The sequence below is a fragment of the Paenibacillus sp. PK4536 genome, from assembly GCF_028594455.2.
In the GTDB taxonomy this organism is placed as follows: Bacteria; Bacillota; Bacilli; order Paenibacillales; family Paenibacillaceae; genus Saccharibacillus; species Saccharibacillus nuruki.
In genome coordinates this window covers 4,419,533-4,477,203 of the sequence record NZ_CP126313.1, presented here as the reverse complement: position 1 = coordinate 4,477,203, position 57,671 = coordinate 4,419,533, and the positions used below count along the sequence as shown (strand labels likewise).

The 57,671-nt window shown below is 40.4% G+C and carries 54 protein-coding genes (2 of these 54 running past the window's edge); 47 read left to right on the top strand and 7 right to left on the bottom strand.

Going from position 1 to position 57,671, the window contains the following annotated elements:
* The 10 genes from adhE to PO903_RS19850 all read left to right on the top strand — a co-directional run.
* On the top strand, nt 1-1,106 hold the end of the coding sequence (gene adhE, locus PO903_RS19895) for a bifunctional acetaldehyde-CoA/alcohol dehydrogenase (RefSeq protein ID WP_069329082.1). The gene continues 1,507 nt to the left of window position 1, outside the view; 1,106 of the gene's 2,613 nt are visible here — the last part of the coding sequence; its start codon lies off the left edge, out of view; it ends in the stop codon at nt 1,104-1,106.
* Between the two features lie 688 nt (nt 1,107-1,794).
* Nucleotides 1,795-4,062 (top strand): formate C-acetyltransferase, encoded by a 2,268-nt coding sequence (pflB, locus tag PO903_RS19890; RefSeq protein WP_069329083.1) that lies wholly within the window; start codon nt 1,795-1,797, stop codon nt 4,060-4,062.
* 328 nt (nt 4,063-4,390) lie between these two features.
* Nucleotides 4,391-5,128: a pyruvate formate-lyase-activating protein gene (pflA, locus tag PO903_RS19885; protein ID WP_069329084.1), complete on the top strand. Its 738-nt coding sequence runs from the start codon at nt 4,391-4,393 to the stop codon at nt 5,126-5,128.
* Between the two features lie 301 nt (nt 5,129-5,429).
* Nucleotides 5,430-7,052 carry a beta-N-acetylhexosaminidase gene (gene nagZ, locus PO903_RS19880; protein ID WP_273594380.1) on the top strand — a complete coding sequence of 541 codons (1,623 nt, stop codon included), beginning with the start codon at nt 5,430-5,432 and terminating at the stop codon, nt 7,050-7,052.
* A gap of 304 nt (nt 7,053-7,356) precedes the next feature.
* A complete protein-coding gene (locus tag PO903_RS19875; protein WP_273594379.1) occupies nt 7,357-9,579 on the top strand; it encodes a stalk domain-containing protein in 2,223 nt (740 codons plus the stop codon).
* Nucleotides 9,580-9,867: 288 nt separating this feature from the next.
* Entirely contained in the window at nt 9,868-10,371 is a 504-nt protein-coding gene (locus tag PO903_RS19870) for a Fur family transcriptional regulator (RefSeq protein WP_273594378.1), read from the top strand.
* On the top strand, nt 10,368-10,652 hold the full coding sequence (gene yidD, locus PO903_RS19865; RefSeq protein WP_273594377.1) for a membrane protein insertion efficiency factor YidD: 285 nt from the start codon (nt 10,368-10,370) through the stop codon (nt 10,650-10,652). The genes PO903_RS19870 and yidD overlap by 4 nt, the downstream gene beginning before the upstream one ends.
* Before the next feature lie 373 nt (nt 10,653-11,025).
* Complete coding sequence (gene metG / locus PO903_RS19860) at nt 11,026-13,041, top strand: methionine--tRNA ligase (protein WP_069329088.1); 2,016 nt, start codon at nt 11,026-11,028, stop codon at nt 13,039-13,041.
* Between the two features lie 181 nt (nt 13,042-13,222).
* The gene (gene mntR / locus PO903_RS19855; protein WP_069329089.1) at nt 13,223-13,648 is read left to right on the top strand and encodes a transcriptional regulator MntR; all 426 of its coding nucleotides are present in this window, start codon (nt 13,223-13,225) and stop codon (nt 13,646-13,648) included.
* Between the two features lie 116 nt (nt 13,649-13,764).
* The gene (locus PO903_RS19850; RefSeq protein ID WP_273594376.1) at nt 13,765-15,420 is read left to right on the top strand and encodes a family 10 glycosylhydrolase; all 1,656 of its coding nucleotides are present in this window, start codon (nt 13,765-13,767) and stop codon (nt 15,418-15,420) included.
* 249 nt (nt 15,421-15,669) lie between these two features.
* Here PO903_RS19850 and PO903_RS19845 read toward each other — a convergent pair whose 3' ends face one another.
* Nucleotides 15,670-16,056 carry a hypothetical protein gene (locus PO903_RS19845; protein ID WP_273594375.1) on the bottom strand — a complete coding sequence of 129 codons (387 nt, stop codon included), beginning with the start codon at nt 16,054-16,056 and terminating at the stop codon, nt 15,670-15,672.
* Nucleotides 16,057-16,066: 10 nt separating this feature from the next.
* Nucleotides 16,067-17,059, bottom strand: a complete 993-nt coding sequence (locus tag PO903_RS19840; protein WP_069329092.1) for a DUF1385 domain-containing protein — start codon at nt 17,057-17,059, stop codon at nt 16,067-16,069.
* A 324-nt stretch (nt 17,060-17,383) separates the two neighbouring features.
* Here PO903_RS19840 and PO903_RS19835 point away from each other — a divergent pair, with 324 nt between their 5' ends.
* The 21 genes from PO903_RS19835 to PO903_RS19735 all read left to right on the top strand — a co-directional run bounded on the left by PO903_RS19835 (nt 17,384) and on the right by PO903_RS19735 (nt 36,651).
* On the top strand, nt 17,384-18,460 hold the full coding sequence (locus PO903_RS19835; RefSeq protein ID WP_273594374.1) for a M24 family metallopeptidase: 1,077 nt from the start codon (nt 17,384-17,386) through the stop codon (nt 18,458-18,460).
* 162 nt (nt 18,461-18,622) lie between these two features.
* Nucleotides 18,623-19,180 (top strand): elongation factor P, encoded by a 558-nt coding sequence (gene efp, locus PO903_RS19830; RefSeq protein ID WP_069329094.1) that lies wholly within the window; start codon nt 18,623-18,625, stop codon nt 19,178-19,180.
* An 88-nt stretch (nt 19,181-19,268) separates the two neighbouring features.
* Nucleotides 19,269-19,796, top strand: coding sequence for a Cdi1I family immunity protein (locus PO903_RS19825; protein WP_273594373.1), 528 nt, complete (start codon nt 19,269-19,271; stop codon nt 19,794-19,796).
* A gap of 163 nt (nt 19,797-19,959) precedes the next feature.
* A complete protein-coding gene (locus tag PO903_RS19820; protein WP_069329096.1) occupies nt 19,960-21,213 on the top strand; it encodes an aspartate kinase in 1,254 nt (417 codons plus the stop codon).
* A 178-nt stretch (nt 21,214-21,391) separates the two neighbouring features.
* Entirely contained in the window at nt 21,392-21,868 is a 477-nt protein-coding gene (accB, locus tag PO903_RS19815) for an acetyl-CoA carboxylase biotin carboxyl carrier protein (protein WP_069329097.1), read from the top strand.
* 43 nt (nt 21,869-21,911) lie between these two features.
* On the top strand, nt 21,912-23,255 hold the full coding sequence (gene accC, locus PO903_RS19810) for an acetyl-CoA carboxylase biotin carboxylase subunit (protein WP_069329098.1): 1,344 nt from the start codon (nt 21,912-21,914) through the stop codon (nt 23,253-23,255).
* 67 nt (nt 23,256-23,322) lie between these two features.
* Nucleotides 23,323-23,736, top strand: coding sequence for an Asp23/Gls24 family envelope stress response protein (locus PO903_RS19805; RefSeq protein ID WP_069329099.1), 414 nt, complete (start codon nt 23,323-23,325; stop codon nt 23,734-23,736).
* 72 nt (nt 23,737-23,808) lie between these two features.
* Nucleotides 23,809-24,348: an alkaline shock response membrane anchor protein AmaP gene (gene amaP / locus PO903_RS19800; RefSeq protein WP_069329100.1), complete on the top strand. Its 540-nt coding sequence runs from the start codon at nt 23,809-23,811 to the stop codon at nt 24,346-24,348.
* Between the two features lie 15 nt (nt 24,349-24,363).
* Nucleotides 24,364-24,597, top strand: a complete 234-nt coding sequence (locus PO903_RS19795) for a DUF2273 domain-containing protein (protein WP_069329101.1) — start codon at nt 24,364-24,366, stop codon at nt 24,595-24,597.
* A 223-nt stretch (nt 24,598-24,820) separates the two neighbouring features.
* The gene (gene nusB, locus PO903_RS19790; protein WP_069329102.1) at nt 24,821-25,312 is read left to right on the top strand and encodes a transcription antitermination factor NusB; all 492 of its coding nucleotides are present in this window, start codon (nt 24,821-24,823) and stop codon (nt 25,310-25,312) included.
* Nucleotides 25,313-25,409: 97 nt separating this feature from the next.
* Nucleotides 25,410-26,267, top strand: a complete 858-nt coding sequence (folD, locus tag PO903_RS19785) for a bifunctional methylenetetrahydrofolate dehydrogenase/methenyltetrahydrofolate cyclohydrolase FolD (protein WP_069329103.1) — start codon at nt 25,410-25,412, stop codon at nt 26,265-26,267.
* Between the two features lie 17 nt (nt 26,268-26,284).
* Nucleotides 26,285-27,649, top strand: coding sequence for an exodeoxyribonuclease VII large subunit (xseA, locus tag PO903_RS19780; protein WP_273594372.1), 1,365 nt, complete (start codon nt 26,285-26,287; stop codon nt 27,647-27,649).
* Nucleotides 27,636-27,896 carry an exodeoxyribonuclease VII small subunit gene (gene xseB, locus PO903_RS19775; RefSeq protein WP_069329105.1) on the top strand — a complete coding sequence of 87 codons (261 nt, stop codon included), beginning with the start codon at nt 27,636-27,638 and terminating at the stop codon, nt 27,894-27,896. The genes xseA and xseB overlap by 14 nt, the downstream gene beginning before the upstream one ends.
* Entirely contained in the window at nt 27,889-28,791 is a 903-nt protein-coding gene (locus PO903_RS19770; RefSeq protein ID WP_069329106.1) for a polyprenyl synthetase family protein, read from the top strand. The genes xseB and PO903_RS19770 overlap by 8 nt, the downstream gene beginning before the upstream one ends.
* Before the next feature lie 216 nt (nt 28,792-29,007).
* A complete protein-coding gene (dxs, locus tag PO903_RS19765; RefSeq protein ID WP_273594371.1) occupies nt 29,008-30,912 on the top strand; it encodes a 1-deoxy-D-xylulose-5-phosphate synthase in 1,905 nt (634 codons plus the stop codon).
* A gap of 106 nt (nt 30,913-31,018) precedes the next feature.
* Nucleotides 31,019-31,876, top strand: a complete 858-nt coding sequence (locus PO903_RS19760; protein ID WP_069329108.1) for a TlyA family RNA methyltransferase — start codon at nt 31,019-31,021, stop codon at nt 31,874-31,876.
* 472 nt (nt 31,877-32,348) lie between these two features.
* Nucleotides 32,349-32,798, top strand: a complete 450-nt coding sequence (ahrC, locus tag PO903_RS19755) for a transcriptional regulator AhrC/ArgR (protein WP_069329109.1) — start codon at nt 32,349-32,351, stop codon at nt 32,796-32,798.
* A 134-nt stretch (nt 32,799-32,932) separates the two neighbouring features.
* Nucleotides 32,933-34,672, top strand: a complete 1,740-nt coding sequence (gene recN, locus PO903_RS19750) for a DNA repair protein RecN (RefSeq protein ID WP_069329110.1) — start codon at nt 32,933-32,935, stop codon at nt 34,670-34,672.
* Nucleotides 34,673-34,997: 325 nt separating this feature from the next.
* Nucleotides 34,998-35,831 carry a sporulation transcription factor Spo0A gene (gene spo0A / locus PO903_RS19745; RefSeq protein ID WP_083243611.1) on the top strand — a complete coding sequence of 278 codons (834 nt, stop codon included), beginning with the start codon at nt 34,998-35,000 and terminating at the stop codon, nt 35,829-35,831.
* A 157-nt stretch (nt 35,832-35,988) separates the two neighbouring features.
* On the top strand, nt 35,989-36,216 hold the full coding sequence (locus tag PO903_RS19740) for a type II toxin-antitoxin system HicA family toxin (protein WP_137220678.1): 228 nt from the start codon (nt 35,989-35,991) through the stop codon (nt 36,214-36,216).
* A 42-nt stretch (nt 36,217-36,258) separates the two neighbouring features.
* The gene (locus PO903_RS19735) at nt 36,259-36,651 is read left to right on the top strand and encodes a toxin-antitoxin system HicB family antitoxin (RefSeq protein ID WP_273594370.1); all 393 of its coding nucleotides are present in this window, start codon (nt 36,259-36,261) and stop codon (nt 36,649-36,651) included.
* A 90-nt stretch (nt 36,652-36,741) separates the two neighbouring features.
* Here the strand turns inward: PO903_RS19735 and PO903_RS19730 are convergent, their stop codons facing one another.
* Together PO903_RS19730 and PO903_RS19725 are read right to left on the bottom strand one after the other, a co-directional pair.
* Nucleotides 36,742-37,341 carry a GNAT family N-acetyltransferase gene (locus PO903_RS19730; protein WP_273594369.1) on the bottom strand — a complete coding sequence of 200 codons (600 nt, stop codon included), beginning with the start codon at nt 37,339-37,341 and terminating at the stop codon, nt 36,742-36,744.
* 260 nt (nt 37,342-37,601) lie between these two features.
* A complete protein-coding gene (locus PO903_RS19725; RefSeq protein ID WP_273594368.1) occupies nt 37,602-37,817 on the bottom strand; it encodes a helix-turn-helix domain-containing protein in 216 nt (71 codons plus the stop codon).
* Nucleotides 37,818-37,916: 99 nt separating this feature from the next.
* On the opposite strand from PO903_RS19725, the gene PO903_RS19720 reads away from it, so the two are divergent.
* Nucleotides 37,917-38,216, top strand: coding sequence for a hypothetical protein (locus tag PO903_RS19720; RefSeq protein ID WP_273594367.1), 300 nt, complete (start codon nt 37,917-37,919; stop codon nt 38,214-38,216).
* A 107-nt stretch (nt 38,217-38,323) separates the two neighbouring features.
* On the opposite strand, the gene PO903_RS19715 is transcribed toward PO903_RS19720, so the two are convergent.
* Together PO903_RS19715 and PO903_RS19710 are read right to left on the bottom strand one after the other, a co-directional pair.
* Nucleotides 38,324-38,860, bottom strand: a complete 537-nt coding sequence (locus PO903_RS19715) for a GNAT family N-acetyltransferase (RefSeq protein ID WP_273594366.1) — start codon at nt 38,858-38,860, stop codon at nt 38,324-38,326.
* Nucleotides 38,861-38,862: 2 nt separating this feature from the next.
* The gene (locus PO903_RS19710) at nt 38,863-39,726 is read right to left on the bottom strand and encodes an AraC family transcriptional regulator (protein WP_273594365.1); all 864 of its coding nucleotides are present in this window, start codon (nt 39,724-39,726) and stop codon (nt 38,863-38,865) included.
* Between the two features lie 182 nt (nt 39,727-39,908).
* Here PO903_RS19710 and PO903_RS19705 point away from each other — a divergent pair, with 182 nt between their 5' ends.
* From PO903_RS19705 to PO903_RS19685, 5 genes are all read left to right on the top strand, one after another.
* Nucleotides 39,909-40,295, top strand: a complete 387-nt coding sequence (locus PO903_RS19705) for a VOC family protein (RefSeq protein ID WP_273594364.1) — start codon at nt 39,909-39,911, stop codon at nt 40,293-40,295.
* Between the two features lie 385 nt (nt 40,296-40,680).
* Nucleotides 40,681-41,301: a hypothetical protein gene (locus PO903_RS19700; RefSeq protein WP_273594363.1), complete on the top strand. Its 621-nt coding sequence runs from the start codon at nt 40,681-40,683 to the stop codon at nt 41,299-41,301.
* Nucleotides 41,302-41,488: 187 nt separating this feature from the next.
* Nucleotides 41,489-41,941 (top strand): hypothetical protein, encoded by a 453-nt coding sequence (locus tag PO903_RS19695; protein WP_069329786.1) that lies wholly within the window; start codon nt 41,489-41,491, stop codon nt 41,939-41,941.
* 221 nt (nt 41,942-42,162) lie between these two features.
* Entirely contained in the window at nt 42,163-42,657 is a 495-nt protein-coding gene (locus PO903_RS19690; protein WP_137220671.1) for a hypothetical protein, read from the top strand.
* Nucleotides 42,658-42,943: 286 nt separating this feature from the next.
* A complete protein-coding gene (locus PO903_RS19685; protein ID WP_273594362.1) occupies nt 42,944-43,474 on the top strand; it encodes a VanZ family protein in 531 nt (176 codons plus the stop codon).
* A gap of 169 nt (nt 43,475-43,643) precedes the next feature.
* On the opposite strand, the gene PO903_RS19680 is transcribed toward PO903_RS19685, so the two are convergent.
* On the bottom strand, nt 43,644-43,814 hold the full coding sequence (locus tag PO903_RS19680) for a hypothetical protein (protein ID WP_161594180.1): 171 nt from the start codon (nt 43,812-43,814) through the stop codon (nt 43,644-43,646).
* A gap of 215 nt (nt 43,815-44,029) precedes the next feature.
* Here PO903_RS19680 and PO903_RS19675 point away from each other — a divergent pair, with 215 nt between their 5' ends.
* The 10 genes from PO903_RS19675 to lpdA all read left to right on the top strand — a co-directional run.
* Nucleotides 44,030-46,024, top strand: a complete 1,995-nt coding sequence (locus PO903_RS19675; RefSeq protein ID WP_273594361.1) for a heparinase II/III domain-containing protein — start codon at nt 44,030-44,032, stop codon at nt 46,022-46,024.
* A 110-nt stretch (nt 46,025-46,134) separates the two neighbouring features.
* Complete coding sequence (locus PO903_RS19670; RefSeq protein ID WP_273594360.1) at nt 46,135-48,102, top strand: glycosyl hydrolase; 1,968 nt, start codon at nt 46,135-46,137, stop codon at nt 48,100-48,102.
* A 302-nt stretch (nt 48,103-48,404) separates the two neighbouring features.
* Nucleotides 48,405-49,337: a carbohydrate ABC transporter permease gene (locus PO903_RS19665; protein WP_273594359.1), complete on the top strand. Its 933-nt coding sequence runs from the start codon at nt 48,405-48,407 to the stop codon at nt 49,335-49,337.
* A 122-nt stretch (nt 49,338-49,459) separates the two neighbouring features.
* Nucleotides 49,460-50,248: a carbohydrate ABC transporter permease gene (locus PO903_RS19660; RefSeq protein WP_069327984.1), complete on the top strand. Its 789-nt coding sequence runs from the start codon at nt 49,460-49,462 to the stop codon at nt 50,246-50,248.
* 46 nt (nt 50,249-50,294) lie between these two features.
* Entirely contained in the window at nt 50,295-51,614 is a 1,320-nt protein-coding gene (locus tag PO903_RS19655) for an ABC transporter substrate-binding protein (protein ID WP_137220667.1), read from the top strand.
* 601 nt (nt 51,615-52,215) lie between these two features.
* The gene (locus tag PO903_RS19650) at nt 52,216-53,982 is read left to right on the top strand and encodes a cache domain-containing sensor histidine kinase (protein WP_285097367.1); all 1,767 of its coding nucleotides are present in this window, start codon (nt 52,216-52,218) and stop codon (nt 53,980-53,982) included.
* A gap of 58 nt (nt 53,983-54,040) precedes the next feature.
* A complete protein-coding gene (locus tag PO903_RS19645) occupies nt 54,041-55,651 on the top strand; it encodes a response regulator transcription factor (protein WP_273594357.1) in 1,611 nt (536 codons plus the stop codon).
* On the top strand, nt 55,648-56,865 hold the full coding sequence (locus PO903_RS19640) for a glycoside hydrolase family protein (protein WP_273594356.1): 1,218 nt from the start codon (nt 55,648-55,650) through the stop codon (nt 56,863-56,865). Before PO903_RS19645 ends, PO903_RS19640 begins: the two co-directional genes overlap by 4 nt.
* Before the next feature lie 232 nt (nt 56,866-57,097).
* Nucleotides 57,098-57,313, top strand: coding sequence for a hypothetical protein (locus tag PO903_RS19635; protein ID WP_069327867.1), 216 nt, complete (start codon nt 57,098-57,100; stop codon nt 57,311-57,313).
* Between the two features lie 184 nt (nt 57,314-57,497).
* Nucleotides 57,498-57,671 carry the 5' portion of a dihydrolipoyl dehydrogenase gene (lpdA, locus tag PO903_RS19630; protein WP_137220663.1) on the top strand. The gene runs 1,251 nt beyond the window's last position, so only the first 174 of its 1,425 coding nucleotides appear in the window; it begins with the start codon at nt 57,498-57,500; its stop codon lies beyond the right edge, outside the window.

Below are 57,671 nucleotides of genomic sequence, written 5' to 3'. Positions count from 1 at the left end.
AAGTACAACATTACTTGCGTCAACGCCAGACTCCAGTTGTTGTTGAAGTGTTCTCTGATGTAGAACCAGATCCATCAACTGCTACTGTAGAACGTGGTCGTCAAATGATGGAACGTTTCCAACCGGACTGCATTATCGCTCTTGGTGGTGGATCTCCTATGGATGCTGCTAAAGGCATGTGGATGTTCTACGAATATCCTGATACTGAATTTGATAACCTAAAACAAAAATTCATGGATATCCGCAAACGGATCTACAAATACCCACATTTGGGACAAAAAGCACAATTTGTAGCAATTCCAACGACTTCAGGTACAGGTTCTGAAGTAACATCGTTCGCAGTTATTACAGATAAAGAAAAAGGCAACACAAAATATCCTTTGGCTGACTATGAATTAACACCAGACGTAGCAATTATCGATCCTGAATTTGTATACTCTTTACCTCGTGTAGCTGTTGCTGATACAGGTATGGACGTATTGACTCATGCGATTGAAGCTTATGTATCTGTAATGGCAAGTGACTTTACCGATGGACTAGCGATCAAAGCGATTCAACTGGTATTCCAATATCTAGAACAGTCTGCTCTAACAGGCGACAAACTGGCTCGTGAAAAAATGCATAATGCTTCTACGATTGCAGGTATGGCATTTGCGAATGCATTCTTAGGGATTAACCATAGCCTGGCACATAAATGGGGTGGACAATACCATACAGCACACGGTCGTACTAATGCGATCTTGTTGCCACACGTTATCCGCTACAATGCGAAAAAACCAACTAAATTCGCAGCGTTCCCTAAATATTCTCACTTTATTGCTCACGAACGTTATGCTGAGATTGCTCGTATCTTGGGATTGCCAGCACGCACAACCGAAGAAGGCGTGAACAGCTTAATCAATGCTATTCGTGACTTGAACCGCAAACTAGGTATTCCTGAAACGTTTGAAGCATTGGGCTTTGATGCAAAAGACTTTGAATCTCGTGTAGATTACCTTGCTGACCGTGCATTCGAAGATCAATGTACAACAGCGAATCCTAAATTACCTTTAGTGACTGAACTAGCTGATGTATACCGCAACGCATTCTATGGTCGATTTGAATAAATAGACCTGTCCGACAAGTAAAATGATAGATTGAAAAAAGGATCACTCCACACATGCTGTTATAGCAGTACGTTGGAGTTGATCCTTTTTCCTTCTTATTTAACTTGTATCGCTAGGAATATACTTTCAAGATACATGGTTGAAAATAAAAAACAAAGCAAATATGGAATGCCACCTTATCCCAAAGAACGATCTCCTAGTTTGCGATATTAGCAGAACTAAAGAGAACCGTTCTTTTGTTTGTAGAGAGGAGTGATGCGATGTCCAACATTATTCTATAGCTTGTATATAGAATAATACAGAAATAGTGTGATGTATTTCGTTGTTAGAAGTCGTAAATTCTTGTATGATGCTACAGCTATTTGCAGTGAATGATGATGTGTATTTTTGTATTAGTAGATTCATATCACTGTATTCACTGTGCAAATCGTTATTTACTTATTGTGTAACAGGCTTGGTTTTGAACTGTAGTAGTTATTTTTAAAAACTGTTATAGATACAGAATGTGATAAAAATCATAATAAAAATGCTATTTTGTGATAAATGTCACATACTCTGCTTATGAATTGCATCATAATAAAGACATAGCCGGAGGGAGAAAACAACAGCTTCCGGTATCGTGTAGGCGAGACAAGCAATAGTGTAAATGGTTTTGTGATTTTATTCACAAATAATGGAGGGATTATCAATGTCAGTTATCGAAAGAAATGTACAGGATAATTTAAAACAAGACGCATGGCGCAATTTCAAATCAGGTAAATGGGCAAAACATGTAGATACTCGCGACTTTATTGAACAAAATATTAGTGCGTATCAAGGAAACGAAACATTCCTAGCTGGCCCTACTTCAAATACAAAAGACTTGTGGGATATCATTTCCAAACTATCTAAAGAAGAAATCGAACGTGGTGGCGTATGGGATGTAGATGCTGCAACACCTTCTACAATCACTTCACACGGTCCTGGTTACTTGGACAAAGACAAAGAACAAATCGTCGGTGTTCAAACAGATGCTCCTTTCCGTCGTTCATTACAACCGTTCGGTGGTATCAAAATGATGATCGATGCTTGTAAAGCGTATGGCTTTGAAGTACCAGAACAAATCATTGATATCTTTACAAACATTCGTAAAACGCATAACCAGGGTGTATTCGATGCTTATACTTCTGATATGAGAGCAGCACGTAAAGCAGGTATTATTACAGGCTTACCAGATGCTTACGGTCGTGGACGTATTATCGGTGACTATCGCCGCGTAGCATTATACGGTGTAGACTTCCTAATTAATGAAAGAAAACAAGATTTGAATGATATGGAAGTTGACGTGATTGATGAAGATGTGATTCGTCTTCGTGAAGAAGTATCAGAACAAATTCGTGCTCTAGGCGAATTGAAAAAAATGGCTGAAATGCATGGCTTCGATATTTCCAAACCAGCACAAACAGCAAAAGAAGCGTTCCAATGGGTATACTTCGGTTACCTTGCAGCAATCAAAGAACAAAATGGTGCAGCGATGTCTCTAGGACGTGTATCTTCTTTCCTTGATATCTACATCGAACGTGATGTTAAAGAAGGCACAATGACAGAACAACAAGCTCAAGAATTGGTTGACCATTTCGTTATGAAATTGCGTATCGTTAAATTCTTACGTACTCCAGATTACAACGAATTGTTCAGTGGTGATCCTACATGGGTAACGGAATCAATCGGTGGTATGGCTGTCGATGGCAAAACATTAGTTACCAAAAACAGCTTCCGTTTCTTGCATACATTGTACAACTTGGGACCTGCACCAGAACCTAACTTGACTGTATTGTGGTCAGAACAATTGCCAGAAGCTTTCAAAAAATTCTGTGCTAAAGTTTCAATCGAAACCAGTTCGATCCAATACGAAAATGATGATCTGATGCGTCCAATCTATGGCGACGATTATGGTATTGCTTGCTGTGTATCCGCTATGCGTATTGGTAAACAAATGCAATTCTTCGGAGCTCGTGCGAACCTTGCTAAAGCACTATTGTATGCAATCAACGGTGGACGTGATGAGAAATCAGGCGTTCAAGTAGGCCCTGAATACCCTGCAATCACTTCTGAAGTGCTTGAATATGACGAAGTCATGAAACGTTTCAAAGCCATGATGGAATGGTTAGGCAAATTGTATATGAACACATTGAACGTTATCCATTACATGCATGATAAATACAGCTACGAACGTATCGAAATGGCACTACATGATCGTGATATCTTACGTACAATGGCTTGCGGTATTGCGGGTCTATCAGTAGCAGCTGACTCATTAAGTGCTATTAAATACGCTAAAGTAACACCAATTCGTGACGAACGCGGTATTGCTGTAGATTTCAAAATCGAGGGTGAATATCCTTGCTACGGTAACAACGATGATAAAGTCGATCAGATTGCTGTTGAATTGGTCGAAACATTTATGAGTATGATTCGCAAAAACAAAGCATACCGTGGTGCTACACCAACACAATCAGTATTAACAATTACTTCTAACGTAGTATATGGTAAAAAAACAGGTACAACACCAGATGGACGTAAAGCTGGCGAACCATTCGCACCAGGTGCTAACCCTATGCACGGACGCGATACCAAAGGTGCTCTTGCATCTCTAAGTTCTGTTGCAAAATTACCATACGAAGATAGCTTAGATGGTATTTCTAACACATTCTCTATCGTGCCAAAAGCATTAGGTAAAGAAGAAGAAATTCGCAAAACTAACCTTGTATCTATGCTTGATGGATACTTCGGTAGCAATGCCCATCACTTGAACGTTAACGTATTCGCTCGTGAGCAATTACTAGACGCAATGGAACACCCAGAAAACTACCCACAATTAACCATCCGTGTATCTGGATATGCTGTTAACTTTGTTAAATTGACTCGTGAACAACAAATGGATGTCATCAACCGCACATTCCACGGATCAATGTAACACGAACTTTTTAACAATAGTCAAAGCAATAAAGCTAATTAAAGTAAGAAATGTAATCAAAGATGGTAACTGCTAACCAACAATGAATGATATAAATGAAGCATTTGAGAAAGTGGAGTCACACCGCAGAGCGAAGAGTAGGAATTGTTTCTGAAGAAGCGAAGCGTTCGCATTTAAGATTCGGATATCGACTGCGAAAGCAGTTCATTCCAGATATCCGATCTTAACAGCGATCGTAAGAATAATTCATACGCGTAGCGGTGTAACTCTAACTCTCGAAATCCTATTCATTTATATACATCAACTCAGACGAAAGGGGTGATTGATCATGGTAAAAGGCCGTGTTCACTCGCTAGAAACGTTCGGTACCGTCGATGGCCCGGGCATACGATTTGTACTATTTATGCAGGGTTGTCTGATGAAATGCCAATACTGTCATAACCCTGATACATGGAATTTGGACGGAGGTAAAGTGATGGAGCTAGAAGAAGTTCTAGCTGAAATTGAACCTTACTTGAGTTACTACCGTTCTTCAGGTGGAGGATTGACGGTATCTGGTGGAGAACCAACGTTGCAAGCTCCTTTTGTCAGAGAATTGTTCAAAGCAGTCAAAGACCGTTGGAACCTGAATACAACACTGGACAGCAATGGATTCAATGAACCTAACAAAATCCATGAACTGCTTGAAGTTACTGATTTAGTCTTGCTTGATATTAAGCATATCAATAATGAAAAGCACAAAAAATTAACCGGTGTATCAAATGAACGCACTCTACACACAGCACAATGGCTATCTGATAATGGACGCAAAATGTGGATACGCCATGTGTTTGTACCTGGCATTAATGATGCTGAAGAAGATCTGATCGCTTTAGGAGAATTTATCGGCACATTAAAAGGGGTAGAGAAATTCGAAATCTTACCTTATCATCAGATGGGCATCTACAAATGGGAAGCGTTGGGACGCATCTATCCGCTGGATGGGGTTCCTTCGCCAACCGAAGAAGAAGTAGAACGTGCGTATCGTCTGATTGAGCAAGGTCGTCGTCAAGTCTCTTGTGTCTAATCCTCCTCTTTATGAAAATAGATAAATAACAACCATAGTAAGCAAAAAGGGTATATGAACGTGAAGCCAGAAGTCCTTTCCTGATCCATAGGGAAGGACTTTTTGGTATCTACATAGTTGAGTAGTGATACGTTATCTGTAATATCAGTTCTTCTTAAAAAACTCCCCAAAACCCAAACTTTATCCGCTTGTTGCACGCCATCTCGTTATCTATACTTAAATAAGAATATCGATTATCCATATCATATGTATCTTGTTCAGACATCTTTTCAAAATAGGCTCCAGCACAAGGAGGATATCTATGAACACTATTCAATTATCAGACTTAACATTAGATCAGAAAATCGGACAATTATTTGTATGCGGATTTCATACCAATGTACCAAACGAACATATTACAGAATTGATCGAAAAATATCATGTCGGTGGAGTGATTTATTTTCGGCGTAATATAGGAACAGCTCGCCAGATTACAGACCTTTCCACAGGGTTACAGCAGATTGCTCAGAGGCAAGGATTACCACCGTTATTGATAGCGATCGATCAAGAAGGCGGTATGGTGAGCCGAATCGATCAAGATGGAATGAGTCTGATTCCGGGCAATATGACTCTTGGGGCAGTAAATGATGTGGCATTAACGGCAGCCGCTTCAGCGATCAGTGCGCGTGAATTACGTACATTAGGAATTAATTTGAATTTTGCGCCTTGTGTCGATGTGAATAATAATCCTCGTAATCCAGTGATTGGCGTCCGTTCTTATTCTGAAAAGCCTGAAGTAGTAGCTATTCATGGAGCCGCCGCTATTCAAGCGATTCAGCAAGAGTATGTAGCTGCTACAGCCAAGCATTTTCCAGGGCATGGAGATACTGAGGTGGATTCTCATTATGGATTAGCTTCTGTACCTCATGATAAATTACGCTTAGAACAGATTGAATTATTACCTTTTCGTTCAGCGATAGATGCAGGAGTCGATGTGATCATGTCGGCTCATGTTATTTTCCCTGCATTTGAACCGGAGCCTATTCCAGCTACATTGTCGCGTAAAGTACTAACCGATTTGCTTCGTATCGAGATGGGATTTGAAGGATTAATTGTGACCGATTGTCTGGAAATGCATGCGATTGCCAAGCATTTTCCGATACCACAAGCGACTGTTATGGCAGCTCAAGCCGGAGCAGACCTATTGCTGGTGAGTCATACATTAGAGCACCAGATCGCTGCGATTGAAGCGATTAAAGAAGCGGTGCAACAAGGTCAGTTATCTGAAGCTCAAATCGATGCTTCAGTCGAACGAATACTATCACTCAAAGCCAAACATCAGATGGATGCAGCACCTTATACGATAGAAGAGTGGACACAGCGCTTAGAACCTGAACCGATCGAACCGGTGTTGCGTGAAATTGCAGAGCGCAGTATTACATTAGTCAAAGACGAAGGGCAATTGCCTTTGCAACCGGATGATAAGGTACTCATTATATGGCCACAGGTGACGCGTCTAACCGAAGTGGATGAGCCGACAGGGCATGATGTCAGTTTTGCTCAAGCTCTTAATAGCTATGGGATCGATGCAACCCAGATTACGATAGATGCTCGCCCGGAACCGGAAGAGATTCAGCAAGTATTAGCAGAAGCAATCCATTATCCCAAAGTGATCTTTGCAGCATATACATCATCGGGTCTGTTACCACTCGGTCAAGCAGAACTCGCCCGCCAATTATCTCTTTTGACAGACACTTCGTTGATTGTGGCTTCTGTACGTAATCCTTATGATATGAATGATCTTCCTGAGATCAAGACGTATATCTGTAGTTATGAAAATCGGAAGTATGCGGTAGAAGCTTTGGCAGCTGTAATTGCAGGGGTTAAGCCAGCGGTAGGAAAATTACCAGTGAGCTTAAATGAGCAATATCAGGTTCAAATATAGAAGAGTAGTTGTCAAAATAGGTTATTGCATTTATTTGTGGTAAAGTATAATTAATGACGTTTTCTGAGCACATGATGTAGTCAAAAACAGTCTATTCATCGCTGATGGATAAGGCTGTTTTTTATGTGATTTTTCTGCGGAATAGATGTGACTGAAGTGTGAACAGATACGTATGTTGTAAGGTTTCTTAAGGAAGAGAGAAACTTTTCAAGGTTTGGCGCGTCTTATTAATGTGCCAATTCGGGGGAAACACCATCTTTTTGGAAGTGAATTACAGTAAATTGCTATGAGAAGGAGCCTAATAATGAAATTCAAGAAGACTTTACTAATTGCATTACTCGCTGTAGCTCAGACTGTTGCGACTGTTCCAGGAGCGCAAGTGCATGCTGCTGAAGGCGATGTGGATAGCAGTATCGTACAAGATGTCTACAATGATACTCAAGGGACTGTAGGAGATGATACTACAGTAACTGATCCTAATGCAGTTACAGATCCTAACGCAGTGACTGATCCGACGACAGATCCTGCTGGAACAACAGGTGATGGTACAGTGCCAACGGTTCCTACAACACCACCAACTACGGTTAAACCACCAGTAACTACACCAACAACACCTACCGTGGTGAATGATGTGTATTCGGCTGGACCTAACAAAGTTATTTTTATGATGAACTCTAATCAAATTTATCAAGATGGTAAATTATACTTTTCAGATCAACCTATGGCTGTGAAAAGTGGAGTATCTTACGTATCGGTTCGCGCACTTGTGACCCGTGTCGGTCTGAAGCTTACATACGACGCTAAGACCAAAGAAACGATCATGCAAAAAGATGGTAAAGAATTACGCTTCAAAACAGACAGTAAGTACTACACTGTAAATGGTGTGAACACCTTGATGAAAGGTCCAGCATTCCAACAGAAAAATGTATTTATGGTTCCTTTGACTTCTATTACTCAAGCTCTAAATATTCCTTATACAGTACAAGGTAAATTAGTTGTATTGGATTTGGTTGTTAAACCAACAGCTTCCTTTACAGTTTCCCCTACTGCGATTTATGCAGGTCAAACATTAGTAACGTACAAAACACAATCTAAAACGTCTGATGGCAGTCCTATTGCTAATGAAACATGGACAGGACGCGAAGACATTTTTGCAGAAGCAGGTCCTCATGTGATTACGTATTCTGTTATGGATTCGTCAGGACAATGGAGTGATCCTTACACGGTTACCATCAACGTGCTTCCTCCTAACCAACCCCCTGTAGCGATGTTCAATACCAATCAAGAAACGTATCGTATGGGTGAATTGGTTACTTATACAGATATGAGTACTGATGATGAGAATGCTATCAATACAGGCTTAACTAAATGGGATAACAAACAATTAGCGTTCTTTACACCAGGTCCACAGACAATCACATTGACTGTAACCGACAAACACGGTGCAACAGGAACATATAGCAAAACGATTAATGTAACGGATCAAACATTATATTCGGCTGAAGACTTCTACCCATTATTTACACCAATCGGAGATTCATTCGACTTTAACGGTTCTGTCGTTCCAACATGGGCAACCGTAACCAATGCTCAAGTCAATGATGATCCAAGTCGTCTGATTCGTAGTAACAGTCCTGAACGTGTATTGACTAAAGGTATTGTGTACCAAGAATTCGCTACTGGTGCTACACGCTTTATGGTGCATCATTTGAACGAAACCGGTAGTAGCAAAAAAATGTATGTTGTAGCAACGAATCCGAATGCTACACCAGCAACATTGAATATTCAAGCTCTTGGTTTTGGTGGACCGAATCCTTATGCTACAGCAGTAGGTAAAGTTTCTGTTCAACGTTATTTCCAATCGATGCAATCAGGTGCAGAAGCACAATCTGTTGTTCTACAACCTGGACAAAGCCAAGTTATCTTTAACCAACTTAGTGCTACTGCAATGAAAAACGATACAGTTATTTCATTGTTCGGCGATCTAGTAAGTGATTCTAATGTACAATATACAGTGATGATGATTGATGAAAATCAAGATCCGATCGCTGCATTAGCTACAGAACCTAAGCTAGACCGCGATGGTATCCACAACCGTGGTACGTATGACAATGCTGTACGTAATATCCATGTTGCTGACTTGATCGGTAACACAACAGTTCGTATGCCAATCGGAGACAACAACAGTGACCCTAACTTAATGGGTACAGATCCATTGTCAATGACTGAAGCTTCTAACGCAGGTAACTTTGGTGTATTGTACAAAATCAAGCTAGACATGGTTGCGCCAAACACGATGATTTCCTTTAATGCTCGTGGTGGTCGTTACTCAGGTTACATGTATGTAAACGGAGCAGTAACAGCAATCAAAAATAACGGTGCAGCAACAACAGCAAATGATAATGTTGTTCTATATCGTACAGGAACATTAGATACAGAAGCCGTGGAATTGTGGTTTACAGCAGCACCTGGTAGTAACTTGCCAGTTAACTTGTTATTCACACAATTGCCAGCTAAAAAACAATAATTTTCAAATCAAAAGCTCGAATCAGTGAATGCTGATTCGAGCTTTTTTGATGTGCTACGATAATTGCTGATTTTGGTCAGAATCAATTGACGATTGAGCCTAAATAAGGCATGATGGAGAAATGTGTATACAAGTGGAAGTAAGCTTCAATTAGTAACGTAATCGCCATAAACTTTTGACGAATTATTGCGCATCGTATACGGTTATGTTGTATAATAGTTATTATTACGAATAATAAGATAAATAGTTCAGAATAGAAAAGATAGATTAGGACAGGAGGAATAACTCATGCTGTCGACAGAACAAATCATCGATACCATGGCAGGACAGGGATTGCGAATAACCGATCAACGTCGTACATTAGCTCGTTTATTTGCAGAAGCTCCCGGTTATCTGACCGCTAAAGATGTATATGACTATATGGGTAAAAAATACAGTGGACTTAGCTTTGATACAGTCTATCGTAATTTACGTGTGATGCAGGAGCTAGGTGTGTTAGAACAGATCGTTTTCGAAGATGGTGTTAAATTTAAAAGCCATTGTAGTCAGGATCGCCATCATCATCATATGATCTGCTTACAATGTGAGAAAACGTACCCGATTGCTTTTTGCCCGATGGATATGACAGATATGCCGGAACAATTCGAAGTGGTTAAACACAAATTTGAAGTGTTCGGTTATTGCAAAGACTGTCGTAAAGAAATGGGTGCCGGAGATGGTAAAGAAGGTCCAACGCTACATCTAAAGCAACCTCATTATGATACACATGAACATGCAGGTAAAAGCCAGTGAAGCCAAAATTGAGTCGTCGTGCGGTACAGACGCCGATCCATGTGTATCGCAAATTCATTTCACCACTTAAACCTCCAACATGTCGTTTTTATCCGACTTGTTCTCAATATGCACTCGAAGCGATCGAGATTCATGGTGTGGCCAAAGGCATCGGATTAGCTGCTAAACGGATAGGAAAATGTCATCCTTTTCATCCGGGAGGGTTTGATCCTGTACCACCAGCTAAATCCAAAGTGAAATCAGCCTCATCAGTCACCAATCAGGAACAGCAAAATGCTTGACAGGTGATTTGGAAGTTCGGTATATTCATAACATCAAATATCATTTCCTGTGAATGGATAAGTAGATGGAAAAAGCGCCAGTACAGAGAGCCGGAGTAGCTGGGAACCGGTATGGTGAGCGTCATCGAATATGGTCCGGGAGGAACTGTGGTCAAGCATATTCGGTTGTATCGATATGTAAGGCTTCAGCGTGAACCAGCGTTAATGGGCAGTCTGCTAAAGACTGATAGAGTCTACTTTTGCAAAGAAGTAGAGAATTTGGGTGGTAACGCGTGAGTCTATGCTCTCGTCCCATATAGGGGCGAGGGCTTTTTTGCGTCCAGATATGGAAATAACATGATAGTGATTTAACAATATTGAAGGAGGAATTATAATGACAGCCAAACCTACTTTTTATCTAACAACACCTATCTATTATCCAAGTGACAAATTGCATATCGGTCATGCCTATACAACCGTAGCCGGTGATGCTATGGCTCGTTACAAGCGCTTAAGAGGATACGAAGTTCGCTATCTAACAGGAACAGATGAACACGGACAAAAGATTGAACGTAAAGCTCTAGAAAAAGGACAGACTCCTCAACAATTTATTGATGGTGTAGTAGAAGGAATCAAAAAGTTATGGGATCAATTAGACATTTCATATGATGATTTTATTCGTACGACAGAAGAACGCCATAAGATTGTGGTACAAGAAATCTTTGATCGATTGTTGAAGCAAGGTGATATTTATAAAGGTGAATATGAAGGCTGGTATAGTATTCCAGATGAGACGTATTACACAGAAACGCAAATTGTAGATATCGAACGTAATGCAGACGGTGAGATTATCGGTGGTAAAAGTCCGGATAGTGGACATCCTGTAGAATTGGTGAAAGAAGAATCTTATTTCTTCCGTATGAGCAAATATGCAGACCGTTTATTAAAATACTATCAAGACAACCCTGAATTTATTCAACCCGAATCTCGCAAAAATGAAATGATTAATAACTTTATCAAGCCAGGACTTGAAGACTTAGCCGTTTCGCGTACAACCTTTGAGTGGGGCGTACAAGTCAAAGGTGATCCTAAGCATATTGTTTATGTATGGATCGATGCTTTATCTAACTACATTACAGCTCTAGGATATGGAACCGATAATCCAGAATTATTTAATAAGTTCTGGCCAGCAGATATTCATCTGGTAGGTAAAGAAATCGTACGTTTCCATACGATCTATTGGCCGATTATGTTGATGGCACTTGATCTACCTTTGCCGAAAAAAGTATTTGGTCATGGTTGGTTACTGATGAAAGACGGCAAAATGTCTAAGTCTAAAGGAAATGTAGTAGATCCAGTCACATTAATCGAGCGTTACGGTCTAGATTCACTGCGTTACTACTTGCTACGCGAAGTGCCTTTCGGTTCAGATGGTACATTTACACCGGAGAGCTTTGTCGATCGTGTCAATTCAGATCTAGCAAATGATCTAGGTAACTTGCTTAACCGTTCGGTAGCTATGGTCGATAAGTATTGTAGTGGTACCATTCCTGCTTATCCAGGTCGTGTGCTTGAAGTCGATGGTACGTTAGAAGATATTGCTGCACAAACGATAGAAAAAGTAGAAAACGCATTTGAACACCTAGAGTTTTCTGTAGCTTTGACGGCAATCAGTCAATTGATTAGTCGTACCAATAAATATATCGATGAGACACAACCGTGGGTTCTTGCCAAAGACGAAGCTAACCAACCACAATTGGATTCGGTAATGTATCATTTGGTGGAAACATTGCGGATTGTATCTGTATTGTTACAACCGTTCTTAACACGTGCACCGAAAAAAATCTGGGCACAACTTGGAATAGCAGAAGGCGAACTTACCGCTTGGGAAAGTATTCGTTCGTATGGTCAGATTCCAGCAGGTACAGTTGTAGTGAAAGGCGATCCTATTTTCCCTCGCCTAGATAGCAAAGAAGAAGTGGCTTACATCGTAGAAGCAATGGGTGGCGTATTAACAGCTGCTGCTGAAGCAACACCAACAGCTCCAACGACTTCCGCACCTGTAGAGGTAGAAGAGCAACAAGCGCCTGAGATTAGTATAGACGACTTTGCTAAAGTGGAACTACGCGTAGCTCAAGTGATCTCAGCAGAGCCTGTTAAAAAGGCAGACAAACTGCTTAAATTACAATTGGATCTAGGAACAGAGCAACGCCAAGTGGTATCCGGTATTGCGAAGTTCTATACACCGGAAGAATTAGTCGGACGCAAAGTCATCTGTGTGACTAATCTCAAACCTGTTAAATTACGCGGAGAAGAATCTAGAGGTATGATTTTGGCGGCTTCTCATGGCGATCAATTGACACTAGCGACGGTTCCAGACGGTATGCCTAACGGTGCAATTGTTAAATAAATAAGGCTTAAATGATCAGGTAGAGCCTTCCGTGGAACAGCATATATGGTGTACACATGGAAGGTTCTTTCTATCGTTTGAACCATGTGCAAAACTTGCCAACTCATGCGAATTAAATGTATGATTATTGAATCAATATTTGCCAAATGAATACAGTATGTAGTGAAAAAGGGGGAGCAAGATGCCAACGCCCAGTATGGAGGATTATTTAGAGCGCATTTATAAATTAATCGATCAAAAGGGATATGCGCGTGTCTCGGATATTGCAGAAGGGTTAGAAGTACATCCTTCGTCCGTTACAAAAATGATCCAAAAATTAGATAAAGATGAATATTTGATTTATGAGAAGTACCGGGGATTAGTACTGACAAGCAAAGGGAAAAAGATGGGCAAACGTCTTGTAGAACGCCATCAATTGCTTGAAGATTTCCTGAATGTAATCGGTGTTAACCCGGATTATATATACAAAGATGTAGAAGGTATAGAGCATCATTTAAGTTGGAATTCGATTACTCAAATCGAAACATTGTTAGAATACTTCCGTCGTGATCCTTCACGTGTGGAAGCGCTACAGAATCTGCAAAAAGAGCTGATTAGCGACTCGTAAGGCAGGCATCTGTCGATCACTTGGCAGATGTCTTTTATTTTGTTCGCAACTTTGGTACCCGTCAGTCGTCTAATGATATAAGCACCAAGCAACGATTTACTGGAGGTTTTAAATTTATGAAAATGGTTCGTGTTATCGCTGTATTTTTAGTATTGTTGATGATTGTCCCTTCGATCAGTAGTACACTTCATGCCGCAGATTCGGATATTAAGATCATGCTCAATGGAGAACAGATACAAGGGGATGCTGCTCCTTACATAACCAGCAAGAGCAATGTAACCATGGTTCCTTTACGTCTAGTGAGTGAAAATTTGAAAGCTAAAATCGCCTGGAATCAATCCACAAGCACAGTCACGATTACGAGTGATAAGCAAGTACTGGTACTGACTTCAGGTCAGAATACAGCAACGATTGATAACAAGTCAGTAAGCTTAGATGCTTCAGTTGAAATGAAAAACGGTCGTGTCATGGTTCCGCTACGTTTTATCGGTGAAGGTCTGGGTCTTGATGTAAATTGGGATCAAGCCAATCGTACCGTAAATTTAGCGACAAGTAGTTATCAAGGTACAGGTAGTAAAAATAACAGCAGCAAGCCTTCTACACCAGCTACTACCAATACAGGAACAACAGATAATAGTAACAGTGGCAAAGCGCCAACAAGCACTGTAGCCAAAGATGGGCTTCGTGGTGCATGGGTCTCTACCGTCTACAATCTAGATTGGCCAGCGACATCAGGTGCAACCAAGCAAAAACAAGAATTTTCAAAATTGTTAGATGATCTACAAGGGATGGGCATCAATGCAGTATTCGTACAGGTTCGTCCTGCTGGAGATGCATTATACAAATCGTCACTTATGCCATGGTCGAAATATCTTACAGGAACACAGGGGAAAGATCCGGGTTATGATCCTGTAGAATATATGGTTGCTGAAGCTCATAAGCGTGGGATGGAGTTCCATGCATGGTTTAACCCGTTCCGTGCTACAACAGATGCTAACACCAGTAAGCTTGCAAGCAATAATGTAGTATTGAAGCATCCTGATTGGGTGATCAAGTTCGATAATAAATATTATCTCAATCCGGGGATTCCAGCTGCACGTCAATCAGTCATTGATACTGTGATGGAAGTCGTCAACAACTACGATATCGACGGTGTACATTTAGATGACTATTTCTATCCATATTCAGAGACAGCTTCTAACAAATTCGGTGATGACAGCACCTATGCTAGTTATAACAGCGGTAAATTCAAAACCAAAGCGGATTGGCGTCGTGGAAACATCAATAGCTTTGTGCAACAGCTCAATACATCGATTCATAATTCCAAACCTGCTGTGAAATTCGGAATCAGTCCTTTCGGTGTATGGCGTAACAAATCATCCGATATCACAGGATCAGATACCAAAGCAGGTGTAACTGCTTATGACACTACCTATGCAGATACACGCACATGGATCAAAAACGGCTGGATCGATTATATCGCTCCGCAAGTCTATTGGAGTATGACACTTCCTGTAGCTCGTTATGATAAAGTGGTAGACTGGTGGGCAAATGAAACTAAAAATACAGGTGTAGATCTGTATATCGGTCATGCTCTTTACAAAATCAGCACTCCTGAAATTGGCTGGAGCAGTTCTAACGAGATCATCAACCAGCTCAAATACAACGAGAAATACAGCAATATCAAAGGCAGTATCTTCTTTAGCGCTAAAGATTTGAAAAAGAATCCACAAGGTGTATTAGCGAAATTGCGTTCATACTGGGGATTGTAAAATAGCAGAAGAGTAGAAAAAGAGATTTCATCAGCCGTTACAATAGGCGATGGAATCTCTTTTTTTGATTGGAAAAGAAACATTGATAAATTAGAACATTAAAATCTGAGAGCATTATAGTCAGACAGCAAAGAAAAAGCATGATCTGTTCCTCTGTGAGAAGGAAAAGTCATGCTTTTTCTTGATAGATATAATCAGCTTTATTGCAACAAGGGCTATACAGAACTGATCTACATTCTATTTATTAATTTAATGAAATTTAGGCGCTTCATCATCATCTTTCCCTTTGTTGCCTTGAATGACTTGAAAAGGATAATTCTTTTTGGGCTTCGATTGATGACTATTCGATGGTCTAGCAGAAGTGGTTTTGTAATTGTTTTTTTGCGAGCCGTTCATCTTGGCCATGGTACGTGCAGAAGGTTTGACTTTAGGTCCTTGATAACCTCGACCAGACATACCAGAAGCTGACCGCATTACCAAAAATAAAACGACAATCAAGATGATCGGTACAATGAGATTCGCCCAATTGTACATTGCAGGAGAAGCCACCATTTGGAATATTTCAAGAAACAGCCCGACCGCACCTAGCAGAATAGCAACTCCAAATACAATCAGTTGAACAGGTGATTTTCTCATTTTATTATCATCATCCTTTCACAGGGTCAGGAGAAGCAGTAGTCACTGCCGAACGCACATGTTGTTGTTCAAGCGCAGCGTCTAATTCACGCATACGGTTAAATGAAGCAATTGAAACTTCGATCTGATCCAGTGTCGGTTCTTTGGTCGTTAACAATTGTAACCATAACCCCGGATATCCCAAATACCGTAGAACGGGTACTTCACGTAAGCTATTCGTAAATTTCAAAAATTCAAACGAAACACCGATAACGACAGGCAACAAAACGATACGTTGTATAATCCGCTCGGTGAGGCTATCCCAACTGAACAGTGCGTAGATAATGACTCCGATAATAACGGTTAATATAATAAAACTGCTTCCACAGCGATAATGTAGACGACTATACTTTTGTACATTTTCAGGGGTTAACTCTTCGCCGTGTTCATAAGCTGTAATGACTTTATGTTCAGCACCATGATACTGAAAGAGTCGCTTAATCATCGGTGTCTGTGAGATCGCCCAGAGATAGATTAAGAGCAGGATAATTTTGATAACACCTTCAAGTAAGGTATGCAGTGCATGATTATCGAAGGCTCTACCGAATAATAAACTTTCTACAAATACGGGAACGAGTGTGAATACAAGCTTACCTACAATGAGTGAAAGGATACCCACTACTGCAACACCAAGCATCATACTAAGACTCATTTTGGATTCTTCTTTTTGCTTCTGTTCTGCATATTCTTCAGGGCTCATCTGATCTTCTGAATACGCATCGGCTGCATAATTGAGATGTTTGGAGCCTTTGGCACTTGAATCAATCAAACTTATAATTCCTCGCAACAATGGAATGCGGCGTAATGTTTTGACCCATGACTTATCTTGTCTAGGTACTTCTAAAAAGGTGATTTCACCATCTTTACGTCTTACAGCTGTCACATTCACATTTTTTCCGCCGAACATAACGCCTTCTATTACTGCTTGGCCGCCATAGCTCGGAGGAGCAGATTGTTTTGACAAGTACAGTCACCCTTCCGTAGTTCGACATTACCGTTATTTACGAAATGCCTGATCAAGCTTATCTATTGATCTATAATTGCTAGAAATAAGCCTATCCTTTAATTGTAGCGGATTTGGCTGATTTTTACCAGAATACGCTATCAGCAAGCTAGATAGAATAGATAAGATATTCTACTGCCTATTCTCAAAATTGCAATTGGTATGGTAAAATAATTTTTGGCTATTTCTCATTTTACATTTGTCCAAAATGATCACAATACGAGGATACACAGAACCAAGCAGATATCGTGTTTTATTCTAAAATGCTGAAGGGGAGAGATGTAATTGAGTACACAACGTTTAAATAAGTTACGTCAAGCGATGCAAGAACAACAGTTAGAAGCCTTACTAATTACAAGTAGTGTGAACCGCAGATATTTGACAGGGTTTACAGGTTCGGCAGGTTATGTGCTTGTCACTGCGCAAGAAGCTTACTTATTGACTGATTTCCGTTATATGACTCAAGCGCCAGAACAAGCTACTGCTTTTTCAGTGGTAGAACATTCTGCAAATGTAGTCGATACGATGAAAGAATTGTTGGCTAAAGGCAATATCAGCAAACTTGGATTTGAACAAGATTTGGTGCCTTATAGCAGATACGCAATGTACAGCAAGCATTTAGGACCTGTTGAGCTAGTTCCTGTATCTGGCATCATGGAAGAGATTCGTAATTTCAAAGATGCTGAAGAGATTGCAATTATTGAGAAAGCAACCGATATTGCAGATCGTACATTCAGTCATATTTTGAACTACATCAAGCCAGGGGTAACTGAGCAAGAGATCGAACTCGAAATGGAATCCTTTATGCGCCGTCTAGGAGCTACAGGCACTTCATTTGAAACGATTGTTGCGTCGGGTGAACGTTCTGCTTTACCTCATGGTGTAGCCAGTGAAAAAGTTATCGGGGCAAATGAATTTGTCACTTTGGACTTTGGTGCGATTTATCAAGGATATGTATCGGATCTTACACGTACTGTTTTTGTAGGTACACCGACAGATGAGCATCGCAAAATTTACAATATCGTACTGGAAGCACAGCTGAATACGCTTAAACACCTAAAACCGGGTATGAGCGGTAGAGATGCAGACGCACTAGCGCGTGATGTGATTGCTTCTCATGGTTACGGTGACGCATTTGGACACAGTACAGGTCATGGTATCGGTATGGAAGTACATGAAGAACCTCGCCTTTCTAAAATGAGCGATACGGTATTATCTCCAGGTATGGTGGTAACTGTAGAACCGGGAATTTATATTCCAGGCTTCGGTGGAGTACGGATTGAAGATGATGTGTTGATAACAGAAGACGGTATTCGTGTGTTAACGCATTCGACCAAAGAATTTACGATTTTACCGGTATAACGAAAAGTTTATCCTGTTATGCAGGATGATGACTATCATTTGCCGAATAAAATACCTGTATATGATGATATAGTATCCGATTGATATGGGGTATAGTACAATATATAGGCTTCATAGAATTATGCAAGAGACAAGCTTTACCACATCTGAGGAGGCGTTATTTTGATTTCAGTAAATGATTTTAAAACAGGTTTGACCGTAGAAGTAGAAGGAAATATTTATTCCGTTTTGGAATTCCAACACGTAAAACCGGGTAAAGGCGCAGCATTCGTGCGTTCTAAATTGAGAAACTTGCGTAACGGTAACGTAGTAGAACGTACTTTCCGTGCAGGTGAAACTATCGCTCGTGCTCAAATCGAAAACCGTGGCGTTCAATATTTGTATGCAAGTGGTGACGAGCATGCATTTATGGACAACGAAACATACGATCAATTCGAATTGAACTCCAAACAATTGGAATGGGAATTGAAATTCTTGAAAGAAAACATGACCGTTAACATCGTTAGCTATCAAGGTGAAATTCTTGGAATTAACTTGCCAACAAGCGTAGAGTTGGCTGTTACTGAAACAGAGCCAGGAATCAAAGGTAACACTGCAACAGGCGCAACTAAAAATGCAAAATTGGAAACAGGACATACGGTTCAAGTGCCTATGTTTATCAACGAAGGTGACGTTCTAATCATCGATACTCGTGAAGGTAAATACGTTTCTCGCGCATAGAACTTATTATTGTACAAGTGAAAGAATGAGTGGCTTTGATGCCTGCTCATTCTTTTTTTAGAATCAAATTACGATAAGGAGTGCCTATATGGACAATTTTGAAGTCTTTTTTGATATACATATTTCCTATATAGATCAACTATTACAACATGAGCTAGACATCACGTCAGCCGATATAAAATCTTCTCATTTTTATGATCAAGCTACAGCGAAAGATATAGAATGGTACGATATTGATTCGTTCTCAACCTTTTTATTACGTGCAGGTACAGGAACTATATTGTTTAAAGTCATTGAACTAGGTATAGAATTAAAAGAAGTATTAACTGTTATTTCATCAGATGGAGAATATATTACGATGGAATTTAATTTTAGAGATACAGAGTTGATGTATGAGGGTGTATTAGACTCGAAGAAATGCTTACATATGCTTACCTACTTCCAAAAATGGATAGAACCATATCACATAAACGCTATCACATTTGGACATGAACCTGCTACAGATAAGGATATGTGCTTGATTGAGATCACAGAACATACTGTTCTATCGCAATCGATTGTGGATCAATGGAGAATGAATAGACAGCATATAAAGCAGAATAATAATCTGTTATAGCTTTTTTAATTTACGGGTAGTACTTAACGCGTTCTCGTATTATACTGTTAAAGACTAAGCATGTTCATGCATTATTATGTATGAAACGCCTAAATACGCTGTTCAATCCGGGTAGAATATGGAAGAGATAACATACCCGTATCATGTAGGGAGTGAAGAGGTCTTGGCTTTGTATGTTATGAAATTCGGTGGTAGTTCCGTTGGGGATACCGAGCGCATGCAACGTGTAGCAAAGCGCATTGTTGAGAAGCAAGATGAAGGGCACGACTGTGTAGTAGTTGTTTCAGCGATGGGAGATACAACAGATGATTTGATTGATCAGGCACGTCTGCTCAATCCGAATCCACCTGCTCGTGAAATGGATATGTTGATGACAACAGGTGAGCAGATTTCGATGGCGATGTTATCGATGGCGATTCAGCATCTAGGTCGAGAAGCGGTATCTTTCACCGGCTGGCAAGCAGGTTTTGAGACAGAAGCAGAACATGGTAAGGCACGCATTCGGAATATTCAGCCTGAACGTGTACTGAAAGCAATCGGCGCAGGTAAGATCGTGATCGTTGCTGGATTCCAAGGCATTACAGCCGAAGGTGAGATTACAACATTTGGACGTGGAGGTTCGGATACGACAGCTGTTGCATTGGCAGCCGCAATCCATGCCGATACTTGCGAGATTTATACCGATGTCGATGGAATTTATTCTACCGATCCACGGATTGTCAAATGTGCTCGCAAACTAGAAGAAATATCTTATGACGAAATGCTAGAACTGGCAAATCTAGGTGCGGCGGTACTTCATCCGCGTGCTGTAGAATATGCGAAGCATAACAATGTACGACTCGTTGTGCGCTCTAGCTTTAACTATAATGAAGGAACCGTTGTGAAGGAGGAGACAACTATGGAACAGGGAGCAGTCGTCAACGGCATTGCTTATGATAAAAATGTAGCACGTCTTACAATCCGTGGTGTTGCTGATCTACCGGGAGTACTTGCAAAAATGTTCGGAGAACTAGCAACGGCCAAGATCGATGTCGATCTGATCGTACAGAGCGGTGTATTAGATGGCAAAGCAGACTTTTCCTATACCGTGAGTCTGGCGGATCGTGAACGTGCGCTTGCTGTGATGGAAAGCTTACGTAGCGAACTTCCTTTCAGCGAAGTCACTTCTGAAATTGATCTGGTTAAAGTATCGATCGTGGGTGCAGGAATGGTAAGTCACCCGGGTGTAGCGGCGCAAATGTTCGCTGCCATCTCTGCACAAGGTGTAAGTATCAAGATGGTAAGTACATCTGAGATCAAAGTATCCTGTGTCATCGAAGCCAGTCGCTTGCAAGATGTCGTGGCTGCACTTCATACAGCATACGGTCTAGATACCGAAGAACAAGCATTTGTAGGCGGTCCTCAAGATCGTCGTTAATCGTATATCAAAAGGGCAGAAACATTCGAAAAGAAAGAGTGTTTCTGCCCTTTTTTGCGAGAAGCTATCGCGCCGAATAAAACGAATTTTGAAAACGGCTAGGATGTGCTATAATACATAGCGTTATGTGTAACTTTCCGTGTACAACGGGCGATGAAGCCAAAGGAGTGAAAAATAGATGTTTAACTTAAATGAAATTAAAGAATTGATTCAATTGGTAGACGAGACATCTGTACAAGAAGTAGAAATCGAAAATGAAGGATCACGTCTAGTGATTCGCAAACCAAGCAAAGCTGAAACGGTATATGTACAGCAAGCGACAACTGCCCCTGCTGCAACATCTCAAGTCGTGCAAGCGCCAGTTAATGCACCTACTACAACTTCTGCACCAACGACTCCGGAAGTAGACCCTTCTCTACATACGATTGTATCGCCTATGGTTGGAACGTTCTATCGTTCTTCTTCACCAGAAGCGGCTCCTTTTGTAAGTACGGGTGATAAAGTCAACGATAAATCCACTGTATGTATTATCGAAGCGATGAAGCTGATGAATGAGCTTGAAGCAGAGACAAACGGAACAATCGTAGAGATTTTGGCAGAAAATGGACAACTTGTTGAATACGGACAGCCATTATTTTTAGTAAAACCGGAATAAGCAAGGCACTGCTTTTGCCAAATCCCGGAGGAGGAAACGTAAAATGAAATTTCATAAAATACTGATAGCGAATCGTGGCGAAATAGCGGTTCGTATTATCCGTGCTTGCCGTGAGTTAGGCATAGCAACAGTAGCGGTTTATTCTGAAGCAGATCGCGAATCATTACATGTGCGTCTAGCAGACGAAGCTTACTGTATCGGACCCACTTTATCCAAAGACAGCTACTTGAACTTAACCAACTTAATGAGTGTTGCGACATTGACTGAATGTGATGCGGTTCACCCAGGGTATGGTTTCTTAGCTGAAAATGCAGATTTCGCAGAGATTTGTGAATCTTGCAATATTACGTTTATCGGACCATCTCCAGATGCGATTACACGTATGGGTGATAAGTCTGAAGCGAAGCGTACAATGATTGCCGCAGGCGTACCGGTTATCCCGGGTTCTGACGGAATTGTAGAAGACATGGATGAAGCGATTATAATCGCTCGTGAGATTGGATACCCTGTTATTATCAAAGCAACCGCAGGTGGTGGAGGTAAAGGGATTCGTCTTGCAGAAGATGAAGAATCATTGATCAAACAAATCACAGCCGCACAACAAGAAGCGCAAAAAGCTTTTGGTAATGGTGGCGTCTATTTAGAAAAATATTTAACGTCGATGAAGCATGTCGAAGTACAGATTATTGCGGATAAGCATGGTAATGCTGTTCATTTAGGTGAACGTGATTGCTCTGTACAACGTCGTCGTCAAAAGCTTGTCGAAGAAGCACCTTGTCCTGTATTATCTCCTGAATTGCGCGAAGAAATGGGCGCTGCGGCTGTACGTGCAGCAGTAGCTGTTAATTACTCGGGCGCAGGGACACTTGAGTTCTTGCTCGGACAAGATGGACAATTTTATTTCATGGAAATGAATACGCGTATTCAAGTTGAACATCCAGTAACAGAAATGGTTACAGGAATCGACTTAATCCAAGAAATGATTTCTGTTGCAGAAGGTAATCCACTTTCGTTCCGTCAAGATGAAGTGGTTATTAACGGCTGGTCGATGGAATGTCGGATCAATGCAGAAGACCCTGAGCGTAACTTTATGCCAAGCCCGGGTAAAATTGATTTCTACCTTGCTCCAGGTGGTCCAGGTGTGCGTGTAGATAGTGGTGCTTATCCAGGATATACGATTAGCCCTTATTACGATTCCATGATCGCTAAGTTGATTGTCTGGGCTCCAACCCGTGAACAAGCGATTGCGAAGATGAAGCGTGCATTAGATGAATTTGCGATTGAAGGGATTTATACTACGATTCCTTTCCATATGCGCCTACTGAATCATGAGACATTTGTACGTGGCGATTTTGACATCAAATTCCTTGAGGAAAATGAAGTTTAAGCTCGTTTGTCAATGAATCATTCACATGTTATATTTAGTTTACTTAGCAGGAGGTGTATAGATAAATATGAGTACGTTACCGACTGAATTTGAGCGGACAGATATAGGTGAGATTCAGATTGCTCCTGAAGTCATAGAAGTTATCGCTGGTCTAGCGACGATTGAAGTAAAAGGTGTAGCAGGTATGAGTGGTGGTTTTGCCGGTGGCATTGCTGAATTACTAGGTCGCAAAAATCTTTCCCGTGGTGTAAAAGTAGAAGTGGGACAACGTGAAGCAGCTGTAGACGTGTCTGTTATTGTTCATTATGGACATCGTCTGCCTGAAGTGGCGGCTGAGATTCAACGTAATGTCAAACGCTCGATCGAAACGATGACTGGCTTAATCGTAGTCGAAGTGAATGTGCAGATTCATGATGTACATTTAGAGACAACGGAGAAGAACAGAAGCGAAGAAGTCGAATTTTCACAACGGGTCAAATAAGTACGAAAAGCAATCATAAACCCCCGACGTAACAGTCAGGGGTTTACTATAATGTAAAGGGGCTGCACACTCTTGGCTAAAATTATAGACAGACTGCTGTTGTTTATTTACAGCCTGAGCATTGGAATCTTGTCTGTGCTTGCAATCCTTTTACTAAGTGGCAAAGTGCCTGTAGAATTAAATGATCGGAACGAGCAGAATCTATACATTACGATCGTGATTGTAGCTGTTATCTTATTTTTGCTAAGTATCCGCTTTTTTTATCTATCAGTGCGTTCAGAGCGTGGGCATCATCACTCTGTACATCAACGGACAGAATTTGGCGATATTCAGATATCATTGGAAACGATTGAAAATATGTGTCTCAAATCAGCAGAACGTACAAAAGGTGTGCGCGATGTCAAAACACGTGTGCGTGTAATTGAATCCGGACTTGAAATTATGATTAGAGCGATCGTAGACGGTGAAAGTTCGATTCCTGAACTGACCGAAAATATGCAAAAAACCGTTCATGATCAAGTGGAAGAAATTACCGGTATTCCAGTGTCCTCGGTATCGGTATTTATAGCAAATATCGTTCAATCCCCTGCATTCAAAAGCAGAGTGGAGTAGAAGGGAGTTCTCCTTATGATATGGAAAGCCATCTGGGAAACTCACGGAGGACGGATAACAGGTGTAGCCGCAGGTCTATTGTGCGGAGTATTGTATTTGGTAGTTGGCTTTTGGGATATGTTGTTCTTTGCACTGTTAGTGTTCATAGGCTATAGCGTCGGCAAGCACAAAGATATGCGATTAGGCTCTGTGATTCCCTGGGAACGGGTGAATGCATGGATATCGGATCGCTGGCGCCCGTTTAAATGAACCTGTCATACATCATTCCCGGACCACGTATTGGATTATAAATTATACAGCCGGGCATGATGTACGACAGGTTTTTTGGTATGCTATAGGAATGAACTTATGAATCGATAGATGCGAATAGGTTGTCGTGAGTAAAATATAATGAATTGAAAATAATAAGGTACACAGGATAGTAAGCTGACAATAGCAATAGCTGCTTATCCATACCGGGAGGAACCCAAGAATGAAAAGAAGATTAGCACGTGAGATCGTTGTACAAAGTTTGTATCAGATGGAAATGAACGATGTGAAAGCAGAAGAAGCAATCGAAATGATTTTGGAAGAAGCAGCTCAAGAAAACGAATCTGAAGTTGAAATTCGTGACGAAGCTAAATTAAAATCATATGTGCTTGATATCGTAAATGGTACATTTACAAACAAAGAAGCGATCGATCATCTATTGGAAGAATATTTGAAAGGCTGGCAGATCAGCCGTCTATCTCGTGTAGACAGTCAGATTTTGCGTCAAGCGGTCTATGAAATGGTATTCCATAATGATGTACCTGCCAAAGTCGCTGTCAATGAAGCGATTGAATTATCCAAACATTTTGGTACAGAAGAATCCGGTAAATTCGTTAACGGTGTTCTGGGTAAAATGATTCAAGACTTGGATAAACTCAAAGAAACACACACCAAAGCTGAAGCAGAAACGGAAACACAAGCTGAAGCCGAATAAGAAATTGGAATACAAAAGATCATCAGACATCAACGATAAACGTCAAGCAGTTGAACGATAAAACTTAATTTTCCGAACAGGTAAAGGAGCGATTATCATGACAGCAACAATTATCAATGGTAAGCAAATAGCAGAAGACATTCGTGAAGGTATCCGTCAAGAAATGGAACAATTGAAAACAACAGGTTTCCAACCGGGACTCGCTGTTGTACTTGTAGGTGAAGATCCTGCTTCACAAGTATATGTGCGCCATAAAGAAAAAGCTTGTCATGATCTTGGCTACTATTCTGAAGTACACCGTCTGCCATCAACGACTTCGCAAGAAGAATTGTTAGCGATGGTAGATCAACTGAATAAGCAAGAAAATATCAATGGTATTCTGGTACAACTTCCATTACCGAAGCAGATCGAAGAAAAAGCAATTATTAATGCGATTGCTCCTGAAAAAGATGTGGATGGTTTCCATCCGATCAGTGTAGGGAATCTGGTCATTGGTGATGATAGTCTGTTACCTTGTACACCTGCGGGCGTTATCGAATTAATTAAGCGTGCAGGCGTTGAGATTTCGGGTAAACATGCTGTGGTGATTGGACGTAGTAACATTGTAGGGAAACCTGTTTCTTTGTTGTTACAACGTGAGAATGCAACAGTGACTATGTGTCATTCCCGTACAAGCAATATGAAAGAGTTAGCGAAGCAAGCCGATATTCTGGTCGTAGCGATTGGTAAAGCCAACTTTGTCGATGCTAGTTATATCAAGCCAGGTGCTGTCGTGATCGATGTAGGTGTGAATCGTCTGGAAAATGGTAAGCTTGCCGGTGATGTTGATTTTGAAAGTGCTACACAAGTATGTGGCCCGATTACACCTGTTCCTGGCGGTGTAGGTCCAATGACGATCACGATGTTAATGCAGAACACTCTGGTCGCTGCCAAACGCGCTCACGGCTTGAAGTAAGGAAGGCGGCTGATGGTATGCAGCAGCAAAAAGTCTATTCAATCAAAGAAATAAACAAATATATTCGGATGAAAATGGAATCGGATCAACTGCTATCTGAAGTATGGTTACGCGGAGAAATCTCGAATTTCACTCATCATTCTAGTGGACATATGTATTTCACGTTAAAAGATGAAAGTAGCCGTATCAAAACGATTATGTTTGCTTCTCATAACCAGCGACTTCCTTTTATACCCAAAGAAGGCGCTAGAGTGATGGCAAAAGGAAATATATCGGTCTTTGAGCGGGATGGTCAGTATCAATTCTATGTTACACAGATGCAACCTGATGGCATCGGTAGTCTATATCTGGCGTATGAACAGCTCAAACAGAAGCTAGAACATGAAGGGCTGTTTGATCATGGGCGCAAACGTCCGTTGCCTGCTTTTCCCAAAGTGATCGGTGTGATTACATCGGGGACAGGAGCAGCGGTACGGGATATTTTGACGACTATTCGTCGACGTTATCCGATTGTTAAGATTGAAGTCTACCCTGTACTGGTGCAAGGAAAAGGTGCAGGTCCATCGGTAGTCAAAGCGATTCAGAATTTCAATCGTATGCAAGAAGCCGATGTATTGATTGTGGGTCGTGGTGGTGGATCACTGGAAGAATTGTGGGCGTTCAATGAGGAGATCGTTGCTCGTGCGATTGCTTCTTCTAAAATCCCGATCATTTCAGCAGTCGGTCATGAGACGGACTTTACGATCGCTGATTTTGTATCTGATCTTCGTGCTGCAACGCCTACAGCGGCGGCAGAGCTAGCTGTACCCAATATCAATGAATTACGTGCGCAAGTAGAGCAACGTCGTAGACAGCTCAATCAAGGGCTGTTGCGTCTATCTCAGCGTCAACGGGAACGGTTAGAACGTCTACGCCGTGCACCTGTATTGTTACATCCTCAGCGTCATCTGGTACAACATATGACGAGATTAGATATGCTTGAAAGACGGCTAACTAGTAGTCTACAGCGCCGTGCGCATATGCAGCGTGATCGTCTGGGACGTTTCAATCAGCGATTAGCCCGTCATAATCCGCAAGAACAATTGATCTATGCTCGTCGTCGTACTGATACGGCACGTCAACAATTGGAGCTTCGTATGAGTAGTATTTTACGGCAAAAGCAACAAAAGTTAGGCTTTGGCATGAAGCAACTGGATGCATTAAGTCCACTTAAAGTCATGGCAAGAGGATACAGTCTGGTCTATGACGAACAAGAGCAACAACTGGTCAAATCGGTACAACAAGTGCAACAAGGTGATCATATTATCGTCAACGTAGAAGATGGACAATTGAATTGTCAGGTGACAGAGATCAAGGAGGCGGCAACCGATGGCAAAAGCTGAAAAAGAAAAAGAGTTAAACTTCGAAGAAGCAATGGATCGTCTGGAAGAAATCGTCTCCGAACTGGAAAATGGAGATGTTCCACTGGAAAAAGCGATCGACCTTTTTCAACAAGGAATGAAATTATCTCAAATCTGCGGTTCGAAATTAGAGCAAGTGGAACGTAAAATCGAAATGATCGTAGAGGAAGATGGCGAACTACGTAAAAAGCCATTTGATACCTCAGAAAGCGGTGGCAGTATTGACTAGTCGTCCGGATCTACAAACATATATGCAAGAGATTGCTACTTATGTGGGCGATCAATTGAAATTCGTGTTACCGATTGAATGGAGTGTACCGGTTAATCTGCAAGAGTCGATGCAATATTCGTTAATGGCAGGTGGGAAAAGACTGCGTCCATTGTTCGTAATTGCAGCAGCAGAAGCGTTAGGTGGCAGTCGTGAAGCGGCTTTACCTGTAGCTTGCGCTGTAGAAATGGTGCATACGTATTCGCTTGTCCATGATGATCTACCGGCAATGGATAATGATGATTATCGTCGGGGTAAGCTTACCAATCATAAAGTTTATGGCGAAGCGATGGCGATTCTAGCAGGTGATGCATTGTTAACGCAAGCTTTTTATACAGTCACTCAAGCGTCCAAAGCAGGAGTATCCGCAGAAGCGCTACTTGCGATTGTTAGCGATATGTCTGAGTATGCTGGGCCTCGTGGAATGGTTGGCGGTCAGGTGGCTGATATGGAAGGCGAGCAAGGAATGACTGAAATTGCTCAACTCGAATATATCCATTTGCACAAAACAGCTGATCTATTTATGTTCTCGTTAACGGCTGGCGCACGTACAGCAGGTGCAACGCAGCAACAACTGGATGCTTTGCGTCGCTTCGGTTCTGATCTCGGTTTAGCTTTTCAAATTCAGGATGATATTCTGGATGTGATTGGAGACGAGGCATTACTGGGTAAAAAGACACAAAGCGATATTAAAGCTCAAAAAGTGACTTATCCTTATTTTATCGGACTAGAAGCTTCACAAGCAGAAGTAGCACGCTTGACTGAAAGTGCGAAGCAAGCTCTAGCAGAAGCCAATCTGGCAGATTCACAACGATTAACCGAGATTGCTGATTATCTGGTAAAAAGGGACCATTAATCGTAAGGAATGATCATTTTAGTTCGTCTATACGTATATAGGATAGACATTCACTATTCAGGAGCATTCACACATGCATTTTCGAAAAAAAGGGAATGTTGTGATATAGTGAATAATAATATAAAAGATAGATGAAAAGTTGGACAAGGTAAACATTATAATTTTAAAACCAATTGGATGTCGATAAGCATTCAACAAGGAAAGCGGGGAAATGGTGTGCTGCTTCCACAGATTCATCAACCAAGTGATCTTAAAGATCTAACAACGGAACAATTAGCCGATTTAGCAGGCGAGATTCGTCAATTTCTGATCGAAAAATTGTCAGTAACTGGCGGGCACCTTGCTTCTAATCTGGGTGTAGTGGAGCTCACCCTGGCACTTCATTATTTGTATGATAGTCCAAAGGATAAAATGATTTTTGATGTTGGACATCAAGCGTATGTGCACAAGGTATTGACAGGACGGATGGATCGTTTTGATACATTACGTAAATACCAAGGATTATGTGGATTTGTAAAACGCAATGAAAGTGAACATGACGTATGGGAAGCTGGACATAGCAGCACTTCTTTATCCGCAGCTATGGGTATGGCACTTGCACGTGATTTCAAAAAAGAAGATAACAAAGTTATCGCTATTATTGGTGATGGTGCGTTAACAGGTGGTATGGCATTCGAAGCATTGAACCATATCGGTCATGAACAACGTAAATTGACAGTGATCTTGAATGATAACGAAATGTCGATTGCTCCAAACGTAGGCGCAATGCATAAATATTTGGGCAAGATTCGCTCGGATAAAAATTATTTGCGTGCAAAAGACGAAATGGAATCATTGATCAAAAAGATTCCAGCAATCGGCGATAAAATTGCTAAAACGGCTGAAAAGCTTAAAGATACACTAAAATATGCTATGGTATCTGGCGTATTGTTCGAAGAACTAGGATTTACCTATTTGGGACCTGTGGATGGTCATGATCTACCGAAATTGTTGGAAACGTTGCAACAAGCAGACAATGTAGAAGGACCTGTATTAATCCATGTGGTGACGATCAAAGGTAAAGGATACTTACCAGCTGAAGCCGATTCTTACAAATGGCATGGTATTACACCATACAAAATTGAATCCGGTCAAGTGCTCAAAGCAGCAGGCGGTCATCCGATGTATACCGAGGTATTTGGTCAGACATTGATCGAACTTGCAGAACAAGATGAGCGTATTGTGGCAGTTACGCCAGCAATGCCTGGTGGTTCTGGATTGTTCCCATTTGCAGCTCGTTTCCCGGATCGTATGATTGATGTAGGGATTGCAGAGCAACATGCAGCAACGATGTGTGCGGCGCTTGCGATGGAAGGCATGAAGCCTGTATATGCAGTGTATTCTACCTTTATGCAGCGTGCTTACGATCAGATTGTACATGATATTTGTCGTCATAATGCCAATGTGATGTTCGCTATTGACCGTGCTGGCTTTGTCGGCGCAGATGGCGAGACGCATCAAGGCGTATACGATATCGCGTTTATGCGTCATATTCCGAATATGGTTATTATGATGCCGAAGGATGAGAATGAACTTCGTCATATGATGAAAACAGCTGTCGATTACAATGATGGCCCTATCGCTTACCGTTACCCACGGATTAGTGGCTTAGGTGTACCATTGGATCAAGTGCTGACAGCGATTCCGATCGGACAATGGGAAACGGTACGTGAAGGTGAAGGTTACGCGATTCTAGGTTCTGGGCCGATGGTTCAACTTGGACTTGAAGTAGCGGACGAACTGAAACGTGACGGTATGAACATATCTGTTGTTAATGCTCGCTTTATGAAGCCATTAGATGAGCAATTGTTGCTTGATCTAGCAGCAAAAGGTACACGTATGCTTGTAGTTGAAGAAGCTTCACAAGCAGGTAGTATGGGTAGTGCTGTGCTTGAGTTCTTTGCTTCTAAAGGATTACACGATGTTGCTGTAGGCATCATGGGTGTACCGGATGAATTTATCGAACACGGTAGTATCAAAGATCAGCAACGTGAAGCTGGATTAACCACTGAAAATATCGCTACCGCTCTCAAAGCGCTTGCGCCAGGTGAAGCGATTACTTTTCACAAAAACTCAGTTTAACATTTGTATCTCTACACCATAAGATCAACAGAAGCGAAGCGGAGGGCATTTTTTCCGCTTCGTTTCATGTTGTTATTTCATTTTGCAAGCTAGGAGATATCCAATCATGGCAAGTGACAAAGAACGAATCGACGTCTTACTCGTCGAACAAGGCTACTACGAGAGTCGTGAGAAAGCCAAGGCAGCAATTATGGCTGGATTGGTCTACGCAGGCACAGAGCGTCTGGAGAAGCCAGGTATGAAGATAGCTCGTGACACCGATCTGAATGTCAAAGGTTCGGTTCATCCGTATGTAAGCCGCGGTGGATTGAAGCTAGAGAAAGCATTGAAACATTTTGAAATTCCTATGACAGGACGTACCATGCTTGATATTGGTTCATCTACAGGAGGATTTACCGACTGTGCACTTCAACATGGGGCAGAATACGTGTATGCAATTGATGTAGGGTACAATCAGCTGGATTGGTCGCTTCGTAATCATCCGCAAGTACAAGTGATGGAACGTACCAACTTCCGCTATATGACACCGGATCAACTAGAAGGACCGCGACCTAATTTTGCAAGTATCGATGTGTCATTTATTTCGTTACGATTGATGTTGCCGCCGCTGAAAGAATTGCTTAATCGTCCTGCTGATATTGCAGCGCTGATCAAGCCTCAATTTGAAGCCGGTCGTGACAAAGTCGGTAAAACAGGCGTAGTGCGTGATCCGAAGATTCATGAAGAAGTATTACTGCATGTTCTTACGTTTGCAAGAGAGATCGGATATGTACTCAAAGGCGTAACGTTCTCCCCGATTACAGGCGGAGAAGGCAATATCGAATTTCTAGCTCACTGGTATCTACCTTCCGGTGAAGGGGACGATACGATCGAACAATTGGATGTTATTGATATTCCTGCGCTTGCTTCTCAGACAGCCCTTGAAGCCGCTCATACATTCCGCGGTGGTTCAGCCAAAAAGTAAAACATTCATACAGCATGACCTATATCTATGCAAGCACAACAAAGACCTGATGTTCGGTGTATGTTACTGAGCTCAGGTTTTTTTGTTCGTATGAAGCGATTCAACTGGAAGAAAAAACTAATTCCAAAAGACTATTGATTTACGAACAGGTATTCCTATATAATGAGAACGAACGTTCCGACTATAGCGCTTAACACTACATGTGTAGCCTATCTGCCAAATGGCGAATCGATCTGATCGATATCGCTTAGGCTTGGACCTTCTCGTTCTGGATGTTACAATAGGATAATCTGTTCGGCTAATGATCAATGATCCTCATATCTACAGTATTTTCCATTCACAAAAAGGAATCTACGTATATGTTCACGAATAAAGATGGATGAGCATATTCTGTGTATGATGCATAAATACACAGAGATAGAGATAGCGGAAGGTTAACACTATAGAGAGCACATCACAAACGGAGGTCTTTATGAAGGGACAACGACATATCAAAATACGGGAGATTATCACCCATCAAGATATTGAAACTCAAGACGATTTAGTGGAAGCATTGCGTAATGCAGGCTTTCAAGTCACCCAAGCAACGGTATCAAGAGATATCAAAGAATTATTACTAATCAAAATTCCAACGGATGACGGAAGGTATAAATATTCATTACCAACGGATCAACGTTATAACCCGGTGCAAAAGTTAAAACGTGCATTAGTGGACAATTTCTTGCAAGTAGATTTTACAACTAATCTGGTGGTTATGAAGTTCTTACCAGGTACAGCAAATTCAATCGCAGCGCTGATCGACAATATGGAATGGCCTCAGATTATGGGAACTATTTCAGGAGATGATACGCTACTGATTATTTGTCGTCAACCGGAAGACAGCCAACAGGTCATTGATCAAATTATGAGCTTTATTTCATAATCATTGATGTCGTTGTAATTGATACGTTAATGTTCGGCTCGGCACACAAGTTGCCAGCTTAACCGCATGAGCTTGCTCCATATCGGTCTTAAAGCGTTGCTCCATAGTCTTTTATACGAAGAGGAGTGAGGCTCATGCTAGTTATGCTGAGCATTAAAAACCTGGCTGTTGTTGAAGAAATCGACGTTTATTTTCATAAAGGATTCCATGTACTGAGCGGTGAGACAGGTGCGGGTAAATCAATCATTATTGATGCATTAGGTCTAATTGCAGGTAGTAGAGGTTCAGCGGAATTGGTACGTTACGGAAATGATAAAGCTGAGATGGAAGCGTTATTCGAGTTACGTGGCGATCACCCCGTATGGGATACGATGTCACGACTTGGCATTCAGGGAACCGCAGAAGAACATCTAGTCATTCGCCGTGAAGTTACAGCGAGTGGTAAGAGTACTGCGCGTATTAATGGACAGTTAGTGAATCTGACGATGTTGCGTGAGATCGGTGAGCAACTGGTCAATATTCATGGACAGCATGAGCACCAATCTTTGATGAAGCCAGAACGTCATCTGAGCTTACTCGATACATTCGGATTTGCAGATATTAATCCATTAAAAATTCAATATCAACAACAATATACAGACTATGCCAAAATCGAACGTGAATTACGTGATCTGCAAGAAACAAGCCAGAAAACGTACCAGATGCTTGACCTATATCGCTTCCAGCTTGAAGAAATTTCTTCAGCAGGACTAGAGATCGGCGAAGATGAGCTATTACAGGAAGAGCGTTTACGTCTTTCTCATAGTGAAAAAATGATGGAAGCTATCGTAGGTGGATATCATTCAATCAATGGAGACGGCGGTATGGGTTCTGTAACGGTCGCTATTTCTCAACTGGAAGATGTCACTCGTTACGATTCCAAAGCGTTAGATCCTATCCTAGAGCAGTTACAATCTGCTTTTTACCAATTGGAAGATGCAGCTTACCAATTACGGAGTTATCGGGAGAATATCGAATTCAATCCAGGTCGTCTAGAAGAAGTAGAAACTCGTCTGAATCAAATCTCAGGTCTGCGTCGTAAGTATGGAGACAATGTAGAAGAAATTCTAACTTACTATGAGAAGATTCAACATGAGACAGATCTGCTTGAAAATAAAGACGAACGTCTGGCTGAAATGATAGAACGTCGTGATCGTTTACGTGATAAATTGCTTCAGACCGGTGAGAAACTAAGTAAGGTTCGTCGCAAAGCGGCAGACGAACTTGCCAGTCAAGTCGAAGCAGAACTGAAACATCTACAAATGGAGCGTACTTCGCTACGTGTCAATATGGATTATATTGATGATGCGAATGGACCAGAATGGAATGGACGTCATATTCGCATTACCCGTCAGGGAATTGATAATGCAGAATTCTTGATCTCTCCGAACCCGGGTGAACCGTTACGTTCACTGGGTAAGATCGCTTCTGGTGGTGAGTTGTCACGTATTATGCTTGCTCTGAAAAGTATCTTTGCTCGTCATGATCAAGTTCCTGTACTGGTATTTGATGAAGTGGATACAGGGGTTAGTGGTCGGGCGGCACAGTCGATCGCAGAGAAATTGTTCAAATTATCTGCTGATTGCCAAGTATTCTCGATTACTCACTTACCTCAGGTAGCTTGTATGGCAGATCATCAATACCTAATCGAAAAGCATATTGTTGGAGATCGCACAGCGACTCGTGTGACTTCGCTTCATGAAGATGGACGCGTAGATGAACTTGCACGGATGCTTGGTGGAGTAGAGATTACAGAAAAAACCAATCATCATGCTCATGAAATGTTGAAGCTGGCGGAAGCTCGCAAAGACAGTTCTACGTATGCGGTACATTAAACAATCTTGAAATCAAATGCTTAAGTCAAAGGAAGAGCTTAACGCTCTTCCTTTTGTGTTATACATATAGAAAAGGAACGTTTATCAACCAAGTTAGCAAATATGGAAAAATAATCCGCTTTTTTACATTCGACAGCAGGAATACCCTTGTTGGTGTCGAAAAGTATAATAAAGAGTCCAAAACAGTCAAATTTCTGTAGCGACTTGATGATCACAGTACTTCAAGTTTAAATATATTTTCTGCTTGTCCCCCAAAAATTATGAATGTAAGTACAACAAACCGCTATGCCATAGTAACAGAGAACTCATAAGGAGGAATTATAACGTGTCAGATATTAAAGTATTATTAGCGGACGATAATCGTGAATTTACCAATATGCTTGCTGAATATATTTCCAGTCAAGAAGATATGGAAGTAGCAGGTATAGCATTTAACGGAGAAGAAGTATTGCAAATGATCGATCAATTACCAGAGCTTCCAGATGTATTGATCTTGGATATTATTATGCCACACCTCGATGGATTGGGTGTGTTGGAGCGCTTGCGAGATATGAATCTATCTCCAGCACCGAAGATTATTATGCTAACAGCATTCGGTCAAGAAAATATCACACAACGTGCCGTACAATTGGGTGCATCGTATTACATCCTCAAGCCGTTCGATATGGAAGTACTGGTGAGTCGTGTACGCCAATTGGTAGGATCACCGATTACCAATAGCGGTGGCAATATGCAACCGGGTAATAACAGCAACAGCATGGGCAACAAAGTGAATAACGGTCTACCACCTGTAACCAGAGGTAAAAATCTGGATGCGAATATCACAGCGATCATTCACGAGATCGGCGTTCCTGCACATATCAAAGGCTACCAATACTTACGTGAAGCGATCACGATGGTCTATAACAATATCGAGATTCTAGGATCGATTACTAAGACATTGTATCCTGCGATTGCAGACAAATTCAAAACAACTCCTTCTCGTGTAGAACGTGCCATCCGCCACGCCATCGAAGTGGCTTGGACAAGAGGGAATATTGATAGTATCAGTCATTTATTTGGCTATACGATCAATATTAGTAAAAGTAAACCTACCAATAGCGAATTCATCGCGATGGTAGCGGATAAGCTAAGAATTGAGCATAAGGTTCCGAATTAATTGTCTGTAATATACGATGAAATAGATTGAAAAATAGCCCTTATTTCTAAGGAACAGTATTTTAGAAATAAGGGCTATTTAGTATATAAATCTAGTATTATATTGAAATAATGATATCACATATGATATCATTATTTCAAAGAAGGAGTTGTTGTTTATGGCATCTATTGAAAAAATAATAGATAAAATGCGAAATCAACCAAGAGGTATATCGTATAGTGAAGCGGCAAAAGTGTTAATCTATTATGGTTATGAATTAAAACGTAAAAGAGGTTCTCACAGGATATATGGTGATCCCCATGGAAATGTATTTGTTTTAAAAGAAGAAGATCCTTTAAAGATTTCATACATAAAAGAAATGTTAGATCGATTGATAGAAGATTAGACTTTAAATCGTATAGATATTAAATAAAAGGAGTGAACAGGAATGAGTAAAGATATAGAGTATTATATGAATCTTCCTTATACTATAGAAATTACTAAAAGAAATGACGGAGATGGTATCTATTATTTCGCTAGAGTTGAAGAACTTTCTGGCTGTCACACCGATGCACCTACCATTGCAGAAGCAATCGCTGAATTGGAAGAAATACAACGTGATTATTTAGAAATCAAGTTAGAATCTGGTGCAGAAATTATAGAGCCAAACGAAGATTTGCCATCTGGACAAATACCTTTGCGTATGCCTAAAACAATGCACAAGCAATTGCTCAATGCTGCTAAAAAAGAAGGCGTATCCGCTAATCAATTTGCTGTTGTCCATTTAGCTCAAGCTTTAGGAATACCAGGGAATACAGTTGGAGAAAAGTTGAAATTATAAGTAAGGTAGAGTTAAGACCAATACTGATCATAGTATTGGTCTTTTTTAATTCTATAAAGTTTCGTGAAGTGAAGTCAAAAATAATTGTAATTATAGTACGTCTGCCCGATCTTTTTTATGTAGTTGATAATAATTATATTCTTTATCATCAATCTTAATAATGTTTTGAAAAATAAAACCACTTTTTTCGATTACTTTATTAGAGGAAATGTTATTTAATAAAGCAATAGAACTAAGTATTTCAACATTGGTATTTTCAAATAAATAGTTAATTATTCCTTTTGCAGCTTGTGTAGTATAACCTTTGCCACGATAGTCTTTTGAGATGGCATATACAATCTCTCGATTTGGCGGTGATAATTCTTCTTTTATTCCTGAGCAACACCAACCTATAAATTCTTGTGTTTCTTTTAAAATAATTCCTAAACGTAGGCAAAGATCACCAATACCAAAACCTTGTGAAATAGCATCAAGAAGCTTTTTATTTTCTGGGATTTCATAATTAACTAACCAATCTTTTCTTTGTTCTTTTGATACATTCCAATCAGGAAGATATTTATATATTTCAGGTTGCCAAGTAAGTGAATGAAAAGCATCTAAATCGTTAACTGTAAATTCTCTTAGAATTACATCCTCGCAATTAATTGTAAAAATATTTTCTTGTGAAGTGAAAGATGTATCATGCTCCATAATAGCTCCTTATTAACTAGATTATTTCTCTTTTATAAATTCCAAGAGTTCGGAAATATTTTAATCTCTATCGTATCTACAATCTTTTGATGATTGGAAATATTCAAGTTTTAGTAGTTATTATTACATAGCATATATACTTTAGATTGAGGAACGCTGGATAAGTATGATAATTCTAATTGAGTCATCTCTTTTTCTTTTAATAATTTTTTCAAAAGTATATTTAACTTCATTTAAGTTCTCCGTAATCAATAAATTAATCATTCCTCATCTACAAAATCTAATAGTTCAGATATATCTGTAATACCCATCGCATTTGCAATTTTAGAAAGCATAAGTAAATTAACCTCTTGACGATCATCTCTACACAGTTTAGAGATTCTGGCTTGAGAAACACCAGAGAGAGCTTCAAGTTGTTTTTGAGTAAGTGATCTATCTTTTAACGCTTGTTTGAGCCGTATCTTGATAACTTTCATAAATATCCTCCACAAAACTATTGACTTTTTATGACTATAAGCGTATATTTTATGTATGACCTTGGGGGAATAATTAGATTGTGAAAAGGAGTTTGATCTATGACCCAACTACTACATAGAAAAGCCCAAATCAAAGAAGCCTTCAATCAGTTCATGTCGACACGCATGGATCAAGTGAGTGAAGATGCTATTTCGCCTTCACCTGAATATCAGGCACTCACCACCGAATGCACCGAACTATTCGCTACCATCTATGATCAACTACCACCAGACATCCAAATTCTGTTCACTCAATATGAAGAAGTGGTTACGTTGATTCAAGGATTGGCAGAATCAACGATGTATGAGCAGGGGATCAAAGACGGCTTACAATTGAGTCAGATACTGTACAATTATTGACCTCGAATATTCTCTAACCGACACGTTTTTCATTTATGTATATCAGCCAAATCATAACGTACAATTGTATATTTTTCAAATGTATCTAATCTCATTACAACTTTTCCTTACCGTTTATATTCGATCAACCAACAATCCCGATATTGTCCTTCATGCCATTCATGTTTTTGCAATAATTTTACTTTTTGGAATCCACATTTTTCATAACAATGCAGTGCTCTTGTATTCCATGTCTGAGGGTTCATTGCGATACGATGGACTTGTTTTTGCTGTGTGAGGAAGGTGATCATCGTCTGAATAAGTAGAGTACCAATTCCTCGGTTCCAATACTCCGGTTTGCCGATAAACTGATCCATCCCATAGATGATTTCGTCAGCATCCTGATATCCGTATGCCTGTCTACTTTCTTCATCTAATAGATAATACTGAATATAGCCTATAGGTACACCTTCATATTCGATGATACACTGCACATCTTCAGTATCTGGATCGTAAAAGATTTCAGTCACTTTTTCCATATCCAGTGGTTCGTCCCGACCTTGATAATATTGGAGTACTGTAGGATTAGACATCCATTTAACCAGTATATCTTTATCTTCCATGCGAAGAGCACGAATAGACAAATGACTGTTCGAAATAAGCATTGTTAAGACCATTCTTTCCGATAACTAAGCGGGGTACAGTTGACTCTGGCTTTGAATAAATTGATAAAATGAGATACATTGTCTACGCCGACTTCGTTGGCGATTTCTTGGACGCTTTTGTCGGAATACTGTAGCAAGCCTTTGGCAGCATTGATCCGAATATGGATCAGGTATTCGATCGGAGGGAGTCCGATGTATTGTTTGAAGTCTTTGGTTAATTGAAATTTGTTCATCCCATATTGTCGGGCAAGCTGATCCAGTGTGATCGCTTGAGTATAGTTGTGTTCGAGATAGGTCTGCATATTGAGAATTTTAGATGGGATCGTGTAGGTATTGTCTCTTGCATAGATCGTCGTCATGATGATCTCGGTTAATAATTGGGTGAGAAGTTGCGCATTCAGTAACTCTGTTTTTTGCGTACGAGTATATTGTAAGTTGAGCAATTGCAGTCCAAGCTCTAGCAGAATAGAAGATGATGGGGCATGATAAATAGGCAATTGATTGGCTTCATACTGACGATAATAACCTTCTATCGTAGCGCCATACATATGTATAGATAATGTTTCCCACTGTTGACCGGCATCTGCTTCATAGCGGTATTCTTCTGTGCAATCGATCCAGAAGAAATCTCCAGCTTGTAATGAATAGGATTGCCCTTGATAATACAGATGACCTGTACCGGATAACGTATATAAAAATAGATATGAAGCAATACGAGCATGTTTAATAGAAGAAGAGGCTTCGATATCCGTATAACTGATTTCTTGAACATACAGGTAGGTAGATTGAGCGACAGGAGAAGGAGTTATAATAAAGCGAACCGGTTTTTGAGAAAAAGGATGCAATTCATTTTCGCTGGATATCATCTTACATATGCCTCCTGGTTTAGAAAGGATGTAGACAAGCGGATATTAATATTTCATATTGTAAGCGTTCTCTTAATGATTGGCAATTCTTTTTCTAAACTGAATTTACTTTATAGATACATACCGCTAATATAGAAAAAGAATGTTGCAACAATGAAAAAAACAACAAAGGAGAACCGCTTATGATTGAATTTCAATATATCCACCATATGAGTCTTGCTGTACGCAATATTGAAGTATCACGTGTATTTTATTCTGATGTGCTCCAATTTCAAGAGATTGAGCGTCCGCCATTTGATTCTGTAGGCATCTGGTATGCTCTTGGGAATCAGCAGTTACATTTGATTGAACAACCGCAAGGAGAGACATTGCGTCAGGGTGATATTGATTCGACAGATGGGCATTTGGCGATCTGGGTGAAAAGTTATTCGGAGACATTGGAGTGGTTAGATCAACAACAGGTATTTTACGAGGCACGTCCTCATAGTCTGGCGGGATTTGCACAGATCTATATTCTTGATCCCGATCACAATATTATTGAGTTGGATGCTCCCTACGAAGCAGAGTAGCATATCTCCATTATAAATTGGCACATAAAAAGACCACCCGAAGGTGGTCTTTCTAACCCGATGGCGCTAATTGAAATCTTTGATCCGCATCCCGCGCCTCCGAAGTTCGTGTGGTTTAGACAAGAACCTCGGATTGGGTAAAGGACGCGTTCAACATGTTAATCTGAATGTTGACGCACCTCCTTTCTGTATGAACTAATATTACCATAGGTTTACATAAACAGCTAGTATTTTTGACAAATTTTTATAAAATAAGTGAATAGACCTAGCCTGTTTATTTCCTCATTCCAAAGTCTTGATTCATTACTCATAAATACTCAAAAAGAGATCACAAGCATACACTTTCAGGTATAATGCAAACGAGAATATATTTAAGGAGGTCGTTATGCGGTTTGTAGAAAAGGATTGGACTACTGCAATGATTCGCCGCAAAAAAAGTGTTCGTGGAGGAGTATATGTAGTTGTTCTTATCTTGCTTATCATTGCTATAGCCAGTCTATTGTGGATGGGCAATGCCAGATTAAATACAGCCATAGATCATAGTGAACAAAGTAATCTAGCACTCACAAAGAAGCTGGAGCAGTATCAGCAGAAGTTAACCGATGTTCAGAACAATTACGTTGATCTTCGAGAAGATACAGCTATTCACGATATGACCCATCAGATCGAAGATTATCTAGCGACAGATGATTTTGTGGTAAACAAAGTCTATTTTTACAAAGATACATCCCATCATTTGGATTATCTCTATATTGATATTTACAACCAGCCGAATATGGAAGCTAGTTATAGCGCACAAGGAGTGTACACTTTACCGGATCAGCAATTGAAAGTGAAATGTGAACAGATGATTACGGATGTTCAAGATTATTATGGTGAAGGAGAATTTCTGCCAACATGGAATAAAGATACGGTGGTCTATCTTACGATTAATAATTATGAAATCGGTAATAATACCAATGGAAAATTTGAATTAACCGCTAAATTAAATAATCGAAATCCATAATTCTTAGATTTAACGATTTCAAAAAATGAATAATTGATATATAATGATCAAAAGTTTAATCGCATTAACTATGCGATTCAAAACTGATTCTAGACTTGCCTTAATGTTAACATTAGTGTTATAAATTATTAACATTAGTGTTATAATATAAGGAAGTTTAAAATCTCTTAGATGACAGGAAACTTCTATGAATCTGAATGATTTAAAGTTACAAATAGAATTAATTCCCGAATCGACGATGCATTTGAATCTTCGTAATCAGTTCACTTCCTATCAATGGAGACAGTTCAGCCAGGATATTCAGAGACGGGATCAGTATACGTGTTGTATCTGTGAACGTGTCAAAGGGGATACGATCGATAAGCTACATTGCCATGAATTATGGACATTTGATAACCAGACGCAAGTTCAGTCTCTTACTGGATTTCAGTCACTTTGCTTTCAATGTCATATGATCAAGCATATTGGCTTTGCTACGATGAAAGATTGGGTAGAAAAATATCAATTAATAGAGCATTTTTGTACTGTAAATCAGGTATCCCGTAAGCAATATGCTCAGCATTTTCATGAGGCTGTTCAATTGTGGATTGCCCGCAACCAGATAAAGTGGCATGTCGATCTGGGCGATTATATAAGTTAAGCAATGATACATAATCATCGCGAATAGGGGGGATAGGCTAGAAAGTAGGGTCCGATGCTTGCTGACTTATTTGTAACAAAAATGTAATCATCCGTTTTACCGGGAATAAAACGGCATATATGTACTAGCGAATTCAAGAACATGGGATTTTAGTTAATTTCGTGCTTTGATAAAAACGATGATTTATAGTACATTAGCTTTGAAGAAAGAGGAGGTTTCTAATGTACTCAAGCAGAACAAGCGATGCTTTGCACATCATGACATATACCTTGAACAGTGGTATTAAGGGTACTGTACCTTTATCTAACCAACAAATTGAGGAATGGCTTGAAAGTTATAGAAGCAATACGCGTTATGTGACTAATATAGGTAAAGAATTTTTTGGGTTGAATCCAGAATTAGTTGCTGACTTTAAAGTACAAAATCAATTCTCTGATCATCAACGTGTGATTGTTCCGATTCAGCCGGAAGAACAACAACATCCTGCTGAGGACTTGAGCACTGCTTATAAAGCGAATGAGATTTTGATTAAAGTCGATTGTAAATGTGGAACAGCTTATACAACAGATTCACCGTTTATGCGTACCAAATGGTATTGCACGAAGTGTAAAGAAATTGTCTTCCTCGATCCGAAAAAAGGAAAAGTGGAAACATCACGCGGTGAAGCTTTCTATATGACAAATAAATATTTTGTAGAACGTGCTCCTATCGAATAGAATATAGTTCTGTCATTGCAACGTGAAAAATGACTGTTTGTCTAGACAAGTGTGAAAATGATCAATAAGTTAACGACTAGCTAGTATGTTTGATTAAAGACACGATAGGGTCGATAAGATAAAAACATACTAGAATAGCCGTATGTGCTAGGAAATACATACTGTAATGACCAAAACAGTCTGGTATAGATCAGGCTGTTTTTTGATATGTTGTTTTGTACAGAGTGATGATCCAGTGTGCAGGATATGATATACTATGCTGCATATGTTTGGAGGGATAAGATTAATGAGTTCTATCTATAGTAGTAGAAAAGTTCCATCTGTAGGGTGGATTATATGGACGATACTGGCTTTAGGTTGGATGGCTTTTATTTTTTATAAATCCCATCAGCCTTATACCGAGCAGGATTTGAAGCCATTTCTAGCCAACTTGATTCCAGAATCTACATTAACCACGTTTACACCGACTATTGAATTTTCTTATGATGGTTATCTGGTAAGTAGTCAATCGCCATATGATTTTTTTGAATTTTTTATTCGTAAAATAGCTCATGTGGTTGAATTTGCGCTATTAACGTTTTTGCTATGTCGAGTATTTTCGCCGTGGAGCCGTAGGCAGTATATGCCGTTGATATGGGCAGGGATAGTTTCTTATCTATATGCGCTATCTGATGAATGGCATCAGACCTTTATCGTCGGCAGAACTGGGCATTTTGAAGATACGTTAGTCGATGGGATCGGAATCGTGGTAGTGGTGATGATGTACATCTGGATTCGTAAACGTAAACATAAAAAAAGTGGACTGCGTTTCCGCTAAATATCTGTAATTAGAAGTAGGCAAGTCAGATATAGCAGTCAACACAAAAAGTCGCTTGTATTAAAGAAGCGACTTTTTGATATGCAGAAAATAGTAGATATAAGTATAGCGAAAAGTAAAAAAGGTCGGCAGTTCGAATAGCAAGATTTATTATTCGTCTACCATAATCTTATTTAGCAATATTGATATAACGACCTACCAATTCACTGATTTTGGCACGTACGATTAGATCGGAATTACTGCGATTATTTAGGATTAAGTAGATATGTTTGATAAAATCGTTCTTTTCTTCATCCGTCAATGTAGTGATGTGTTGTTCCAATTCTGTATTTACACTCATGGTTATCCCTCCAACTGCATATTTATTTTTATATAGCATAACCTATAATGGTCAAATATCCAGTCATTTATAATTATTTCATTATATGAAAAATTCATAATAGATATACATTTATCGTTGAAAGCGGTATCTTCAAAACAATCAACAATCAACAATCAACAATCAACAATCAACAATCAACAATCAACAATCACAATATCAATGAGGTGAATTGAATGAGCATGTCTGCCAACGCTTCAACGTTTGCGTGGGGTGTAGATCATTTACAGCAACGATTACAAGATACATTAACAGATCCTGATTATGAAGTATGGTGGAGAGAGCTACAGAATCTAGCCAATCAAGCATTGATTACACCTATTCCGGTACTGACCTTTGAAGCATTTCGTGAATTTGCTGATCATGGAGGACGTGAAGAGTACCAGCGACTTTATTTTGAAAAAAGAGGACGTATTGGAGCACTGGCTATTGTCAGCTTGAATACAACCAATGATGTGACCTGTTACATAGAAGCATTGGAAGAAGCATTATGGGATATATGCAATGAGTACACATGGTGCTTGTCTGCGCATCTGCCTCCGTCGAATGAAGGTACAGAGCGAGCTGTATGGGAAGAAATAGATTTATTTGCAGCAGAGACAGCAGCCATGGTAGCAGAACTGTATACCTTATTCGAGGGTCGGCTCGATACTCGCATAATGAGGCGGATAGAACTTGAAGTGCAGCGACGGATATTTAAGCCGATGAGTGATCCTGAGCAACTTTTCACATGGGAAACAGCAGATCATAATTGGTCAGCCGTCTGTGGATCAGGATGTGGGATAGCGGCATTGTTGTTATTGAAATCAGATGATCCTGTACGTGGGCAGATTCTGGAACGAGTGATTGGGGCTATCGATCATTTTCTATCTGGTTATGGAGAAGATGGAGGGTGTGCAGAAGGACTAGGGTATTGGGTGTATGGATTCGGTTATTATACGTATTTTGTAGATATGCTTGTTCGATATGAGCCACAGCATGAATGGAGATTGAAATCTACAAAGATAATGAAGATGGCGGCTTTTCCCGAGCATATCCATTTGTCAGAAGGTGTATTTGTTAATTTCTCGGATAGTGATGAGGAAGAGATATTACCAGCAGGATTATTATCTCGATTAAGTGAATGGACAGGGCATCATTATTCGTTACCTTTTCAAATGAATCGACTGATGGATGATCCTTGTCGCCGTTGGGGGCATTTGATTCGTAATGTGTTGTGGGCAGACCCGCGTTATTTTGCATCTACTGTAGTACCAACATCTTTTAACAATGTAAATATATATTTGCCTGATCTACAGTGGATGATCTGTAAAAGCGAACTTCCAGATTCACAAATCACGGTCGCTTTAGCCACAAAAGGTGGGCATAATGATGAACCGCATAACCATAATGATCTAGGTTCTTTTATTATTCATGCAGGTGGAGAAAATATATTATCTGATCTTGGAGCAGGGCTGTATACACAAGCTTATTTTGCAGCTGGTCGAGAACAGATTCTTAATATTTCGTCAGCAGGACATTCTGTACCACAGATTGATGGACAAGAACAACAAAGTGGACGTGAAGCTTATGCTAGCGTGGTAGAACAGCAGATATGGAAAGAAGAAGAGAAAGAATATGCGGTATGGAAAGTAGATCTGACTCATGCTTATGACCATCAGTCGTTGCACCAATATACACGTAGTCTCGATTGGCAAGTTCCGATCGGTCAAGAAGAAGTGACGATAGACTGTATAGATCAATTTCGCTTCTATAAGAATAATAATCTAGACGAGAATCATTCTGTTTCGTATGAAAATAGTTTGGATACATCAAGCTTTTTAAATCAGAACTATACTACAGCACCACCTATTATAGAACGGCTAATCAGTAAAATTAAGCCGATAGTTGAAGCAGATCAAATACGCTGGCAAGGAAGAAAAGCAGAAGTGTGTCTGAATCTTTTGCATGCTCAGGATAAAGTAAATGTAGAAGTGATCGAACATGTCGATCATGAAGGACAAGCGCTAGTCTTATATCGAACATCTATTCAGTATTTTTCTTCTATAGAACAGAGTACATCTAGACCAGATATAGCTCAATCAGAACTTGTATCAGAAGATGTAAAGCCACAACAATCCGAATGGTTGGATGTAGTAGTGGAGTTGCCATTTGTGATCCGACCTCTTTAATCTATGCTTGTAGCAGTAGAGTCAAGATTGTCGCTTAATCGGTCAAATCTGTGAATCGTATCAGGTAAAACAAGATGCTACACTGAACTCATGAAGAAGTAAGCGTAATCATGATCATCAAAAGACCGAAAGAAGGGGTTATTTTGAAACAGTGGAATCGATGGAATCCGTCTTCTTATGGCTGGGAAGATGAAGCTCTCGCTTATGAACAGCAATTGCAACAGAGTCAGCCTTTACCAGCTTCAGATTGGACGAAAGAGCGGAAAGTACACATGTTAAGTCAAATGGTAGATTATTATGCCACTCATCAGCAAGATAACGGAGCGATTATCGATCCCCATTCTGAAGCAGAACGTTATTATTCGACACCTTCGTACGCACTGGCGGCGGCTGTTCTGGTGAGCAGTGGGCGAGAAGACTTACTAGACTCTGGGGCAAAAGCTTTGACTCATAGTATTGAGTTACTGGTAAGTGAGCGCACACCTGATCAACATCCTGACTTTTTTATTATTATGATTATGGGTGCTTATCGTATCTTGAAAAGTAGACTGCCAGAACAAGCTGAATTATGGAAGCAATCGCTAGCTACGATTGAGCCTGAACAGACCTATCTATTTACAATGAGCAAAATGAAAAATCCTAACCGAATGATTAATTGGAATGCGATTATGTTATCTGGAGAAGTGATCCGACAAGCCGAAGGAATAGCACCTACTGATACCGCGTGGATAGATAATTATTTGCAACAATATCATCTGCCTCGATTCACTTCATTAGGATGGTACGAAGATGGCCCGCTGGATCGACCGAATAGCCCATTCGCTTACGATATTGCTACAAGGTACCATTTAAGTGTGATGATGTTATCCGGTTACCAAGGAACCACTGCATCTGAACTACAGACTCAGTTGCAACATGGAGCGATAAGTTCGTTATTGACTCTATCACCACTTGGAGAATTACCTCCACGAGGACGTAGTGCACAACATCAATGGAATGAAGCCGCCGCCGCATTTATTTTCACAATGCAAGCACAACAAGCTTATGCAGATGGAGAAGTGCAGTGGGCAGGAGCATTTCGTCATGCGGCAGATCTGACATGGGAAGCAATCGCAAAATGGCAAATGCCTGATGGTTATGTACAGATTGTACGTAATCATTACCCGGCAGAGGAGCGTCATGGATATGAAGTGTATAGCAACCACACGACCTACAATCTATGGACAGCCGCCGCTCTGGCGTATACGCTCTGGTATGAACAGGTGGAGGAGATCACGCCTTATCCGATTCCAGTAGAGCTAGGCAGCCGTACACTTCAGGCAGATGGTTGGTTTGAAACGGTATTTAGTTCTGTACCCGGTCAGCAGCTGGTGATCCATACGGCACTTAATGATCCATATATGATTCCGGGAGTAGTCCGTATTCAGCGAGCGGGCTTACATGCGAATCTAGCCACTTCTTCTTCAGGGCATCAGAATCAAGGATTTACAGAGTTTGCGACAGGTGCTATTTTCCCGCTGAGTCATATGCCGGCATGGCAGACACAGGATCAAGTATGGCATCATCTAGCAGAAGGATTCCCAACGGTGTTTCCATTCGATCGAGATGCAGGGGTTGATCCATCGGATGGCGGAGGTTCGTATACGATTGCGGAGTCAGCAACCACCTCGGATCATAGTCATCTTGTGATCAAGTGGCAAGGACCGTTAAAAGGAATCGACCATGTGATAGCGATCTATGAACAGTCTCCCGGGCATATCGTAATCACGTATGAAGTGGGGCATGACCAAGACAGCGAGCAATCCACACAACAGATTGATCATATCGGTGCTTGGATTCCGTTGTTTCAATCGGATGGACAAGAATCTTCTGTGATAGAAACAGCTACTCAAGAATCTACCGAAGCCATTACACTGACGTATCGGGGGCAACAATTACGAATCGTACCTATAACACCGCACTCGATGATTACTTTTCCCCAAGAAGCAGAGCAAGTGGCTAGTCGGAATGGTCTGTTGCGCGGAGCGAGAATTGAAGCGCCAGGTCAGCGCATTTCGTTTGAAATCTGGTTACCGTAGAAATGAGTCATGATCCTTAACGTGATCAGCATAAAAAGATAAAGAAATAGCTCGGGGAGCATAACCGGGCTATTTTTTGTTGTCTATTTTTATTTTCAATAAGAACAGTAGAGCATGTTAACCAAACAATCCTACCGTCCCAAAACATTATTTTAACCACAATAGGTAAAAATTGTTTGGAAACAGGTCAGTTCTGTGTCTTAAATGATCAGGCTTTCCACGATACACTTAGAACATAAGATATTAACCGAATAAGGCTACAGTCCGCGGCTGTTGCACTATTCTACAAGGAGGTACGACTCGTGGAGCGTTCTGCATCTCAATCTACAGCCTCATCGCAGTCCAAGAGCTGGCTATCAACCACAGCCAAAGAAACGATTGCAGGGTATCTATTTGCGGCACCCATGTTGATCGGACTGACTATTTTTATACTGATCCCGATGGTGTCGTTATTTTTTATTAGTTTGACCAAATGGAACTTTATTCAAGGATTCCGTGGTGTTGAAATGATAGGGCTAGACAATTTCCGTCATTTGTTTCAAGACAAATCATTCTTCATCTCTATGCTCAATAATATCAAATTGTTATTAGCGGTTCCGTTCACTCTATTATTTTCACTGGTGATCGCTATTGTAGTCGATGAGAAAGTGTATTTTAAAAGCTTTTTCAAAATCATTTACTTTATGCCGTATATCTCAAGTGTTGTAGCTGTAGCGATAGTATTTCAGATTTTATTTCATCCTTCTCAAGGCCCTGTAAATGGTTTCTTAATGTCTCTGGGTGTCACCAATCCGCCGAAATGGTTAGCCGATCCTACGTATGCATTACCGTCGATTATGATGATTACGGTCTGGACATCGATTGGCTTCAATATGGTTGTCTATCTCGCAGGGTTACAATCGATTCCGAAAGATCTGTATGAAGCGGCTGATATTGATGGTGCATCATCATGGCGTAAGTTTCGCTCCATTACCGTACCGATGTTATCACCGACTACGTTTTTCTTGTTGATTACCGGTATCATTTACTCGTTCAAAACATTTGATCTAATTGCTGTTCTTACGCAGGGCGGACCTGCCAAGTCAACCAATGTGATGGTATATGAAATTTACGATCAAGCATTTGTGAATTTGAAAATGGGTTATGCCGCCGCAGAATCGGTATTTCTGTTTGCTGTTATTTTACTGATTACCGGTATTCAATTCTGGGGTCAGAAAAAATGGGTCAACTACTAATGAATAGGATCGATAAGGAGGTGTAGCTGTTGGAACATCCGATTTCAGCTCCAAATGTATCGTCAACGCATCGTCCCAAAAGAGCCAAGCTGTCTTTGACGAAAATAATTGTAACCGTTATCATGCTGGTGATAGGGATTATCTTTTTACTACCTTTTATCTGGATGTTGTCAGCATCGTTTAAGCCAGAAGCCGATGTGTTCAAATATCCGGTTCAATGGATTCCGCATACATGGAATGTAGTCGAAAATTATCGTGCCGTATGGTTCGGTGATCCACCATTTATGTTGTATTACTGGAACTCGATCAAAGTCTCGGTGATGACTATCCTTATCTCAGTAATCACTTCAGCGATGGCAGCCTATGCTTTTTCCAAAATTAATTTTCGAGGTCGAGATACATTATTTATTATCGTGTTACTTACGTTTATGATTCCAGGGCAAGCGGTATTAGTGCCTCAATTCATTATGTATCGCAGTCTAGGATTGTTCGATACGCATATCGGATTGGTATTGCTTGAATCGTTCAGTGCACTTGGTACATTTATGTTACGACAAGCATTTATGTCGATTCATAGTGAATTTATCGAGTCTGCCAAGATTGATGGAGCAGGGCATGCACGTATTTTCGCTCAAATTGCTTTGCCTTTAGTCCAGCCTTTTATTGCAACCTATGCCATTTTACGATTTATCTGGACATGGAATGACTATCAAGCACCATTGATCTTCCTACGTTCTCCTGAATTATTTACAGTTCAATTAGGTATTAACCGCTTTGCCGATGCTACAGGCGAATATTACTCACTCATTATGGCAGGCACATGCTCGGCGATTTTACCTTTACTGATCGTCTTTTTATTAGCACAAAAACATGTTATCGGTGGAATTGCACTCGGTGGCGTGAAAGGGTAACTGTTATTCATTTATATCAAATGTATATATCCTAAGGGGGATTATAATGAAGCTGAATCTAAAATGGAAATCGATGATCATCATGAGTTGTTGTCTACTATTAGTACTCGCAGGCTGTGGACAAGCCAAAGAAAGTGCCACAACAGCAGATGGCAAAACCAAAATCACATTTTACACATGGTATACCAAAGATCAATTCCACTGGGATGATGTCTATGCCGCATGGCAAAAAAAGAATCCAAATATTGAAGTTGAATATGTAGGTTTATCTGAAAAAAGTGATACCGACGAATATATCAAAAAGTTAGACCTTGCCGCAGGTTCGGGCGATCCTATTGATGTGGTGATGGTCAACAATGCGAATACGTACGCTCAACGTGTGGATATGGGCATGTTTGCACCACTGGACGATTTGATTGATTTTAAATATGAAGATGAATACTTAGCTGACTTCGCAGTCGATGGCAAACGTTATGCATTACCCGGTAAACGTGCGATTACGTATGTGTTACTGAACAAAGATCGTCTGGATAAAGCAGGCTTAAAAGTACCTACCGATTGGACATGGGATGAATTCCGTGAATATGCCAAAAAATTGACAGCACCGGATCATAGCTACTATGGTGTATACTTCCATACATGGGCATCTCAGACGTTACTTGAACTATTGAATCAACCTGAAAACAATAGCTATCTCAAAGCAGACGGTACATCCAACATGGACGATCCTAACTTCCGTGCATCTTTCGAACTGCGTTATCAAGCAGAACACGAAGATCACTCAGCCGTTCCATATAGCGATGCGATTTCACAAAAATTAAATTATCGTGATCAATTTCTAGGTGGATCAGCCAGCATGTTAGTTATGGGAAGCTGGATGAACTCCAATATCGCAGGAAGCAAAGAATCTGCACCTGACTTCAAAGTCGCTGTAGCACCTTATCCTAAAAATAACGCAGATACCAAAGAAATCTATTCAAGTAATGATTATGATTACTACGGAATTGGTGCAGGATCAGACAAACAAGACGCATCTATGCAATTTATCCGCTGGATGACAACAGAAGGTATCCAAGCACAAGGAACAGATATCTCCTCTTGGCAAAAAGCAGATGTTAGTAAAGCACTAGAAAGTATTATCAATAACGGTACACACCCAGAAAACGTCGATCTAGACTCACTCATCTACACCTTCAAAGTCAGCAAAGGCATTAACAAAGCCCCAGCTGTTCCATACCTGAGCGAAATCGAACAAGAAGTAAACGCTGAATTCGAAAAATATATCCTACAAAAACAAGACATCGACACCACCATCACCAACGCCAAAGCCATTGTCCAACAAATCATAGACGCTAACAAAAGCTAATTCGATAGCCTCTATTAAAGAATGACACTAAGCCGAAAATCATAAACCAAAACGAAAAGAAATAAAAATTCCTAAACTATAAAACAAGAAAACAAGCCCGTATAGCAACTAAAATAAGATCATACTAATTCATCTAAAATATTCTTATGTAATAACCAAAAACTCTATACTAAAGCTACAACAAAGAAATCCCAATCACTATCAAACCATACTTTAATCACTACAAAACCAATATTCTTGTAAAACAAACCAACTAATTCTTTTAGCACTAACACGGCTACCCCAAATTAAGAAAGCTTTACATCAAGAAATAGAGTGGTGGCTAGGGAGCACGGAGCGGAGGCAAAGGAATTGTCCTGAAAAAGCGAAGCGGTCGCCTTTGAATAAAAATACCGACCGCCAGCGGTCAATCAAGGTATTTTTGTTCACCAGCGATGACAAGGACAATACCTCTGCCGCAGCGGATGATGCCCCAAAGCCCCATTCCATTTTTGATCTAAACTTTTAATCCAAAACGAAAGGTCATATGAGCATGAAGGCATGGAGGAGAATCTGGCATACTTCACTAAGGGGCAAGCTGATTGCCTCCGTGGCCTGTTGCTTGCTGTTAACGATCGGCGCAGGCACAATGTTATCCAGTTGGCTGACCAAAGACATGATGAAAGAAAACGTTTTGCAGAATGCAGGCAATTCACTGGATGCAGCGAATCTGTATTTAACCGATCAGATCAATCGCCTGATCTATATTTCCAACTATCTGTACTTGGATCAAGAACTCAATCTAGCACTCAAATATCGACGTAGTGGTATCTATGTAGGACAGACTGAAGCTTCGGATGTGACCAAGAAACTAGATAATCTTTCTTATGCAGGAGAACAAGTCTATATCTCGGTCTGGACAGGAAATGGTAAAATGATCTATAGCAATTTCCAGTCAGATCAATACCAGCTGGATAAGTTGGATATCCATCAACTGACCCATAGCGGTACATTTATTACAGGGGGTAAGCTTAATTTTTTGCTACATCCATCGTATCTGCAATCCAAAGACGAACCAACCACTCACATGCTCTCGGTGGCTCGCAGTTTACGCTTGTTATCAGGCAAAGTCTATGGTTATGTGATTGTTAGTATGAATGAAGAACAATTGAAAGCGGTACTGAATAAGTACGATTCTACCATTCAAATGATGATCGTAGGCGAAGATAATCAGATTATTTCTCATCCCAATAGCCAGATGATCGGTAATGATTTTAGTCAACTGTATCATCCACAAGAAGGGATTCTAGAACTGGAAAGAGATATGTCTGTGGCTGGATGGAGATTGGAAGGATTAGTGCCTTATGGCGTTGCTGCTGAAAAGATTAATCGAATTTATCAAGTGACGAATTTTGTCCAGATGGCGGTATTGATTGTATTCCTGATTTTATTAGTGCTAGGGATTGCTCGTCTAACCCGTCCGATTGTCAAATTAACGCAGGTCGTCCGCAAAATTGATAATGATAATCTCAGTATTCGCTCCGGTATTCGAGGAGAAGATGAGGCTGGTGTGCTCGGTCAATCGCTAGATGCCATGTTAGACCGTGTCGAAGAGATGATTATCCAGATCGAACGCGAACAAAGTGAACGCCGCAAAGCAGAACTAGAAATGCTACAAGCACAGATTAACCCTCATTTTTTATTTAATATTTTGGGAGCGATTCGGATGGATCTGTTGTTAAAAGGTTCTGAAGACGCCGCTGTATTATTGGGTTCACTTTCTTCTTTACTACGAATGACTGTCAATCGAGGTAACGAATGTATTCCGCTTCAAGAAGAAATGGAAACCGTACAACATTATATTCGTCTGGTTGATTTTCAGCGAGAAGTGAAAGTGCACTTAGACATGGAATTATCGCCAGATACGATTGATAAATTCGTACCTCGATTTATCGTTCAACCGCTTGTTGAGAACGCTTACCATCATGGGTTATCGAAGTATGGCGGTATTTTGTGGATACAATCTTGGTTGGAAGATTCATATATCTGGATCAGTATTCGTGATAGCGGAGAAGGTATGAATACAGAACGTTTGCAAGCTGTACAACAAGTGATTGATCAGATTCAAAAACCAAACATAGAATATGCTCTACATCCTTTATCACGATTAGAATCTACACATACTGATTTATCCGAAACAGCATCATCTGATTCAATCCCGTTAGAACAGGAATCAGCTGTACCACCTGTACCTGCTATTTCAGGAATTGGTCTGACGAATGTAATACGCCGTCTGCAAATGATCTATGGTTCTTCGGTACAAGTACACATAGAAAGTCACCCTGGTGAAGGCACAGAAATTAAGATCGGATTGCCACATAGACAATAGAATTGATCCATAGCAGGAATAGTATTTTATATGGTAAGAGTAAAGGAGGTTTATGATGATGTATAGCGTCATACTGGTCGATGATAGCATGCCCGTACTTCATTATTTGTCTCGTGCTGTACCGTGGGAGCAACTTGGCTTTCAATTAGCAGGTTCTTTCAGCGATCCAGAGGAAGCGCTTACTTATGGACAGCAACATGCTCCAGATGTATTAATTACCGATATCGGAATGCCCAAGATAGACGGTATTCAATTGATTGCTTCACTCAAGCAGACACAACAATCGCTGATGTCGGTCATTATTTCGTGTCATGGAGAATTTGCCTATGCTCAGCAGGCGGTAAAGTTAGGAGTACAAGATTATTTGCTCAAAGAAAATCTAACAGCAGATCAATTAGTACCTATTCTGGAGCAGATTCGGCAACGTCTGGATCAAGCACAATCGCATTCCAGTGAACATCAACGTCTACAAGAAGATCATTTGCGACATCGGCTCTTAATTAAGCGCAAATTTACCAGTGAATTGCTGTCAGGCAGTATTCAAGACCCAGAGTATGGTATTCAGCGATTGACTCATTTTGGATTGGATACGCGCGGTAAAATGATTCTGCCGGTCTATTACACCGTAACAGCCAATGAAGAACGCAAACAGCGATTCCATGATCTGGATTTGCTTTCATTTACCGTTGAAAATATCGTTGAAGAAATTGTAGAACATTCAGGAACAGCAGTGCATTTAAGTAAAAGTCCTGGTGAAGGATTTGTCTGGTTTGCTTTGCCTGTTCGTTCAGGTGCGCAACAAGAAATGATTGTGCATGAAGTGATGTACCAGTTGATTTATAGTGTGCAGAAATTTGCCAAAGCCGAGATTGTGACGGTATGTGGTTCGAAGACACTGCACTGGCAAGAAGCAATGAACGATGCGATTCAATTACAAGCGCAAGCAGATCGTTATTTTTATTTACCACCTTCTACATTATGTGATTCTACGCATCGTTTAGATTTTCAAAAAGAAAGTGATCTGTTTGCTAATTATGGAACAGCAGCAGAATCATTAGCACTTGCATTATTACCAGATGGAGAAATTAATCTTTGGATTAACAACTGGATTGAGCGCTTAAAGCAAGAACGATATCATCCCGAAACGGTCAAAACATTTATGCTCAAATTAGCGATTGACTGGCAATTGAAGCAACAGCAATTGCATGAGCGACCGTTTGCGTTTTCAGTAGAAGAATTACATCGTGAAATGGGACATATTCGTCATATCCATGAATTGACTGAATGGATGAATATCCGTTTTGGAGCGCTGGCAGTGCTATCACGTGATTGGACTTTACAGGCCAATTGTCGTTCAGAAATTATTCATGCGCGTAACTATGTCGAACAACATATGAATCGTCTGGTGAAGTTAGAAGAAGTGGCTGAACATTTGCATTTGAATGCCAGTTATTTCAGCCGTTTGTTCAAAAAAGAAACAGGTGAGACGTTTATTGAATATGCGACACGGGTCAAAATGCAACGTGCCAAAGAATGGATTACCGCAGGTAATGGAACGGTAGATGAAGTATCACAGATGTTAGGCTATCAGTACAAAAGCTATTTTCTGAAGCTATACAAATTGTATACAGGACATACTCCTGCCAAAAGCAAAGGGGATACGATATGAATACAACAGCACCTACTCACTGGCAAAGTGAAGCATGGAATTGGGTCGTTCAACAAACATCCACCACCGCACAAGCGATTCAAGACCATTTTCCCCATGTTGCTGAACAAGGTGAATATGATCGTAGAGAAGCAGAGTGGTGGACAGCAGGCTTTTGGCCGGGATTGTTATGGTTAGTTCAATCGACACCTTCGTCATTAACGTTAGCCACAGAAGCAGATTCAGCCTACGATAAAGAAATGTCTACTGGCGAACAGGCTACAGAGTCAAGTAGCGCCTTATCATCCTGGGCGGAAAGTTGTGAAGTACAACTGGAACAATGTCTTCATGATCCTGAAAAAGTCGATCATGATCTTGGATTCACATGGTTACTTAGCGGTGTTGCCCATTACCGATTATCAGGTAACACAGAATCACGTCGTCGTGGATTGTTAGCGGCTAATCTGTTAGCAGCAAGGTATAATGTACGTGGTCGTTATATTCGGGCATGGAATTTTGGTTCTCCTTTGATGGATACACGTGGAGTGGCAATTATAGATAGTATGATGAACCTTCCTTTGTTATATTGGGCATCCAAAGAAACAGGAGACCCTCGTTATCAAGCACTTGCTATGGAACATGCAGATACCGTAGCCAAAGAATTTGTACGGGAAGATCATTCGATCTGTCATGCAGTTGAATTTGATCCTTGGACAGGGGAAAAGTTGAAAGAACATGGTGGACAAGGGTTCGCGCCAGGTTCAGCATGGGCTAGAGGAACCGCTTGGGCGCTTCACGGGTTTACGTTATCTTATGCCTATACAGGAGAACAACGGTATCTGGATATTGCCAAGCAAACAGCACAATTTTTTCTGACTGAATTAGGCGAAGAGATTGTACCTTTTTGGGATTTTCGAGCACCGGATGAACACCGTATTGCATGGGATTCATCTGCCGCAGCAATCGCCGCTAGTGGATTGTTAGAATTGGCTCGTCATGTACCAGAAAATGAACAATCGTTTTATCAGCGTGCAGGGGAATTGATCGTGCAAGGATTGTATGAACAATTTTCCTCGAAAGAAATAGGTGGCGAAGGATTAATTGCCAAAGGAACCGTGCATTATCCAGAGCAGAAATATTTGAATGTCTCGATTATTTATGGAGATTACTTTTTTGCAGAAGCGTTAGTGAAGCTTCAAGGCAAGCAAGGGTTATTTACACCCGATGCTTATTAAGAGTATGATCTATCTAGTAGTCACGTAAATAGATTGACGATTATGATCATTTGTGGAACTATAAAAGGTATGGTTAGCGTACCTAATTCGCATTTCTGTAACTTACTATTGAACCGGGCGCATACTGTTGCCCGGTTTGTTGCTGTTACCATAACATCATATTTTAAAAATAAATCAAACGTAATAGGTATACACAATGATGAATAATAATGTATGACAGAGGAGAATCATCATGACGGAAGAAGAACGTACAGTTTTGGAACAACAATTAAATGAGTTATTAACACGATCAGAATGGACAGCAGCAGATACTCCTTTAATTGAACAATTATTGCATACATTACAGACCGTTTCAGCTGAAAATAAACGCCTGCGTACAGCACTTCTTAAAGCGAATGCACAACAACCGAAAATGTCTAGTCGTTTACGTGATGCGTTGTACGAATAAGCTACCTTTACACCCTACATGTTAACAATGCTCAAGATATGGTAGAATAGACGTGCCTTAAATCAGACCATACATTATAGATGATCACTGTTACCTGTGGCTTAGAGTATGTGTAAGTATGACAGGTCAAGCCTACTTAATGATAAAGATTGTACTTATATAGAAAAGAGAGTGACTATTAACCATGACAATTAATTGTGATATCGCAATACTAGGTGGAGGAACAGGCGGTTATGTCGCTGCTATTCGTGCTGCTCAATTAGGTAAAGAAGTAGTCATCATCGAACAGGATAAATTAGGCGGAACTTGCCTACATCGTGGGTGTATTCCAAGCAAAAGCTTACTGCGTAGTGCAGAA

Coding starts and splice junctions, on each gene's coding strand:
- PO903_RS19685 (WP_273594362.1), top strand. CDS start 42,944: ATGAGTTCTATCTATAGTAGTAGAAAAGTTCCATCTGTAGGGTGGATT.
- PO903_RS19850 (WP_273594376.1), top strand. CDS start 13,765: ATGAAAATGGTTCGTGTTATCGCTGTATTTTTAGTATTGTTGATGATT.
- PO903_RS19760 (WP_069329108.1), top strand. CDS start 31,019: ATGGCAAGTGACAAAGAACGAATCGACGTCTTACTCGTCGAACAAGGC.
- PO903_RS19700 (WP_273594363.1), top strand. CDS start 40,681: ATGCGGTTTGTAGAAAAGGATTGGACTACTGCAATGATTCGCCGCAAA.
- pflB (WP_069329083.1), top strand. CDS start 1,795: ATGTCAGTTATCGAAAGAAATGTACAGGATAATTTAAAACAAGACGCA.
- PO903_RS19740 (WP_137220678.1), top strand. CDS start 35,989: ATGGCATCTATTGAAAAAATAATAGATAAAATGCGAAATCAACCAAGA.
- xseA (WP_273594372.1), top strand. CDS start 26,285: ATGCAGCAGCAAAAAGTCTATTCAATCAAAGAAATAAACAAATATATT.
- PO903_RS19730 (WP_273594369.1), bottom strand. CDS start 37,341: ATGGAGCATGATACATCTTTCACTTCACAAGAAAATATTTTTACAATT.
- PO903_RS19875 (WP_273594379.1), top strand. CDS start 7,357: ATGAAATTCAAGAAGACTTTACTAATTGCATTACTCGCTGTAGCTCAG.
- PO903_RS19720 (WP_273594367.1), top strand. CDS start 37,917: ATGACCCAACTACTACATAGAAAAGCCCAAATCAAAGAAGCCTTCAAT.
- PO903_RS19655 (WP_137220667.1), top strand. CDS start 50,295: ATGAAGCTGAATCTAAAATGGAAATCGATGATCATCATGAGTTGTTGT.
- ahrC (WP_069329109.1), top strand. CDS start 32,349: ATGAAGGGACAACGACATATCAAAATACGGGAGATTATCACCCATCAA.
- PO903_RS19715 (WP_273594366.1), bottom strand. CDS start 38,860: ATGCTTATTTCGAACAGTCATTTGTCTATTCGTGCTCTTCGCATGGAA.
- PO903_RS19725 (WP_273594368.1), bottom strand. CDS start 37,817: ATGAAAGTTATCAAGATACGGCTCAAACAAGCGTTAAAAGATAGATCA.
- PO903_RS19640 (WP_273594356.1), top strand. CDS start 55,648: ATGAATACAACAGCACCTACTCACTGGCAAAGTGAAGCATGGAATTGG.
- PO903_RS19735 (WP_273594370.1), top strand. CDS start 36,259: ATGAGTAAAGATATAGAGTATTATATGAATCTTCCTTATACTATAGAA.
- PO903_RS19675 (WP_273594361.1), top strand. CDS start 44,030: ATGAGCATGTCTGCCAACGCTTCAACGTTTGCGTGGGGTGTAGATCAT.
- PO903_RS19695 (WP_069329786.1), top strand. CDS start 41,489: ATGAATCTGAATGATTTAAAGTTACAAATAGAATTAATTCCCGAATCG.
- nagZ (WP_273594380.1), top strand. CDS start 5,430: ATGAACACTATTCAATTATCAGACTTAACATTAGATCAGAAAATCGGA.
- PO903_RS19660 (WP_069327984.1), top strand. CDS start 49,460: ATGCTGGTGATAGGGATTATCTTTTTACTACCTTTTATCTGGATGTTG.
- accB (WP_069329097.1), top strand. CDS start 21,392: ATGTTTAACTTAAATGAAATTAAAGAATTGATTCAATTGGTAGACGAG.
- metG (WP_069329088.1), top strand. CDS start 11,026: ATGACAGCCAAACCTACTTTTTATCTAACAACACCTATCTATTATCCA.
- PO903_RS19670 (WP_273594360.1), top strand. CDS start 46,135: ATGATCATCAAAAGACCGAAAGAAGGGGTTATTTTGAAACAGTGGAAT.
- PO903_RS19795 (WP_069329101.1), top strand. CDS start 24,364: ATGATATGGAAAGCCATCTGGGAAACTCACGGAGGACGGATAACAGGT.
- PO903_RS19690 (WP_137220671.1), top strand. CDS start 42,163: ATGTACTCAAGCAGAACAAGCGATGCTTTGCACATCATGACATATACC.
- pflA (WP_069329084.1), top strand. CDS start 4,391: ATGGTAAAAGGCCGTGTTCACTCGCTAGAAACGTTCGGTACCGTCGAT.
- mntR (WP_069329089.1), top strand. CDS start 13,223: ATGCCAACGCCCAGTATGGAGGATTATTTAGAGCGCATTTATAAATTA.
- PO903_RS19705 (WP_273594364.1), top strand. CDS start 39,909: ATGATTGAATTTCAATATATCCACCATATGAGTCTTGCTGTACGCAAT.
- PO903_RS19845 (WP_273594375.1), bottom strand. CDS start 16,056: ATGAGAAAATCACCTGTTCAACTGATTGTATTTGGAGTTGCTATTCTG.
- PO903_RS19645 (WP_273594357.1), top strand. CDS start 54,041: ATGTATAGCGTCATACTGGTCGATGATAGCATGCCCGTACTTCATTAT.
- PO903_RS19870 (WP_273594378.1), top strand. CDS start 9,868: ATGCTGTCGACAGAACAAATCATCGATACCATGGCAGGACAGGGATTG.
- PO903_RS19635 (WP_069327867.1), top strand. CDS start 57,098: ATGACGGAAGAAGAACGTACAGTTTTGGAACAACAATTAAATGAGTTA.
- nusB (WP_069329102.1), top strand. CDS start 24,821: ATGAAAAGAAGATTAGCACGTGAGATCGTTGTACAAAGTTTGTATCAG.
- PO903_RS19805 (WP_069329099.1), top strand. CDS start 23,323: ATGAGTACGTTACCGACTGAATTTGAGCGGACAGATATAGGTGAGATT.
- folD (WP_069329103.1), top strand. CDS start 25,410: ATGACAGCAACAATTATCAATGGTAAGCAAATAGCAGAAGACATTCGT.
- PO903_RS19825 (WP_273594373.1), top strand. CDS start 19,269: ATGGACAATTTTGAAGTCTTTTTTGATATACATATTTCCTATATAGAT.
- recN (WP_069329110.1), top strand. CDS start 32,933: ATGCTAGTTATGCTGAGCATTAAAAACCTGGCTGTTGTTGAAGAAATC.
- xseB (WP_069329105.1), top strand. CDS start 27,636: ATGGCAAAAGCTGAAAAAGAAAAAGAGTTAAACTTCGAAGAAGCAATG.
- PO903_RS19710 (WP_273594365.1), bottom strand. CDS start 39,726: ATGATATCCAGCGAAAATGAATTGCATCCTTTTTCTCAAAAACCGGTT.
- accC (WP_069329098.1), top strand. CDS start 21,912: ATGAAATTTCATAAAATACTGATAGCGAATCGTGGCGAAATAGCGGTT.
- PO903_RS19680 (WP_161594180.1), bottom strand. CDS start 43,814: ATGAGTGTAAATACAGAATTGGAACAACACATCACTACATTGACGGAT.